Genomic DNA, 55,232 nt, shown 5'->3' on the forward strand with positions numbered 1-55,232 from the left:
GCTCGGCCTCGGTCTCACCGACCGGCGCAGCGGCTACCCGCTGGAGATGGTGGTGCGCGCGGCCGACGCGGGGTGGCGGATCACCGAGCACGACGTCCCCTACCTGCCCCGGACGGGTGTCTCGAAGGTGACGGGCACCTGGCGTGGCACCTGGCAGGCCGTCCGGGACATGAGCCGCGTCCTCGACGGCGTTCCGGTGCGCGAGGGGAGCGCACGGTGACCACCCTGCTCGTCATCGCCAAGGAACCGTTGCCGGGCCGGGTGAAGACCCGGCTCACCCCGCCGTTCACCCCGAGGGAGGCGGCCGCGCTGGCGGAGGCGGCGCTGACCGACACCCTGCGGGCCGTGGCGGCCACGCCCGCCGCCCGCCGCGTCCTGGTGCTGGACGGCTCCCCCGGGCCCTGGCTGCCGTCCGGCTTCGAGGTCGTGCGGCAGTGCGCGGGCGGACTCGACGAACGGCTCGCGGCGGCCTTCGCCTGCTGCGACGGCCCGGCCCTCCTCATCGGGATGGACACACCGCAGGTCGCGCCGGACCTGCTGACCGTCGACTTCGACGGCTGCGACGCGTACTTCGGCCCGGCGCGGGACGGCGGTTTCTGGGCCCTGGGGCTCGCCGAGCCCGATCCCGGTCTGCTGCGGGGCGTGCCCATGTCGACGCCGTCGACCGGCGCCGTGCAGCGGGCGCGGCTGGTCGGCGCGGGGCTGCGGGTGCGCGACCTGCCGTGTCTGCGGGACGTGGACACCGCCCCGGACGCCACGGCCGTCGCCGCGCTGGCCCCGGGCAGCCGCTTCGCCGCCCGCCTCGCCGAGTGCACGGCGGCGGTGAGCCGATGAGCACCGCGTACGACCTCACGGGGGCCGGCGCCGCCGACGGCGGCAGGGCGGGGGTCGCGCGGGTCGCGGGCGACTGGGCGGCCGCCGACCCGTACAGCGCCGCCGTGCGCAGCGGCCGGGGCCCGCTGTTCCTGCGCCGCGCCGACGGCTGGCTGCTGCCGCTGGAGGTGGAGCGGTGGTGTGCCCGCGCCGACCCGGCCGACCTGGCGATCCTGGACCGGTGCGAGGGAGCCGTGCTGGACGTGGGCTGCGGGCCCGGCCGCCTGGTCGCCGAACTCGCCGCGCGGGGGCGGCCCGTGCTGGGCATCGACGTCAGTGAGGCCGCCGTCGCCCACACCCTGGGACGGGGCGGGCAGGCGCTGCGGCGGTCGGTCTTCGACCCGTTGCCGGGCGAGGGACGCTGGGCGACCGTACTGCTCATCGACGGCAATGTCGGCATCGGCGGCGACCCGGTCGCCCTGCTGCGCCGGGCGGCGGCGCTGCTCGTCCCGGGCGGCCTGCTGATCGCCGAGACCGTGCCGGTGGACGTGGACGAGCGGGCCGAGGTCGAAGTGGTCGGCCCGGCCGAGGCCGGCGGCACCGGCCGGGCGTTCCCCTGGGCGCGGCTCGGCACGACGGCCCTGCTGCGGTACGCGGGCCACGAGGGCTGGCGGACGGCCGGTCAGTGGACGGCAGGCGGCCGGTGCTTCGTCGCCCTGCGCAGTCGCAGCGCGAGCAGCAGCGCCGAACCGCCGAAGAGCACCGCGGTGATCAGCAGCCAGTGGGCGAGGAACCCGTCCGCCGAGCGGCCGGTCGCCGACCGGTAACGGAGCTCCACCCTCCCGCTGATCAGCGGGAACCACACGAGCAGCAGCAGCGCGGAGAGAGCCGCCGGCACCCGGACGTACATCGTCCACCTCCGGTGGCCGCCCGCGTCGAGTCCCTGGACGACGGCCCGGTCGGCCACCGCGTACAGGGGCAGCAGGACGAGGTCGTGCAGCAGTGCCGCCCCCACCCACCACAGCGCCACGCCCGGCCGGTCGTCGGCGAGGAGCCGTACGCCCGCGTAGGCCGCGAGGGCGAACGAGCAGGCCAGCAGGAGGATCTGGAAGGGGCTGCCGATCACCGGCCGTCGCAGGGGCGTCATCGTGTCTCTCCGAACGTCATGCGGGCCACCCACTTGGTGTTGAGCACGCCGGGCGCGGCGGGCACGATGACGCGCGCCGGGTAGCCGTGGTCGGGGGTCAGGGGCTCGCCGTTGACGAACAGGGCGAGCAGGGAGCGGGGGTCGGCGACCTGGTTCGCGCGCAGGGCGGCGTGACGGAAGGCCCCGCGCCGCTGGAGGGACTCGACGAGAACGTCCGGCGGGTCGTCCTCGTAGCCGACGAGCGCGGCCAGGTCCCGCAGCCGCACGCCCCGCCACCACTGGTCCGAGGTCGACCAGCCCTCGACGCAGGCGATGGGCAACGCCGAGCTGTGCAGCGGGAGTTCACTGAGCTCGGCGCGGCTGAGGCGTACCGTGCCGCTGGGTCCCGCGACGACGAGGCGCCAGGCTCCCTCGTCCGTCTCCGCCGCGGTGATCCCGGCGTACGCCGCCGTCTTGTTGATCTGGAAGCCGTTGGGACCGCTCCCCGGATCGGCTCCGCCGTGCGGGGCGAGCAGGGCCGTGCGGCGCAGCCCGTCGAAGCTCTGGCCGACCGTCGTGGCGAACAGCAGCAGCGACCCGCCCCCGACGAACCACAGCGCGCCGCGCCGGGAGACGGTCGGAGGATCCGGGTGCGGCGCGACCAGCTCCCGCGCGGACGCGGGTTCCGGCGCCGGCCTCAGCTCGCCCTCCTCCCGCGCACGGCGCAGATTGCGCACGGCCGCCGGGACCTTCAGCACGGCGTGGGCGACGAACGCGGCGAAGAAGACCCACGCGCCGTAGAAGTGCAGCGGATAGAAGGAGCCGGGGAAGACGTAGTCCAGCTGGACGTTGAGGACGCCGGTCGTGAACTCGAACAACGCGCCGCCGACCAGCAGCAGCAGGGAGATCCGTTCGAGCGCGTGCGCGACCGAGCGGGCCGGCGGCAGCGTGAACAGCCTCGGCACGACCGACCACAGCTTGGCCAGCAGGACGGGGATCAGGGTGACGCCGAGCGTGACGTGGACGCCCTGGTCGAGCCGGTACAGCCAGTGCGGGTGGGTCGGCCAGGAGAAGAGGTAGAAGCCGAGGATGCCCTTGTCCGGCGTCTTGTCGTTCACCGGCGAGAGGTCCGGGTTGTAGGCGGCGTACGAGACGAGGCCCGTCACGAACAACACGGTGATGCCGAGGAGCAGCACCAGGCCGAGCACCGAGGTGAACCAGGGACCGCGCAGCGGGCTGCGCCAGAAGCCGGGGGAGGTGGGGAGCCGTGAGTCGTCGCGCATGATCCGACCGTAGGCCGCGGCGCACCCCGAAACGGGCCCGCGACCCATGACGAAACGCTGACGTCCGGCCCGGACGGCGGCTCGCCGCCCGCCGCCCGGCCTAGCGTGCCGGTGTGAACAGCACCCTGCGCTCCGCCGAGCCGCGCGCCCGGCGCTCCGGCGGCATCACCCCCGGCCTCCGCCCCGACCTGTACGCGGTGGGGGCCGCCGTCCTGCTCGTGACGGCGGCCGTGCTGATCGGTCACCACATCGAGCACACCCAGCACACGCTACGGGTCAACTGGCCTCCCGTGCTGGCAAGTTGGGGTCCGCATGTGGGGCCGGGGACGCCGGCGGCCGTCGCGGTGGCGGCCGCGACCGCGGGGTACGGTCCCTCCCTGGCCGCCCGCCTGCCCTGGCGGGCCCTGCTCGCGGCGGCCTGGGGCACCGCCACCGCGTGGATCTTCTCGCTCGCCCTGATCGACGGCTGGGGACGGGGTGTCGCCGGCCGGCTCACGTCCCGCCACGAGTATCTCCAGGCCATCGGCCGGTTCCAGGACGTCCCGGCGGCACTGCGCGGCTTCACCCGTCACATCCTCCTGGAGTCCCCCGACAACTGGCCCGCGCATGTCGCCGGTCATCCCCCGGCGGCCACGCTGACCTTCGTCCTGCTCGACCGGATCGGGCTGCGCGGCGCGGGCTGGGCCGGAACCTGGTGCGTCGTCGTCGGCGCGACGGCCTGTGCGGCCGTCCTGGTGGCGGTGCGGGCACTGGCGGACGAGGGGCTCGCGCGGCGGGCGGCGCCCTTCCTGGTGCTGGCTCCGGCCGCGGTGTGGATGGGGACATCGGCCGACGCGTACTTCGCGGCGGTCGCCGCCTGGTCCGTGGCACTGCTGGCGCTGGCGGTCACCGGACGCCGGACCTCGGGCGCCGCGCTGGGCTCGGGCCTGCTCCTCGGCCTGAGCTGCTACCTCTCCTACGGCCTCACGCTCTTCGCGCTCGTCGGCGCGGCGGTGCTGCTGCTCGGCCGCGGGCACGTCCGGGAGCGTCCCGAGCTGCTCCTCCTTCTGTTCGCCGGGGCGGCCGTCGTGCCGACGGCGTTCACCCTCGCCGGATTCGACTGGTGGGAGGCGTACCGACTGCTGGTCACGCGCTACCGGCAGGGGGCCGGCGGTGTCCGCCCCTACGGGTACTGGGTGTGGGCCAACCTGGCCTGCACGGTCCTGATCACGGGCCTGGCGACGGCGGCCGGCCTGCGACGGACCGCCGCGACGCTCCGCCGGGCCCGCGGGAAGGGCCTCCCGCGGCCGGACGGCCCGCACCGCTCCGGCCCGTACTCCGGCCCACACTCCGGCCCACACTCCGGCCCGGACGCCCGCCTCGCCCTGCTCGTGGCCGCCGCCCTGCTCGCCCTGCTCGTGGCCGACCTGTCCGGCATGAGCAAGGCCGAGACGGAACGCATCTGGCTCCCGTTCGCCCTATGGCTCCTGCCGGCCTGCGCGTTCCTCACCCGCCCGCGCGTCTGGCTCGCCGCCCAGGCGATCCTGGCCCTGCTGCTCAACCACCTGCTGCTGACGGGCTGGTGACCGTGCCGTGCCGCGGCCGCCGTGCGCAGGACGGCGCGCGACGCCGCGCTACCCGGTGGGGCTGCCGGTCACCGGTCCGCCGGGGTCGTCGGACAGGGAGATACGGGCCGTGACGCGTTTGCCGACCGCCTCCTGCTCGATGAAGAGGTCCTCGGCGACGACCTTGACGATCTCCAGGCCGTGCTGGCCGATCCTGCCGGGATCGGCGGCCCGGGCCGTGGGCACGGTCGGGTCGCTGTCCCGTACGACGACGTCCACGACGCGGGCCGTGATGCGCAGTTCCATCCGGACCGGGCCGGGAGCGTATTTGCGGGCGTTGGTGACCAACTCGCTGACCACCAGCTGGGTGAGGTCCCGGGCGCGCGCGGACACGGGCAGGCGGTGGTCGGCGCGGGCCCGGTCGAGGAAGGCCACGGCGTGGTGGCGGGCGTCGGCGATGCAGGCGTCCTGTCCGTCGAGGGCGTAGTCGGCGCGCATCAGGTACTCGTCAGGTGCCGTACAGCCGTCACCGTCGGCATGGGATCTCACGTGTCTCGCCCTCACTCCCCCGGTTCAAGCGCGCCCCTACCCGCCCCGGCGCCATGCATGCCACCGGAGCGCCGTCCGGCACGGAGGCCCGGTCGAGGCAACGGCGACCCGCGTCCGGAGGGAAGACCGCCACACCGCGTCGCATCCCATCGCATCACGCCGGATCGATACGGAAAACCGTGCAACCTTCGGGGCAATCGGGCTGTCTCAGTTCATGTCCGACACACAACCTTCGGGGGACATCATGGTGCGAAACAGAACCGTCTGGGCCACCGCCGCCCTTCTGACCGCCACCCTCGGTGTGGCCGCGATCCCGGCCACGGCCACCGCCGCCCCGGTCACGGCCACCCGCGCCGCGGCCGCCTGCCCCACCGGCTGGGGCAGCCTCGACAAGACCTACTCCACCGGCACGATGACGTCGCTGACCAACGTGCGGACCGGCCGCCACGACTGTTACGACCGGTTCGTCGTCGACGTCCCCGGCGCGGGCGCCGCCGAGCTCGGCTTCTCGGTCGCGTACGTCGACCGGCTCTACCAGGACGGCTCGGGCCGCCCCATCACCGTCGGCGGCGCCGCCGTCCTGGAGGTGCGGGTCAACGCCCCCTCGTACGACGTCGAGACCGGCACGCCCACCTATCCGGGACGGGTGGCGCAGCCGCTGCCGGGCGTGAACCTCACCGGGTACAGCACCTTCCGGGACACCCGGTACGCCGGGAGCTTCGAAGGGGTGACGCAGTTCGGGCTCGGCGTCCGGGCGCGTCTGCCCTTCCGGGTGCTGCGCCTGGACGGCCACCTCGTGGTGGATGTCGCGCACACCTGGTGACGTACACCGCCGGGACGATCCCCGACGCTCGGCCTCCCGGGGCCGGCGTCGGGAGCGGCGCGGTCACACCCTCGACGAGCGCGGGTTCACGCAGCCCCCGGGACATCCCGGCCGGGAGCTCGTAGGCTGACGGTCGCCGCTCGCCACCCCCACCGCGCCCCGCAGAGGACCGGATGCAGACCCTCAAATTTGTCAAGTACCTGACATCAGCCGCCGTCGTCCTCACGCTGCTGGCCCCGGCACCGACCGCTGCCGCCGCCCCGTCGGCGGCCATCCCGGGCGCGCTCACCCCCGCGTCGTCCGCCGGAGTGGCGGCCCCGGCGGCGGAGGACTGGCAGCCGCCCCTCTCCACCCGGGGCCGCTACATCGTCGACGCGCAGGGGCGCCGCTTCCGTCTGAGGTCCGCCAACTGGGACGGCGCCCAGGGCTCCTGGTCGGGAAGCGGCAGCACCGCCGACCCGGCCGACCACCACGCGGGCCAGGACTCCTCCGGCATCCCCCTCGGCCTGGACCGCGTCCCGCTGTCCGCGCTGCTCGCCGACTTCCACCGGCTCGGCGTCAACAGCATCCGGCTGCCGTTCTCCAACGAGATGATCCGCACGAGCACCCCTGTGCCGGACACCGCCGTCGCGGCCAACCCACGACTGCGCGGCGGCACACCCCTCCAGATCTTCGACGCCGTCGTGGCCGCCCTCACCGCGGACGGATTCGCGGTCATCCTCAACAACCACACCGTCACCACCCGCTGGTGCTGCGGCGTGGACGGCAACGAGCGCTGGAACAGCGGCCGAACCACTCGGCAGTGGGCCGACGACTGGGTCTTCATGGCCCGCCGCTACGCCGCCGACCCCCGAGTCGTGGGCGCGGACCTCCACAACGAGGTACGCCGTGACGTACTGGACGACCCCAACTGGGGTCTCGGCGACGACCACGACTGGTACGCGGCGGCCCAGCTCGCCGCGGACCGCATCCTCACCGAGGCCGACCCCGACCTCCTCATCGTCGTCGAGGGCATCAACTGGACCGGACTGCCCGTGGACGGGCTGCCGCACGAGCGCCCCACCCTCACCCCCGTCCGTACGCTCTCCCACACCCTCCTGGACGCGCACAAACTGGTCTACTCCGCCCACTTCTACGGCTATACCGGCCCCCGGCATAGCGGTGCCACCGGGATCGGCGAGACCCACGACCCGCGTTACCAGGACCTGAGCCGCGACCAGCTGTCCCAGGTCCTCACCGACCAGGCCTTCTTCGTCACCGCGGAGGGACAGCACCACACAGCGCCCGTGTGGATCAGCGAGTTCGGCATCGGCGCCCAGGAGACCGGCGCCGCCGCCCGCGCCTGGTTCGGCAACCTCACGGACTACTTCGCCGACCACGACGCCGACTTCGCGTACTGGCCCCTGGTCGGCTGGGAGGGCCACGACGACTGGGCGCTGCTGCGCTACGACACCGCCGGGCGACGGTACGGCATCCTCGACGACGCCGACTGGCGCGGCGCCGGCTGGAATCACCTCATGACGGCCGCGACCCGCACCGGGACCGTCCCGCCGGTGCCCGTACGGCGCATGCTCACCACCGACCACGGCGACGCGGTGCGCTCCCGCCGGGTCCGGGCCGGCGGGGACTGGGACCCGGGCGCCTCCAAGGCCGCCTGCCCCGACGGCCTCCGGCTGATCGGCCTCAGCCACACGGGCGGACGGGGTCTGTGCACCGACACGGCCGCCGACGACCTGCGGGCCCCGGGCGACACGCAGACGGTCGTCACGGACGAACGCCATGTCCCCGCCGGCGGCGACTGGGCCGGCGGCTACACCAAACTCCAGTGCCCGGCCGGGCAGTTCCTCATCGGCTACAGCCGTCGCGGGGAACGCGTGTCGGCCGCCCTGTGCGTACCCGCCCGCACCGCGCTGGGCCGGGCCGGGCGGACCGTGTGGTTCGACCGGTCCGACAACCGCCCCGCCGACACCGGCGGCGACTTCGCCCAGGGCCACTACAAGGGCCAGTGCGCGGCCGAGGAGTACGCCGCGGGCATCGCGTTCACCACCCGGTTCGGCAGCAAGCCGGGCCCCGCCGCCCTGCTCTGCGTCCCCCTGGCCCCGTGAAAGCCGCCACCCCCAACAGGAGCCACACACGCCTGCGTTGGGGGTGGCAGACGTTTCCTCCCCACGGGCGCGGAACCTCCCGCGTCCCGGAATCCCCGCGAAATTGTCCGTGATCGGTAACAGACGGATCCCACCGCGCCTTTTCCCCGTCCTGACATCTGCACGGGATCCACCGAGGCACGGGATCCACCGACACGACACGAACAGGGCAGACATGGCGCGGCATGGCGGGCGGGGATGGTACGGCCGGGTTATCGCGGCAGCGGTGGGTGTGACGGCGATGGCCGCCGTCACCTCGGTGTGGACCGCTCAGGCCGGCCCGGTGGACGGGGCGAAGCCGGAGGCGGGTGCCTCGGCGCGCCCCTCCGCCGCGCCCGCCCGGGTGTCGGTGGACATCGCCCACGCCTCGGACCACGGGGCCCGCGGCGTGAACATCACCATCGACGACGGTCCGGACCCCGACTGGACGCCGCAGGTCCTCGAGGTGCTGCGGGAGAACGACGTCAAGGCGACCTTCTGCATGGTGGGCACGCAGGCGAAGGCCCACCCGGACCTGGTCAAGGCCGTGGTGGCGGACGGGCACCGGCTCTGCGACCACACCGTGTCGCACGACACCACCATGGACAAGAAGCCCGACTCCTACCAGTCGCAGCAGATCCTGGACGCCGAACGGATGATCACCGAAGCCTCCGGGGGCGTCCGCCCGGTGTACTACCGGGCGCCGGGCGGCGCCTTCACCCCCTACAGCCGCGATCTCGCCGCCTCCCGCGGGATGCGGCCGCTGGGCTGGAACGTCGACACCAAGGACTTCGAGCAGCCCGGGGCGGCCGCCATCGTCTCCACCGTCCAGAGCGAGGTGTCCAACGGTCCGACGATCCTCTTCCACGACGCGGGCGGCGACCGCTCACAGACCGTCGCGGCCCTGCGCGAGGTCCTGCCGTGGCTGCGGCAGCAGGGGTACTCCTTCGGCTTCCCGGTGATCTGAGCGCGCGGTCACCGCGCGCCGGGCCGGTCGTCCTCGCTCCAGGCCCGGGTGTCCCGGGGCTGGACGTAGGGTTCCTCGTCCTCGGGCAGCCCGCCCGCCACGGCCCGCTGCCTGGCCAGCTCTGCGTCGAACTCCAGGCCCAGCAGGATCGCGATGTTGCTGATCCACAGCCACACCAGGAAGACGATCACGGCGGCGAGCGTGCCGTAGGTCTTGTTGTACGAGCCGAAGTTGGCCACGTAGAAGGCGAAACCGGCGGAGGCGAGCAGCCAGATCACCAGCGCCAGCACGCTCCCGGGCGTGGTCCACCGCAGTCCCCGGCCCCGGACGTTCGGCGTCGCCCAGTACAGCAGGGCGATCATGATCGTGACCAGCACCACCAGCACCGGCCACTTCGCGATCGACCACACGGTCAGCGCCGTGTCCCCGATACCCAGCGCGGCGCCGGCCTGCCGGGCCACACCGCCGGTGAAGACGACGATCAGCGCGCTGGCGACGGCGAGCACCAGCAGCAGCACCGTCACCCCCACGCGCAGCGGCAGTACCTTCCACACCGGCCGCCCCTCGGGCATGTCGTACACCGCGTTGGCGCTGCGGATGAAAGCGGCGACATAGCCCGACGCCGACCACACCGCCAGCACCAGACCCACGATCGCCATGACCGAGCCGACGCCGCCCCGGCCCTCCAGTTGCCGCACCGCGTCGCTGATGATGTCGCGGACCGAACCCGGCGCCACCTTGCGGAGGTTGTCCAGGACCTCGTCGGTCGCCGACTTCCCCGCCAGACCCAGGAGCGACACCAGCACCAGCAGCGCCGGGAACAGCGAAAGCACCCCGTAGTACGTCAGTGCCGCGGCCCGGTCCGTGAGTTCGTCGTCCTTGAACTCCCGCAGCACGCCTTTGAGCACGGCCGGCCAGGAGCGCTTCGGCAACTCCCCCAGCCGGTCCGGGGCCCGCTGTTCCACCCGCTCGTCCGGCCCCGCCGTCCCCTCCCGGCCGGTCTCCGCGGGCGTGGTGTCGTCATGGTCGGATGTCGATGTGCCTGCCATGACAACCCAGTAACCGCGACCTGCCGTTCCATGCGTCTCACCGCGCAGCGGCTCCGTGGGCGTGACGGCCGCCGTAGTGGCGGGCCAGGGCGTGGAAGGCCTCCTTGGGTTCCCAGTGCCAGCCGGCCTCCGGGTGACCGGGGCGCCGGTGGACGGTCCTGGTGACGGCGTAGGACGCCATGTCCAGGTCGTGGCGCGGGTCGTCGGCCCGGTGCGGGGCGTCCGGGGTGACGAACTCGAAGGCCATCGCCGCGTACAGGCCCATCGCCTCGAACACGTCGAGGAGCGTGGTCATGTGGACGGCCTGGGTGCGTTCGCTGCGGACCAGGTGGCCCTTGATCTCCGCCGGGTCCTTGTCGTGGTCGACCACGTCCCATCCCATGCCGCCGGCGTCCGGGGCGCCCACGTAGGCGCAGGTGCCGAACTCGGTGATGGCCAGCGGCTTCCCCCAGCGGGTGTGGCGGCGCAGTTCCCTCACATGGTCGACCCGTCGCGGGAAGGACGAGTAGTAGTCGATGCCGACGATGTCGAACAGGGACCAGTCGACCCGGTCGTCCTGTGCGGCGGCGTAGGACAGCCGGCCGTCGAAGACCGAACGGCCGGTCCTGGCGGCGCGCGCCGTGAAGGCGTCCAGACGGCGCTGCATGACGACCGGGTCGTAGGTCCCGTTCATGAGGTTGCGTACGCGTTCCAGCACCGTCTCCCCCGGCACGATCCCGGGCACGAACAGCCAGAACTCGCAGCCCACGCCGAGGACCACGCTCGCGCCCTGTCGACGCAGCCGCTGCGCGACCCTGCCGGTCTCCGCGAGGTGTTCGAGGATGTCCCGCGCCGGGACGTCTCCCAGCGTGGGCTGAAGCCAGATGCGCAGGCCGTGTTCGGCCGCCTCGGTCGCGGTCGCCGCGAGGCGTTCCACGCCGTCGCCGGTGATGTCGACCGTGTCGGCGTGCAGGTCGTGGCGGATGACGCGGAGGTCCGCCCGCATCCGCTCGGCGGTCCACCCCGTGGCGGGGGTCTCGCCCTCCCCCACCGTGTAGACGACGCCCCGGTGCCGCAGTCCGCGGCCCTGCCCCGTGGCCCGTGCCCGTCGCGCGGGTCCGAGCACGGCGACCGCGCCGGCCGCCGCCGCCCCGGCCAGGAATCCGGCCCGGCTGATCCGATCGGTTCGCTCCATGCCCCCACGCTGCCCGAGGCGCGCGCGGGACACAGTCCGCCGATGGTCCGGATCGTCGCGACGAAGGTCGGTGAGGGGGCCGGGACGGCGGCCCTTCCGGCGGCCGGAGCACGTCCGAAAGGCGCCGCCCGGGTGTCGCGCTCCGGCCCCCGTTCCCTCAGCCGATCGTGGCCTGACCGTACGGCACGAGCCGTACGGGTCCGACGAGACCGAAGTTCTGCCGGGCGGCGGCGCCGAAGACCGCGGGCTGGGTGACCCGCAGCCGGTTGAAGAGCGGGACCGCCACCTCCACCTCGATCACGTTGCCGCCGCGTCGGAGCAGAGGGCCCACGTCGACGACCGGGTGGATACGGTCGACGACCGGGGCGGCGGTGCCGTTGACCGTGACGCGGGCGGTGTCGGAGACCTGGCCGAGCTCAAGGTAGGCGCCGTGCGCGGAGGTCCACCCGGACGGCAGGTCGATCGTCGTCCGGTAGCGTCCGATGCCCGCGGAGTCGGCCAGTTCCGGGATCCCCGACCAGGGCAGCAGCGTGTCCAGGGTCAGCGAGCGCCGGACGTGTTCGGTCCGGGTGGGGGCGGATCCGGGGTACCAGTCGTCGACGTCCAGCTGCCAGCGGCTCGGGGTGACGGGGGCGGGCACGGACCCGATGACCGTGGTGACCGTACGGCCCGAGGAGAGCCGTGTCGTGCGGGTGCCCGCCTCGGCCGAACGGACCGTCAGCGCATGTCCGTCGAACAGGGCTTCGGAGGCGTCAGTGTCGACCACGTGGGGCCTGGCCCCGTTCCGGTCGCCGAACAGTCCCGGACCGCCGAGTGCGACGATCATGACCTGGCCGGGCTGGAGCGCGACCCGGACGGTGACCTCGCCGCCCTCCTCGGTGTACCGGGCGATCCGGGTGGCCTCGCCCGTCCAGGGGTCGAGCAGGTAGGGGATCGTCGTCCCGCCGCGCGTCCGGCGGGTGTGGCGCAGTGTCACCTGGTGGTCGATCGCGGCCACGGGTGGCTTGACCGTCTCCGCGTGCTTGCCGTTGCAGAGGTAGTAGAAGTCGGCCTCCCGGGTGACGCGGTGGGCGTTCAGGAGGGTGGAGGCGGTGGCGTGGCGTACGTCCGGGACGACTCCGAGGCCGGCGAGGGCGTCGCCCACGGCGGCCTTGTCGGTGACCCGGGTGACGTGGGGCAGATCGAGCAGCCGGGTCAGCAGCGCGCGCAGCCCCTCGCTCTCGCCGTCGTCGGGGACCCCGGGGGTGAGCGGCTGGTCGAAGGCGCCCAGCAGGACGATCGGCAGTCCCGCCTCGGCCAGCGCCAGCAGTCGGCGCGCGTCGGCCGTGGCGAGGGTGGGTGTGGAGGAGTAGAAGAAGTCGCCCTCGACGAACAGGGCCTTGTAGGCCGGACCGTTCGGGGCGAGCCGGCCGCCCGAGACGGTGGCGTTCGGCAGGTCGAGTAGCGGACCGCTGAGGAACTGGTGGGTCCAGCCGAGCGGTACACCGGTCGCGGTGAACCAGGACGCGCCGATGCCGGTCGCGGCGTAGCCGGTCTGCCGGAAGACGGCGACGTCGGCGCGGGCGGTGCCGGACTGGAGCACGCCGTGCACCCGGCCGAGGTAGGCGGCGATGTCCGGCACGTGCTGCCAGCTCGGCTGCCGGGGGCCCCACGACTCGCCGTATCCGGGGCCGCCGTTGTAGGGGCTGAAGGCGGCGAAGCCCGGCCAGCTCACGCCGGGCGCGGTGGCGTAGGAGAAACCGTGGACGACGGTCTGGTTGACGCCCGCCGCGTAGGCTCCGCCCATGGTGCGCAGGAAACGGTCCCAGGTGGTGCTGTACGCGGTGCCGTTGTAGGCGCCCGCCTCACACGACAGCACCGTGTGGCCCGCCATGTCCCTGCCGCCCGCGAGACAGCGGTAGTCGTCGAGGTTCTTGAAGCCGAGGGACTCGCCCTCGGGGATGTCCAGGATCGCCGCGGACTCGATCGCGTCGGTCTGGAGTCCGTAGGGCTGGGCGCGCAGGGTCATGCCTAGGGAGTGGGCCCAGTCCCGCAGCGCGCGGACGTGGTGCCGGTTGAACAGCTCGGAGAAGGTCTCCCAGAAGTCGTGTCTGATCTGTCGGGTGAGCTGCGCCTCGAAGGCGAACACCTGGTTGCTGTCGCTCAGCACGAGGGCGGGCAGGTAGGGCAGCAGGGGCCGTCCGGTGTGCCGGGCGAAGGCGTCCGGCAGCGAGGGCGTCCAGGTCAGGCCGTCCGTCTCCAGCTCCACGGAGTCCTCGAAGAAGGCGCCGCCCGCCGCCTTCAGCAGGCTCCGCACGCCGGGAGTCAGCAGGTTCTGCTCCCAGAAGCGGGTGACGGCCGCGGTGCCCGCCGGGTCGAGGTGGTCGACGACGTAGGCGTCGGGCGCCGAGTGCGGTCCGGACTCGGGCTGCTGACCGCTGCCGCGCGTCCAGTACGAGATCAGCGTCCACTCCCCGGTGTCGGGAGCCGTCCAGGTCAGGGTGCCGTCCTCGGCGACGGTGGAGGTGAGGTCACGGACGCTGGCGAGGTCGAGTCCGGTCTCCTTGCGGGTGGAGTACGCGGGTTCGACGCGGGCGGCCTGGACGGCGAGGAGCCGCTGCCGGGTCACCCCGGCGGCGGGCGCGTGCACGGGCGGCGGCACCGGTCCCTGGAAGGTGGCTCCGGCGCTCAACGAGGCGCGGCCGTGCACGAGTTCCTTGGCGGCCGCCTCGTCGTCCGGGGTGACGCCGGGGACCGCGACGGGCCAGCTCGGGCCGAGCGTCAGGTCGATGGTGAGGCCCCGTCTCGCGGCCCGGCGCAGCGCGGCCTCGACGCCGTCGCGCCACGGCCCGCTGCCCCATCCGTGGCGCGCGGTGTCCAGGACCGACTTGTCCTTGACGCTGTGGTGGACGGCGGCGATCTCCGCGCCGCCGAATCCCGCGTCCGCGATCTGGTCGATCTCGCGGGCGATCTCGTCGGTGTCGACCAGACCGTCCGGCCACCACCAGCGGAACTTCGGCCGCACCGAACGCGCGGGCGCGGCGAACCAGTCGGCGGCCGGACCCACCGCCCCGGCCACGGACGGCGCCGCGACGGCCGTCCCGGAACCCAGGGCGGCGACGATCCCGGCCGCGATTCCCGCCGTCGCCCCGGCGGCGAGTACCGCCCGCCGTGACATTCCGTCGCCCTGCCCGACCGGTACCCGCATGAGCGCTCCCAGATGATCGTTCTTGGTTTTGAATCGTTTCAATCAGACTCGAACGCCGGAACGCTAAGCCTCGGTCCGGAGCAAGGTCAAGATGTCGGACGGATCGAATCCGGGAAAGATCACAGGTCACGGGAGAGGGGTTCGCCCCGGAGTACGGGCGAGGGGTTCGCCCCGGAGAAGCGGCTCGCCGACGTCCGGGGTGAGGAGGGGGCGGGGCCGGGGCGAGGACGGGGGAAGGAGGGGTTCTTCGCTCGTGCCAACGGTCACCCGTGCCAGGGCGGCCTTCCTGATCGGGTGTGTCCGGGGGTGTTCGGTCGTGCGTCCGGGGGCGTCCGGGAGGGGGTCGGGGGGTGTGCGGGTGGGTGTCCGGGGGGTGCTTCCGGTGGGCGTGTGGAGCCAGGAGGCCGGCGCGGCTGCCGTGGGCCTCGGCGCGGGCCGGGTCGAGTCAAGTCGGGCCGGGTGGAGTCGGGTCGGGTCGGGTCGCCGGACTGACGCGCCCGGCTCCGAGCGGGTGTCACCGGCGGGTCCAGATGATCGTCCCGTGTCTTCCCGGCGAGCCGTTCCTCCCACACACCGTCATCGGTGATCTGTTCCCTCCGTCCATCGGTCACCCCCGCGCGAACGACCGACGGCGGCCCTAGATTCGGCGCCGGATCCGCTCGGCACGGGAGGCCTCACGAGCCCTCGCCGGGCGAACGGGTGTGCCGTGGCGCGCCCGTGTTCACCACGGTCCGGGGCCCCGCGCCCCGAGGGGGGAGACTGCTCATGACACTCATCGACAGGACACTCGGACGGCTGTCACGCCGGGCGGGCGTCGTCGCGGCCGCCGTCGTGACGGTCGCCGCGTCGGCGCTGGTGGCCGCGCCGCCGGCCTCGGCGGCCACCTACCAGTACGACTGCCGGCGGCTGTCGGGCTCGGGCTCGTACAGCAATCCCGTTGCTCTGGGGAACGTGACCGGGCGGACCGTCGTCGCGGTCAACTGCCCGCCGCTCACGTCCGGCGCCGGCTACGCCCACCGGTACTTCAGCTTCACCCTCACCCGGCCCGCGCGGGTGCCGTCGTACGCGGGCGCCTCCTTCGCCCTGGACGCGACGCGCAGGTCCGCCGTCAACCCCTCGCTGAGCCGGGGGGCTTACACGATCATGCACACCTCGGCGGGCGTGTGGACCTACAACCGTGCCGGTGCCGCCAACGGGCGCTACCTGCCGCTGGGACCGCTGCCGGGCGGCGGGGTGCTGCCCGCCGGCACCTACCGGCTCAACCTCCAGAAGCTGGACTCGCCCCTGAGGTCCCTCAGCACCCCGTGGTTCAACGTGGTGGTCGCCGTCTCCTGAACCGACCGGGCGGCGACGCGACGGCCCACGTGGTGGGGACCACCGTCTGCCTCACCTGGCCCGCCGGACCGGCCGATTTCACCCGCCCCGGCCGGCCAGGTGAGGAGCCGTTCGGATCTGCCGGGAGGTCAGAAGCGAGGGATACGGGGCGTTGCCGGACGCCTGGCGCCGCCGGACACCCAGTACCGGACACCTCGGAGGCCGCGCTGCGGGCGCCTCGGGTGCCCGGCACTGCCGGACGCCCGAGGCGCCGAATCCACCGGACGCCGGGCACTGCCGGACGCCTCGGGTACCGAACGTACAAGTGCCGGAAGCTCGGATGCCGGACGCCTCGGACGACCGTCCGCGGCGGCGGGCCATCGCTTCGGAACTCGTGGCGCCACGGCCCGCCACGAGCAGGGCATCCGTCAGAGAGCTCCGGCCGGGCGTCCGGGCAGTGCCCCCGCCTGCCTGGCGATAGCCTGCGGGCCAAACCGGAGAGGCGGACCCCAGTGGGCTTCGACGCAGAACGATCAGCGCGCATCGCTGCAATGCAGGAAACCGCCCGGCCCGTCTGGGAGGCGACCGGCGACACGGACGCACTCCAGCAGTTCCTCAAGGACAACGGGTGTCACGGCGTGGAAGCCGTGTTCGTGACCATGGGCCTGCTGCACTGCGACCTTGCCGAAGCTCAACGAGCCTTCTTCAACGCCCCGTGCCGCGATGCCGAACGCCGGTTCCACAACCACGCCCTGGACCTGCTCGAAGAGGCCGCCGACACCGACGCCTGACAGCGCATCGGCGACAGCGGACAGCCCCTTGACTCGGCCATTAGGACTCCGCCCGCCTCGACGGCCTCCGGACGACGACGCCATCGGCCGACTTCGGCCTTCCGTCGATTCGGCCTTCGGGCAAGTCCGCCGCTCGGGCGACTACGGCCCTCAGTCGCCGGATTGCTCCGTGCCCGTCGCGCTCCGGTTGTCGTGGCGGTCCCGGGCGTTCCAGCACGCCTTGTGCCAGTGCCGCCGGTCCTGCGGGCCATCCTGTCGGGGCCATGCCACCACATGCGCGACGCCGGACGGGATCACCTGGTCGCAGCCGGGGCAGCGGTATCTCTTGCCCTCGGCGCTCGCGCCCGACACGTCCCGGACGTGCCAGGCCTCGCCCTGCGACTCCCGTGACGCCTCCTCCGGCACCTCCTCGGCCCGCTCGGCGCGGAGCCGGGCCAGGGACCGCCTGCCCCGGGTCCGGAACGGAATCCGCCACCCGCCACCCGTACCGGCCGGCACCGCCCGAACGGCAGCGGCCGACGCCACCAGCCCCACCGTGCCGACCACGATCAACGCCATCAGCTGGGCCGCCGACGCCGAGCGCAGGAGTTCCCCCACCTCGCCGCCCACCGCCGGGTCGACCGGCGACAGGCCGGACCGCGGCCATGACGCGGCCGTGCCGCACAGGACGACCGCGGTGGCCAGGGCGCCGAGAGCGACCCGCAGGGTGACGAGAGCCCGGGAGACATGGGTGGCCACCGTCCCCGGTGCGGCGCCCATCGCCCTGGCGGTCTGCGCCTGGGTCAGCCCCAGTTCCTTGTTCAGCCGTACGGCCCGGCGCTGCTGGGGCGGCAGTGCGGTGAGCGCCGCGGCGAGGTCCAGGCGCAGCTCGGCCGCTGCGCACGGGTCGACGCTGCCGGCCGCGGTCTCCCACCGCACGTCCGCGTCCAGGGAGGCGTATCCCCGGCCGGTGCGGCAGCGCCTCTCCGCGTGCCGGACCTCGTTCCTGATGGCGGTGAAGACGTACGGACGGAGCCACTCGACCGGTTCGGGGCAGGCCAGTACGCCGGCCAGGGCGTTGTGCACGATGTCCTCGGGATCCGCCCAGGACGGCGGGACCCCCGAGGTCCGCAGCCGTTTGCGGGCGTAACCGACGAGCTGGCCGTGCCGCTCGGCGACCAGAGCCGCCAGCGCCTCGGCGCGCCGGGCCCGTTGCTCCTCATCCACGCCGCCCCCGCCTCCCCGTCCGGCGCCCGCCGTGTGCCTCCCGCTCGGCCCGCAGGAGTTCGGCCTTCCCCGCGGCCCGGATGCGGAACGCGATGCTCTTCAGCACGCTGCTCAGCCCCGGCGCGAACAGCAGCACCAGGTACACGGCGATGCCGATGCCCGTCGTCTCCACCGGAAACCCCTCCAGTCTGCGGCCTGTCAGCGCCTCACGGTGAAGCAGCGGCCGTACACACACCCCAGAGCCGTCCGGCCCCTGGATTCTTGACACGGCACCGGAGATTTTTTCTCGACGAGGCGACGGACCCGGGTTCAGGGCCGGTGCCGCCCGAGGCTGATGCAGGCGAAGGCCTCGCCGTCGCGTGGCGCCCGGGTCCAGGACCGGGTGGTGAAGGTGTGGAGCCTGCCTCGGGTCAGCGCGAAGCGAGGGAGTGAGAGACCGAGTTCGGCGTGCAGGGCCTCCAAGGCCCGCAGTTCGCCGTCCGGTTCGGTGTCCCCGGGGCGGAACAGCCGCGCGGGGTCCAGGGCTTCGGGAATCGCGCCGGAGCGCTGGATCTCCGTGCCCCGCACGGTGAACGCGTAGAGCTCCACGCCCTGTTCGGCCACCGACAGGTGGAACGCGCCCCGGCGGCCGCCCGAGGAGGAGGGCCTCGGGTCGCACCACACCACCACCGCGCGGCCGGACGAGGAGGCGACCCGGGCCGGCGACAGGACCAGGTCACCCAGGTGGCGCGCGCGGCCGTCGAAGGCGAACGCCCACGCTCCGGCGGTGCGCCCGACGGCGACCACGGCCCGGTCCTCCCAGAGTTCCACGCCCTCTCGCTCGCCGGGCCTGGGTGCGCGCCAGGACGCCTCGCGCGGATCCGTGGGTGCGCTCAGCTCGGCGCCTTCCTCCCCCAGCAGGGCGTGCAGGCGGGCCGGGTCGGCCCCCTCCACCCAGACACAACGGTATCCGTCGAGCGGCCAGAGGTGCGGCTCGGACTCCGTCAGCCAGGCGAGGCCCGGCGGGTCCAGGTCGGGCACCGGCTCGGGGGCGGGGCCCGTTTCCCCGGCGCGCGGGGTCGCGAGGATCTCCCTCCCCCGCTCCGGGGTGATCAGCGGACCGAGCACCGGATCGGCGAGCAGACCGATCGGGGCGATCAGCGCGGGTCCGGGCGTCTCCCACCGCGGCAGCCCCTCCCGCAGGATCCGCCAGGCGGTGTCGGTGTCCCCCCAGCGGGCCACCTCCCGGGCCTGCGCGACGGAACGGCCCCACGGCCCGGGGGGAGCGTAGCGATGGGTGCCGTCCCGCATCGCGCCCAGTGCGGCCTCGACCGTCTCCCGGGCCACCCCGCGGGCGGTCATCATCGTGATCCAGTGGTCGTCGCCGCCCAGCCGCCACTCGCCGCGCGCCGGTGTCGTGGCCGCCGCGGGCAGGATCTCGGGCAGGTAGCGCGGGTCGGCCACCAGGTTGCCGTAGTCCCGGGAGCTGTGCGGGGCGAGCAGGTGGCGGAGCTGGTTCAGCAGGACGGCGCTGTGCGGCCGTCCGAAGGACTGCGCCTCCTCGAGCAGGGCCCGGGCCTCCTCGTACCGTCCGCGCACGGCCAGTCGGCGGGCCTCCTCCACCCGGGTGTCCTGGGCGCGTGTGGTCGCGTTGACGAAGTCGGCTCTCTCCACGCGGTCGGCGTGGAAACCGCGGTACATGGACTCCATGTACGCGCGGAACGACGGGTAGCGGTCCGGGAATTCACCGCTCCAGCCCTTGTAGACGTAGAGCGCCCACTCGCCGTCCTCGTCGCTGTCGCCCGGGTCGAGCAGCGCGTGGGACATGTCGGAGTCCGTCTCCAGCCGCAGCGCCCGTCGCCACATTCCGGCCAGCAGGACGTCCTCCGCGCGCGGGTTGTCGCCCAGGCTCTCCTCGTACAGCGGGGTCATGCCGTACGCGTCCTGGAACCAGTCGATGTCCGCGACACCGCCGAGCTCATAGACCCCGGCCGTCTGTTCCACGTGCCATCCGTCGCTCACGGCCAGGAACTCCCGGTACGAGGGCGGCAGCCGTCGCCCCAGCCGCTCCTCGGCCGCGGCTATCGCCGACTCCGTCGCCCCGGGTCTGCCCGGGTGGGCGGCGCTCCGCCCGCCGTCGCCCTCATGCTCACCCTGGTCATCGTCATCGTCCGCGCGCGGAACCCATTCCTCCTGCCAACGTCCGAGGAAATCGTGCCAGTTGAAAGAATCGTCACTCATGGCCGGATGGTGTCATCCGGCACCGACAAACGGCCTGGCGGGCGGTGTGACGGCGGGCGCGGCCCGGCCGTGTGCCGCCCGGCCGTTACGCGAGGCGAGGACCCGAGGGCCGAGCCGGACACGACCCGGCCCCCGGCGGGTTCCCGCCGGGGGCCGATCTCCTGACCGCGACCGTAAGGGTCAGATCCGACCGCCGGTGAGCCGGGTGAGAGGGCCTTGCGGCTGGCGGCCCGAGCGACGGCCCACCGCGTACGAGGCGGCGGTCAGCGCGCCGAGGCCGGCACCGACACCCGCGGCGATCAGCTTCCGGTGTGCGATGACCGTCCAGGCCGTCTTGGCGGTCGCGGCGACCTGGCCCGACGTCGTGATGATCGCCTGACGGCCCGCCTCCACGCCGCGCGAGGCGGTGTGCGCCGCGCTCTGCACGGCACCGGTCGTCGCCTCGGCCGAGCGCTGGACTCCGTTCTTGGTGGCCGACGCGGCTTCGTCCGTCTTCGTCGCGGCGCTCTTCGCGGCCCGGGCCGCCGGAGCGGTCGCCTTGTCCGTGGTGCGCCGAGCCTTGGACGCGGTCACCCGGGCGGCTGCGGACTGTTCATTCGTCTTCCTGTTCGGTTCACTCATGGACATCGCGTTGCCGCTCACCGCGACGGCAAACCCGTACGGTCGCCCGACATCTGCGGAGTCGCCCGGACGAGATCGGCGATCAACCGCTCACCGGTCACGGCCGGGTCGTCCTTGTGCGCTTCCCACCGGGTGAACGTCTGCGCTGCCGCCTCGGCGAAGTCGGCCGGGACGCCCACCGCCCGGCAGGCCCGGGCGATCTCGCGCATCTCCGGCTCCCAGCGCCAGGCCCGCGGCCCGGCGGCGGCCAGGTGTTCCGGCTCGGCGAGCGGGGTGTCGGGCAGCATCTGCCGCGCCAGGTCGAGCAGGTCGTCCAGCACCCCGTGCCCGTCGGCCAGGGCACATGCCTGGGCGGCGACGGCGTACGAGATCTTGTTGTAGGCCGCGAAGGCCAGCTTGAGCGCCGACGCCCGCCCGATCGGCCCCGCCAGGGTGACCGGGGTGAGCGCCGTGCCGTCGAACAGGGCCGAGACCCGTGCCACGGCCGTGTCGTCGCCCGAGAGGTAGAGCCGGGTCCGTCCCCTCTCGCGTGGGGGCGGGCCGGTGATCCCCCCGTCCACCACGGTCACCGCGTCGTCGTCGAACACCTCGGTGATGTCGGCCATCCGCTCGGGGCTCACCGCGTTGGCATCGACGTAGACGCCCCGGAACCCGGCCGCCGCCACCTGTGCGGCGACGTCGAGCGCGGCGGCGGGAGGACAGACGCTCAGCACGACCTCGCAGGTCGCGGTCAGTTCCCGGATACTCGCGGCGGACCGCAGCCCGTGCTCGGCGGCCCGTTCCCGGCTCGCCGTCGACCGCCCGTGCGGCAACCACCAAGCCGCGGCTCCCGCCGCCACCGCCTGTGCCGCCACGCGTGCGCCCATGGCTCCCGGGTGCAGGATTCCCACGTCTCGATGCCCCATGTACGGACCCTAACGGCAGGCCGCGCCACGGACGACGGCCGCCGGCCACGATCCTGACGACGTCCGGTACCGCCGCGCGCCCACGGTGGGCCGTGCCTCAGCCGCCGCCCGGGACCGTGTCGCCCTTGAGGCGTTCCAGGTCGGAGGGGCGCACCTGGATGACCACGATCGCGATGAGGGCGGCCAGCACGGTGAAGATCGCGGCCGTGACGAAGGCGGCCGATACGCCGGACGTGAGGACCTCGTCCGACCAGGGCGCGGGGAGCTGCCCGGTGCGCCGGAATTCGAGGCGTTCGGCCGGGGTCGCCTGGGCCAGGAAGTCGGGGATCTGCTTCTCCGCCTCGTTGCGGCTGGCCGTGCCGTACATCGTGACCAGGATGGACAGGCCGAGCGAACCGCCCACCTGCTGGGTGGCGTTGAGGAGTCCGGAGGCCGCGCCGGTCTCCAGCGGGGACACGTTGGACAGCGCCATCAGCGTGAGGGAGACGAACTCCATGCCCATGCCCAGGCTGAAGACGAGCATCGGGCCGAGGACGCTGCCCGCGTACGTGGAGTCGACGTCGGTCAGGGTGAGCCAGGACAGGCCTCCCGCCGCGAGGATCGCGCCCACCACCATGAAGGGCTTGGGGCCGTACGTGGGCAGGAACCGTGAGGCGAGGCCGGCGCCGACCGCGATGACCGCGCTGACGGGCAGGAAGGCGAACCCGGCCGCGAGCGGGCTGAAGTCGAGCACGTTCTGCACGAAGAGGGTGAGGAAGAAGAACATGCCGAAGATCGCGGCGGCGAGGCACAGCATGATGCCGTAGGTGCCCGCCCTGTTGCGGTCGGCGAACATGTGCAGCGGGGTGATCGGCTGCCGGGACCGCCGCTCGACGAGGATGAACACCGCGAGGACGACGACGGCCGCGACGAACGACGCCACCGTGACCGCGTCCCGCCATCCTTCCTGCGCGGCTCTGATGAAGCCGTACACCAGCAGCACCATGCCCACGGTGGAGGTCAGCGCGCCGGCGATGTCGAAGTGGCCGGGGTGGCGTTCGGATTCCCTGATGTAGCGCGGCGTGGCGAAGGCGATGAGCAGTCCGATGGGCACGTTGACGAACAGCACCCACCGCCAGTTCAGATACTCGACGAGGATGCCGCCCGCGAGGAGGCCGATCGCGCCGCCGCCCGCCGAGACCGCGGCGAAGACCCCGAACGCCCGGTTGCGCTCGGGCCCTTCCGGGAACGTCGTGCTGACCAGCGAGAGGGCGGTGGGGGAGGCGATGGCGCCGCCGACGCCCTGGAGGGCGCGCGCGGCGAGGAGTTGGGCCTCGTTCTGGGCGAGTCCGCCGAGCAGGGAGGCGAGGACGAACAGCAGCACTCCGAAGATGAACACCCGCCGCCTGCCGAGGATGTCGCCGACCCGGCCGCCGAGCAGCAGCAGGCCGCCGAAGGTGAGGGTGTAGGCGTTCACCACCCACGCCAGGCTGGTGGTGGAGAAGTCCAGGGAGCGCTGGATGTCCGGCAGCGCGATGTTCACGATGGTGATGTCCAGGACCACCATCAGCTGACAGGAGGCGATGACCAGCAGCGCCATCGCGTTGCCCCCGCCACCCTGTCGGGCGGTGGTGCGGGGTGCTGAGGTCGGCTGCGGAACGTTGCTCATGGTGTGTCGCCCGCGCGGGGGCGGGCCCTGGGGAGAGGTCGGCGGACGGAGGCGTCCGCCGTCGGGTCCACCGTTCGACGGTACGCCCGCGGCCGGAGCGTCACCACTCGATCATCCGGCGGCCCTCTTCGCGCGTGGTGCGCGCGGCCGGGCGGTTCCGCGCCGCGCCAGGACTCCCCCGTCGTCCTGGCACGGCCCCGGTCACCCCGGCGGTGCGCCGCGGTGATCACCAGGATGCGGCAGGGGCGGGTGGTGTGTCGTTGGCGCAGGGTCCACAGCTACTTGGCGGAGCGTCCACCGGCGGCGAGGCGGACGTCCTAGGCCTCGGTCAGTGCCTGTGCGCGCAGTTCGCTGGGCGAGAGGCCGTAGGCGGTGCGGAACGCCCGGCTGAACTCGGCGGCCTTGGGGTAGCCCCAGCGGGCGGCCACGGCGCGGATCGGCAGGTCGCGCAGTCGGGGATCGGCGAGATCGCGGCGGGCGTTCTCCAGCCGCTGGTCGCGGATGTAGGAGGCCACGCCGAGGCCTTCGGCCCGGAAGAGGCGGTACAGATAGCTGCGGGAGACGTGGTGTGCGGCGGCGATCGCGGCGGGGGTCAGGTCGGGGTCGTCCAGGTGCCGTCGGATGAAGGTCTTGACGTGCAGGGCCAGGGTGCGGTCGCGGGTCTCCGGCGGGAGGCGGAGGTCGGTGTCCACGGTGTGCGCGAAGAGGGCGGTGACCAGGTCCGTGACGACCGTGCCCAGCCGGGATGCGTCGGAGGGCTGGTACACGGAGGTGTCCGCGACGAGTTGGCGCAGGAACTGCGAGAGCAGCGCGCCGATCCCCTCGCGGCCGGAGAGCAGGCTCCCCAGCACCTGATCGGCCCGGCGCCCGGGCACGGCCACCAGGGCACGCGGCACCTCGACGCCGAGGACGGTGACGGGCTCGGCTCCGGTGAGCACCTCCCACGACCGCGAGGAGGAGTTGATGTGGAAGTCGTTCATCCGGTAGGCGGCCTGCTGTCTGCCCCAGTCCGCCGCTCCCTCGCCCTTCAGCAGGAGGGACAGGTGGTACGTCTCGGGATCGGACTGGCGGATGAGTTTCGGCGTGCGGCGGAAGACCAGGTGGTCGAAGGTGGCCGGCCACACCACGACGTCGCCGAGCGCGATCACGCGTTGGCTGCCGCGGTAGTCGGCGACGCGGTCGCTGCTGAGCCGCATGGGCGCGTGCGTCCGGCCCATGCGCTCCGCCCACGCCTCGAACCGGACGTCCACCGGCAGGTCCGTGGTGCGGAAGACCGACTCGTGCAACACGCACGTAGTCAACCACACCGGGTTCAGGAGGCTGTTGGCGGCGGTCAGCCCAGGTGAGCGGTGTCGACTGTCACGGCGTCCGTGGTGTTGGCGGTGATCGTGATGTAGCCGGGGTCGCCGTTGCGGTCGAGGTAGCACATGGCGTACCCGACGGAGACGGCCGCCTTGCGTTCCGGGTTGTCGGTGACGGCCTTGCGGCAGCCCTCCGCCGTGGGCACCTCGGACGAGCCCCACGACGCCAGGTTGCCGCTGGTGGACATCAGGAAGCCGCCCTGGACGTAGAGGGCGTCCGTGCCGGCGTCCGCCACCACGGGCGGCGTGGACGTGAAGTCGTAGCCGACGGGGGCCTTCTGACCGTCCGACTGTTCCATGACGAAGCCGCGCACCAGCGCGGTGGAGGGTGAGGAGGTGCCGTCGGGCAGACCGGCCGTGACCGCCGCGCCTCCCCCTCCGACGACCACCAGGGCGGTGAGTCCGGCGAGCAGCGGATGGGCGTACGCCAGGGTCAGCAGGGGCCCGATCACCGGGATGGAGAACTTCATCTGGGTGTTCTTCTGCGTGATCCGGGCGCTGCCGCTCGCCGTCGCCGTCTGCGTCGAGGAGTGGTGGCTGCCGGGCTGGGGTGGCACGAAGGTGTCGTCGCGGGAGTCGTGGTCGCCGAGTCGCGCGCCGCGTGTGCGGTCGGTGTTCATGGCTCGGGACGCTAGCGACAGCCGACCCCGTGGTCTTGTTTTGTCGCAGATTGTCGCCAAGGGCCCGCTTACAGGCGTTCGTTGTGTTGCGCGTGATCGGCGAGGGGAAGGCTTCGGACTTGCTACTCGGCGGTCATATTACTGAACCGTAACCTACCGACCGCTACCCGAGGTAACCCAGCCCTCGCTACGGTCCTGACAGTTCGTCTAAGAGCGGTACGGGCAACGGTGGACGACCGGGACCCGTACCGCTCGGTCGTCACGGTCCGCACCCCACCGGGCCGTCCGCCACCCGAGCCGCAGACGAAGGCTCGGCCTCCCACCTCACCGGAGGTCCGCCATGCCCGCCCCCACCCGCCTGCTGGCCGCAGCCGTCACCGCTGCCGCCTGCCTCGGCGCCACCGCCGTACCCGCCGACGCGACCGCGCAGTCGGACGCCGTGGTCTCGCGCGGCGTCACCATCCCCACGTTCTACAACCCGCCCGCCTCCCTCCCGGCGGCCGACGGCGCCCTGATCCGCTCCGAGCCGCTTCCGCTGGCGTTGAGCCTGCCGGGCATCGACGGACCGCTGCCCGGCACGGCGACCCGCCTGATGTACAAGTCCACGGACTCGGCCGGCCGCCCCATGGCGGTCACCGGCGCGTACATCGAACCGTCGGCCCGATGGACGGGCAGCGGACCGCGGCCGCTGGTCGTCGTGGCCCCCGGCACGATGGGCCAGGGCGACCAGTGCGCCGCCTCCCTCGGCCTCGAACACCCGCTCCTCGTCAACGGCCAGACCCTGTCCGTCGGCTACGAAACGCTGGCGGTCTACCGCCTCCTCGCCCGGGGCATCGCCGTCGCGGTCACGGACTACACGGGACTCGGCACGACCGACCGGCTGCACACCTACGTCAACCGGGTCGACGAGGCCCACGCCGTCCTGGACGCCGTCCGCGCCACCCGTTCCCTCGACGGCACGTCGCTGACGACGGCTTCCCGGGTGGCGCTGTTCGGCTACAGCCAGGGTGGCGGGGCCACGGCGGCCGCCGCCGAGCTCCAGCCCTCGTACGCCCCCGACGTCACCCTCGCCGGGACCTACACCGGGGCTCCGCCCGCCGACCTGGTCGCCGTCACCAAGGCCATCGACGGCGGTGACCTGGCCGGGGCGCTGGGCTGGTCGGTGAACGGCTTCCTGGAGTCCGATCCCGCCCTCGTGCCGATCGCCGAGGCTCACCTGAACGCGGCCGGCCGTGCCGCGCTCAAGGACCTGTCGACGATGTGCGTGGGCGACGCCCTCCTCTCCTACAACTCGGCCAGCAGCACCGCCTGGACCACGGACGGAAGCTCGCTCAGCGACATCGTCCAGGCCGAACCGGCTCTCAAGGCGTTCCTGGACGACCAGCGCATCGGCACCCTGAAGCCCGCGTCCCCGGTACGGGTGGCGACCGGTACGGCCGACGACCTGGTACCCCACGCCCAGGCGCGGGCCCTCGCCGTCGCCTGGTGCGCCAAGGGCGCCGACGTCACCTACAAGCCCGTCGTCCTGCCCGGTCTCGGCCGGTCCCTGATCAACCACTTCACGCCGCTGCTCGCCGACCAGGGCGACGCGATCTCCTGGCTGGCCGACCGGCTCAACGGCAGGCCGGTCACGTCCAACTGCGCCACCCTCCCCCTCCGGCCCTGACACGAGTCACTTCGGACACGAGTCACTCCGACTCGAATCGGTCCCGTGAGGAGTCGGTCACGACATGAGTCGGTCGCGACTTCAGTCGGTCGCGACTTGAGTCGGTCGCGACTTCAGTCGGTCACGACTTCAGTCGGTCACGACATGAGTCGGTCGCGACTTGAGTCCGCCTCGGCGGCCGGTACGCGCACGCGCCGCGTACCGGCCGCTGAGGGCTGTATACGGACAGACACGTGACAGGCGTGCGGACACCTGCCGTGCGCCGCCCGGTCGGGCGCGGCCGGGCGCCTTGGTGCCGCCGGGCGCAGTGGTTCTCCGTCAGTCGGAGAGTCCCAGGCGGGCGACGATCCGTTTGCCGACCGGCTCCCGCGCGACGTCGAGGTCCTCGGTCACCGCCCGCACGATCTCCAGGCCGTGCTGGCCCACCCGCGTCGGGTCCGGCGGGCGCGGCTCCGGCAGCACCGGGTCGCTGTCCCAGACCGCGATCTCCACCGCGGCACCGGCGATGCGCAGCTGGAGCAGGACCGGACCGGGCGCGTATCTGAGCGCGTTCGTGACCAGCTCGCTCACCACGAGCTGGGACAGATCGAGGGCCCGGGCCGACACGGCCAGGCCGTGGCGGCTCTGCGCACGACTGAGGAAGTCGCCCGTGAGCCGACGCGCCCGGGCGATACAACCGTCCTTGCCGTCCAACGCCACCGTGGTCTCGGCAGGATCCCCGTCGGTGACGGAGGGATCCTGGTCGGGCGGGACAGGTTCCATCCGGACCGCCTTCACTACCCCGTTCATATCGGCGCGGCTACCCGCGAACCCACCCCCTACGCCTCAGCCGCACCACGCACCCGGTCATCGGGACGCAGGCCGTCGGCGGTGTCGTCCGCGGACCCGGCGGCGTGCGCCCCGCTCACGAGCGGGTCGGGGTCGGTCGGCAGCGCTTTCCGCACCCGGTACCGAGAACGGGTGCAGCGCCTTCCGAGGGCCACGGGCGACACCGGGGACGGCGGAACGGGGCCGCGTCCGCGCCGGCTCCGCCGGGACGGCACGGCACCGTCACGCTCGCCGTGAAGGATCAGCCGATCGACGGCAACCGGTCCCCGTCATCGGGGTCAAGGCGGGCTGGGACCTCACGCCGCGCCGGGGCGACGTAACGGCTTTCGAGAACATGGAGGGCATCTCCCGGCCGCGCGCGGTCGGGTTGCACTCCACCAGGAGCCAGGCCGAGCCCTGCGTTCCCCGGAAGGTCGCCCTGCCGGACGGCCAGGACCGCGCACTGCCGGACGGCCGGAACCCCTCCCGGCCGACGTACCCCTCCCTCGCACAGAATCCGGACCGCCCATGCAACCCCCGCCCCTGGTTCCGCCCCGCCCAGGACAGTCACCCTCGGTGATCGAATCTTCACCCGACATGCCTCCGCCGGTGCGATGGGGCTGGCTCGACGCGTTGCGGGCCGTCGCGGCTCTCGCGGTGGTCCTCGACCACTCGTCGTACGTGTTCCTGCCGGAGTTCCGGCGGGAAGTGATGCCGCAGTTCACCGTCGGGCGGTACGGCGTCCTGCTGTTCTTCCTGGTCAGCGGATACATCGTGCCGGCGTCCCTGGAGCGCGGTGGCTGTGTGCGGTCGTTCTGGATCAGCCGGGCGTTCCGCGTGTACCCGATGTGGGCGGCCGCCGTCACCGCGATGCTGACGCTCACCCTGCTGGGCGTGACGGAGTGGCGCGCCGGTCCGGGCAGCCGGAGCCTCGCCACGGTCGCCGTCGCCCATGTGACCCTGCTCCAGGAACTCCTCGGGACGCCGAGCCTCCTGCTCGTCCTGTGGACCCTCTCCTACGAGATGGCCTTCTATCTGCTGGTCGTCGCCCTCTTCACGGTGCGTCTGCACCGGCGGTCGGCGGCGATCGCCGGGACCCTCGCCGCGCTCGCCGCCGTGAGCGCCACGGTGGGGGCCGCGCTCCCGGTCTCCGCGCTCTCCGGCGCCGCAGGGACCGGACCGCTGGTCGCGCTCGTCACGGCCGCCCTGGTGCTCGCCGTCTGCTGCGCGAGCGCCGGGACAGCCGCGCTCCGGGTGGCGGGGGGTGTACTGGGCGGGGTGGCTGCGCTGGTCCTGGTCGCTTTCAACGGCACGGTCGCCATGTGGGAGGGCCTGGTGATCCTCGCCGTGATGTTCCTCGGCACCGCGGTCCACCGCGCCGAGCACGGCGGGAGCGGCCGGCGGCGCGTGGCGGGCACGGCCGCCGTGGTGGTCCTCTGCGCCGTGGGGAGTGCGTACGGGTCCGGGGACGACCCGCACTTCACCCGGCGCGGCTGGATCCTGGCGTTCCTGCTGGCGGCGCTCACGTTCGGCGCCGGTCTGGCGCTGCGCCACCGGCACGTACCGCGCCCGTGGGGCGCGCTGGGCACGATCAGCTACTCGGTCTACCTGGTGCATCCCGTGCTGCTGGCGGTGACCGACGGCACGCTCGGCCGGTGGCGCCACGACGTTCCCGCGCTGGAGGCGGCGTTCATCGCCGTGCTGCTGCCGCTGTGCGCACTGACCTACCGGTACGTCGAGGCACCGGGCCAGGCGTGGGGCCGCAGACTGGCACGCCGCTTCCAGCCGGGATCACGTTGAGGCGGTCAGCCGATGTGGAAGCTGTCGCCGTACACCTTCCAGTCCAGGGGCGGGTCGAGGTCGAGGTTGCCGTTGCGCAGGAAGACGCGCTGGGCGGTGTCGACGCGACTGGTGTCGCTGTGCGCCTCCTCCTGCTTCATGGCCCAGACCCGGGCGTCGAGGAAGGCGTTCAGGTACGTCGTCTCGTTGCCGCCCTGGGCCGGCGGCTTCGCCTTCGTCAGCGCGCGTTTGCGGATGTTGCGGAAGCTGGTGGGGTCGGTTCCGTCGCCGTGCATGACGATGGCGTCGTAGTAGGCGAACTGACCGAGGACCCGCAGGCCGTCCGTCTTGCCCTGCCGGACGGCGGGGTCGAAGTAGACGCGGTCGCGCTCGTCGTTCTGGGCCTGCTGGAAGGCCGCGTCCTGGGCGGCCTTGCGCCAGTCCTTCGGGTAGTTCGGGTCGAGGCCGGAATGCGAGTCGCTGCCGTCGACCGCGCGCAGGGCTGGCAGGTACTTGGCGAGGACGTTGCCGGGCCGGCGGTCGCTGTAGAGCTCCACGAGATCGAGCATGTCGCCGGTTCCGGAGCAGAACCCGATGATGCCGGCGGTGTATCCCCGGCCGTCGCCGATGTCCTCGATGTACCCGTACTGGGCCTTCCAGTCGAGCGAGGAGTTCTCCGCGCTCGACACCAGCTTCATGGCGATCTCCTTCTTCGCCGGGTCGTCGAGGCCCTGCGCGGCGGTGGCCGCGTTCGCCCGGGGCGCGTCGAGGAGCGGCGCCGCCGCCAGGGCGCCGGCGAGGGCGAGGAAGAGGCGGCGGGAGGTGGGGGTGGAGAGGGGGGTGGGGGTGGAGAGGGGGGTGGGGGTGGAGAGGGGGGTGGGGGTGGAGGTGGGGGTGGGGCCGTCGGCCGGCCCGGACATGTGCACCACAGTGGCTCCAGGTGGGGAGTGGGGGGTGGGGTGACTCTGCACTGCGACTGACAGGAAAGTTTCCTATCAAGCCTCGGCGACACAAGTAACCCCATCGAAGCCATGTTCGTGCGATCGAACAAACGGAGCACTGCGACTGGCCCAGCGTCACGCGGGCCCGGGATCAGAACAGTTGGAGCACCTGGGATGCCACAAAAGCGGTCAGGCCGACATGGAAGAGGACCAGGCAGATCCACTGCGGCACGGACATGCGCCAGGAGGCGGCCCGGAGGATCTCCCATTCGCTCACCGCGAAGGCGGCCAGCACCAGGGCGAGAACCTCCCACACCACGTGCCACCAGCCCGAAGGAGTCGCGCCCGCCGTGGCGTCCACGGCCGCCGGGAGACGCGCGACACGCCCCAGCAGAAAAAGGCCGATAAGCAGCTTGTGCCAGCCGTGACGGACCGTCGGCGCGGCGGTCGGCACCCGGGAGGAGGGCGTGGATCCTGTAGACATTCGCACATTTGATCACTTGGCTCGAATGGAAGACATCGTTCCGATCGTCCCGGCCCAGGCGATCCACCGCTTCCCCCGCGCGTGCGGAATCCCTTTACGGGTCTGTCATGCCCCTGTAACTTCCGTCCGCAAGTCCTTTCAGGAAGTTGCCGGTTGCTCTTTCATGGCGACTCCCTCCATCCGCTGCCCTACCGGGAGAGGCCATGAGGCGCGCACCGAGAACCACCCGCAGACCCGGACCACCCCGTCCGCTCGCCGCCGCCATGGCGGCGGCCGGACTGATCGGCCTGCTCGCGGGCCCGGCCGAATCCGGGCCCGCCCCTCTGCGGACGACCGCCGCCACCTCGAACACGGCGACCGTCTTCTACTACACGAAGACGAAGAACTGGTCCGCGACCTATCTGCACTACGCCCCCGACGGCGGCGCCTGGACCACTGTCCCCGGCCGCGTCATGGAGGCCGCCTGCACCGACTGGGTGAAGCGGACCGTCGACCTCGGCTCGGCCGCGGGCCTGCGGGCCACCTTCAACAACGGCAGCGGCACCTGGGACAACAACGGCGGCGCCGACTACACGCTGGGCACCGGCCCCGTGACCGTGAGGGACGGGGTGATCGCCCACAGCGATCCGTGCGCCGGCACGGAGACGGGCAACGGCAACGAGGCCACCGTCTACTACTCGACCAGCACCTCCCGATGGACCACCGCCAACATCCACTACGCGCCCGCCGGCGGCTCCTGGACGACGGCCCCCGGCGCCGGTATGGAGACCGCGTGCACGGGCTGGTGGAAGAAGACCCTGGACATCGGCACGGCGACGTCGCTCAAGGCCGCGTTCAACAACGGCAACGGCGTCTGGGACAACAACAACGGCGCCGACTACACGATCCCGCTCGGCGCCACGACCGTGAAGGACCGCACGGTCACCTCCGGCGCGGCGAACCCCTGCGCGGCCGAGGTGCCCGACACCGAACCGCCGACCGCCCCGGCCGCCGTCACGGCGAGTGCCACCGGCACCTCGGTCGTGGTGAGCTGGGACGCGGCGACCGACAACAAGGGGGTGACGAAGTACCAGGTCACGCGCACCGGAGGCACCCTGGGGACGGTGGTCACCGACATCGGCTCGACGGTGTTCTCCGAGTCCGGGCTCGAGGAGAAGACCACCTACTCGTACACGGTGAAGGCGGTCGACGCGGCGGGGAACACCTCACCCGCCTCCGCCGCGGCGACCGCGACGACCGGTGAGCGCGCGCCGGCTCCGGCGAACGGCACCCCGCTGGGCACCGACCCGCGCAAGGACCCCATCTACTTCGTGCTCACCGCCCGCTTCTACGACGGCGACACCGCGAACGACCGAGGCGGCAGCCAGCATGTGAAGTCCGGGAACGCGGCGAACGACGACCCGATGTTCCGCGGGGACTTCAAGGGGCTGGTCGAAAAACTCGACTACATCAAGGCGCTCGGCTTCTCGGCCGTCTGGATCACGCCCGTGGTCCTCAACCGCTCGGACTACGACTACCACGGCTATCACGGGTACGACTTCTACAGGGTGGACCCGCGCCTGGAGTCGGCCGGCGCCTCCTACCAGGACCTGATCAACGCAGCCCACGCCAAGGGCATGAAGATCTACCAGGACGTCGTCTACAACCACAGCTCACGCTGGGGCGCCAAGGGCCTGTTCACGCCGACCGTGTACGGGGTCCGCGACTCCCAGTGGAGCTGGTACTACGACGAGAAGGCCGAGGGCTTCGAGTACGACGGCCTGACGGTGGAGTCCAAGTCCGGGAAGTCGTACTACAACGGCGATCTGTGGTCGACGGCCGAGCCGACCGGCAACACCTGTCTGAACTGGGGCAAGCCCACCGGCGGCAAGAGCGCCGAGGGCTACACCCTCTACAACTGCCAGTGGCCCAGTCCCACTTCGGGCATGTTCCCGAAGGCCTACTACCACCGGTGCTGGATCGGCAACTGGGAGGGCGAGGACTCCCGGTCCTGCTGGCTGCACGAGGACCTGGCCGACTTCGACACCGAGTCGACGCCCGTGCAGAACTACCTGATCGGCGCCTACGACAAGTACATCGACATGGGTGTCGACGGCTTCCGGATCGACACGGCCGTGCACGTCCCCCGCGTCACCTGGAACCGCCGTTTCCTGCCCGCCATCCAGGAACGGGTCAGCCAGAAGTTCGGCACGGAGGCGGCCGCCAACTTCTTCGTCTTCGGTGAGGTCGGCGCGTTCGTCAACGACAAGTGGAACCGCGGCTCGGTGAACCACTCCGCGCAGTTCTTCACCTGGAAGGAGCGCAAGGAGTACAGCGCGGACGACGAGACGGCGGCCATCGAACAGTTCACCTACGAGAACGACCTCGGCACCGGAAACCAGCCGACGTCGACCAACGCCTTCCTGAGCGGCAACAGCTACCACACGCCCGATCGCAGCCGATTCTCCGGCATGAACATCATCGACATGCGCATGCACATGAACTTCGGGGACGCGCAGAACGCCTTCAGCAACGGCAAGGACTCCGACGACAGCGTCAATGACGCCACCTACAACGTGGTCTACGTGGACAGCCACGACTACGGGCCGAACAAGTCGAGCACGCGCTACAGCGGCGGAACCGACGCCTGGGCCGAGAACATGGCGCTGATGTGGACCTTCCGCGGCATCCCGACGCTGTACTACGGCTCGGAGATCGAGTTCCAGAAGGGCAAGCAGATCGACTGCGGGCCGAGCTGCCCGCTGGCCTCCACGGGACGCGCCTACTTCGGTGACCGACTGGCCGGTTCCGTCACCGCCTCGGACTTCGGCACGGTCGCGAGTGCGAGCGGCACGGTCGCCACGACCCTGGCCCAGCCGCTGGTCAGGCATCTCCAGCGGCTGAACCAGATCCGCCGGGCGGTCCCGGCCCTGCAGACGGGCCAGTACTCGACCGACGGGATCAGCGGCGCAATGGCCTTCAAACGCCGCTTCACCAGCGGCGGCGCGGACAGTTTCGCACTGGTGACGGTCACCGGCGGGGCGAGCTTCACCGGCATCCCGAACGGCACGTACAAGGACGCCGTCACGGGTGATGTGCAGACCGTCTCGAACGGCACCCTGTCGGTGGCCGCCCCCGGCAAGGGCAACCTGCGGGTGTACGTCCTGAACGGGCCCGGGAAGATCGGCGCCGACGGGCCCTATCTGAAGTAGCGCCGCCGCGGGACCAGGACCGGTCAGGGGGCGCCCGGCGCGTCGCCCCGCCAGTCGAAACGGCGGTCGTCGCCGGCACGTCGTCCGTACAGGGCGCGGCCGCCGGGTCCGTAGCGGCCTATCTCGGTGATCAGCGCCACCTCGCGCAGCTCGTGGAGGGACCGCTCCGTGATGTCCAGGAGCAGGCCGTCCAGCGGACCGCCCACGAGTTGCCCGTACACGCGCTCCGGTCGGGGTCCCGCGTCGTCGTGATCGGCGCCGTAGACCCGGCCCCGCAAGAACTCAACCTCGTCCATGACCAGCAGCTTCTCACCCACCACTGACAACGGCCCGTTGGGCACTCTTCGGCCAAGGCCGTGGCGGAAAAGTGGCATCCGGGCGCGATCCCCCGCCCGGCCGGGTAACCACCCCGTACGCATCGTTGTGTAGGGGGTGGGGGGCCGGCCCTGATGGCACGCAGGCGGGAGCGGGAACGGGCGCGGACCCACGAGTCGGCGCGGGCCCGGCGTCGACGGACCGTGCGCGAGCTGCGTGCGTCGGGCCGCTACGGACCGCGGCTGCGCGAGGTGCTGCCCGCCCTCGCCGCCTCGGTCCTCGTCGTCGGCGCCGCGCTCGGGGGCTTCGCGGTGGTCTACCGCACGTTCGGCGGTCCGGCCTGCGCGCTGCTCCTCGCACCGCTCCTGGTGGCCGCCGCCGTCCTGCGCCGTCGGTCCCGGCGGCCGGCCCGGCGGCGGGGCGGTTACTACACCGCCCAGGAACTGGCGGAGCTGGACATGCCCGAGCTGGTGGTCGCCGTGGCCCGGATGCTCCGGCGGGACGGCTGGCGGGTGCTGCCACCCCCTCGGCACGACACCCACCACCTCGCCGCCCGCGACGGACACGGGCGGCTGCTCGACGTGGCGTTCCGGCCCGTGGCCGAGCCGCTGCCGGACGAGGAGTCGGCCTGTTCCTGCCGGGCGCGGCTGCGGGTACGGGCGCGGGCCGGTCCCCCGTTGCGGCTCGTCGTGCACCGGGGCACCTTCACCCACCGGGACGAGGTGTGGGCCTCGCGCGAACCCCACACCTATCTGATCGACGGCCCCCGTCTTCAACTGTGGGCACGTGGAACACCCTTGACCCAGCTCGCGGGCGGGACCCTGCCCTCCCCGCGGCGCGCCTGACCTCCGTCCGCCGCCTGGGTGCGCCTGGCGGCCGTCCGGTCACGCGTCGAAGGGCGGCTCCCGAACGGCACGTCACTGAACGGCGTGCGGCTGAACGGGTTCCCGGGGTTCCGGGTGATCCGGCTCGGCGGACGGGGCGGCGGCACGCAGCGCCGCCTCGACCCGGCGGTCGCTGGTCATGGTCGCGGTGATGGCGGTCATGGTGAGGAGGAGGCCGGCGGCGGTGCAGAGCGGGGTGCGCACGTCGTAGGCGGTGGCCAGCCAGCCGCCGAGGAAGGCGCCGAACGGGGCGGCGCACATGGCGAGCATGCGGGAGGTGGAGGCGACCCGGCCCATCAGGTGGGCCGGGACGATCGCCTGCCGGAGGGAGGGGCCGAGCACCATCGTGGCGCCCATGCCGGCTCCGCAGACGGCGAGCGCGAGGCCGGCGACATAGGGGTTCGGGGCGGCGGCGAGGCCCAGGACGGCGAGCCCTTCGACCGCGGCCGTACAGGTCAGCGCGGTGCCGGTGCCGAGTCGTCGGCCGAGGAAGGAGGCGATGCCCGCGCCGAGCAGACCACCGGTGGCCTCCGCCGTGAGGAGCAGGCCGAAGCCGAAGGTGCCGATACCGAGACGATCGTGCGCGAAGAGGGCGAGTACGGTCTCGACGGCGAGGAAGGCGATGTTCCCGACCGCCGGACGCAGCGCGAGCCCGAGCAGCAACTGATCCCGGAACACGTACGAGGCGCCGGCCCGCGCCTGCCGAAGCAGCGACTCGCGGGCCTGCGGCACGGGCCGGGGTGCGGCGGGCAGCGACCGTACGAGTGCTGCGGAGACGGCGAACGACACCGCGTCGGCGAGCAGCGGCACCGCCCGCCCGAGCGCGAGCAGGGCACTGCCCGCGGGTGGCCCGGCGAAGCCGGACGCGGCGGTCTGGGTGCCGCGCAGGCGGGCGTTGGCGCGCTCGAGGCGCACGGGGTCGCGGCCCAGCAGATCCGGCAGGTAGGCCGTGGCCGCCGTGTCGAAGAACAGTCCGCCGAGGCCGAGGAGGAAGGCGACGGCCGCGAGCAGCGGAATGCTCAGCACGTCGAGCGCCGCCGCTGCCGCCGGTATCGCGAGCAGCACCGCACGGGCCGCGTCCGTGACCCACATCGTGCGCCGCCGGTCCCAGCGGTCGACCAGCGCACCGCCGAGCACCCCGAAGAGCAGCCACGGCAGTGTTCCGGCGGCCGTGAGGACGGCGAGCGCCATCGGATCCCGTGTCAGCGTCAACGCGAGCAGCGGCAGCGCGGCATGCGACACCCCGTCACCGAGCGAGGACACCGTCTGCGCGGTCCACAGGCGTCCGAATCCGCTCGGCGGCTTCCGCGGGTCCGAGGTCACTCGGCGTCCCCCTCGGCCTGCTTGCGCGACGCCGGGTGGAACAGTGCGAAGACGAGCGACGTGTCCGGCAGTGACGGATCGGACAGCTCCCGGTACTCGTCCGCCAGCGCCTGGAGCCGCGCCCCCAGCTCCGCGAACTGCTCGTCGGTGAGCCGCAGATGCGCCATCCGCACGTGCCGCTCGCCGTCCGCCGGCGCTGCCTCCAGGTCCGCCACCGCGTGCCGCATCAGCACGTCCGGCCCGCCCTCGCCCGGATCCGGCAGCACGATCGACCGCGCGGCCATGGCGTAGTACCGCTCGGTGACCCCGCGGACCTTCCGCGTGCGGACCACCTTCACCAGGCCGGCCCGCTCGAGCAGCCGCACGTGGTAGCTGGAACTCCCCTTCGCGAGACCCACCCGCTCGGCGATCTGTGTGATCGTCGCGGGCTCGAAGCGGAGCACGGCCATGATCCGGTGGCGCGTCAGGTTGGAGACCGCGCGCAACTGGTCGTCAGTGGTGACGTGGAACGCCTCGGGGACGTCGTCGGCAGACATGCGACCAATGGTCAACGACTCTTGACCATTGTGCAAGGGGATTGCGCGGGTCGCGCGCGGACTTCCCGGATCGGCTGCCCCGCGAGCGCGGCCCCCGGCTTCCTCACCTCAACTCCTCACACCTGGCACGGGCGTGGTCCATGTGCGCTCTCCGGTCACCGGTCACCAGGCGTACGACGAGGTGCGCGCGCCCCGCGGCCACGGGTCCGAGCACGGCCAGGACGAGGACGTAGCCCGCGATGAAGGGAGCGAGTCTGTCGTCGAGCCCCGCGCTCGCGGCCATGGCGGCGAGGATCAGCGCGAACTCGCCACGGGCCAGGAGGGTGGCGGCGATGTTCGCGGCGGACTCGGGCCCGTAGCCGTAGAGACGCGCCACGATCAGTCCCGCCGCCACGTTCATACAGAGGGTCAGCGCGGCCGCGACGGCGACCGGGGCGAGGACGGCTCCGAAGTCACCGGGGTCGATCGCCAGGCCGAAGGCGAAGAAGAAGACGGCGGCGAAGGCGTCCCGCAGCGGATGCACCAGCGTGCGGATCCGCGCGGCCGACGGGGTCCGGGCGAGGATCAGCCCGACCATGAACGCGCCGATGGCGTCGGCGACCCCGAGGAGTTCGGACACTCCGGCGACGAGTACGGCGGCGCCCAGGAAGCTGATGACGAGCAGTTCGTCGTCCCGCACATGGATGAGCCGGCCGATCAGCCGCGTGCCGTAGCGGGCGGTGACGGCCAGCACCAGCAGGAACCCGAACGCCTTGGACACCTGGAGCAGCACCTCGGCGACGCCGTGCGCGCCCCCGATGACCGGCTGGAGCGCGGCGAGGTAGAGGGCGAGGAAGACGTCCTCCACGACGATCACGCCGAGGATCAGCCGCGTCTCCGGACGGCCGAGCCGGCCCAGGTCGATCAGGATCTTGGTGACGATGGCGGAGGAGGAGATCCCCAGGACGCCCGCGAGGACGAGCGCCTCCCGGGTGCCCCAGCCCAGGGCGAGGCCGAAGCCGAGTCCGGCGCCGACGTTCAGCAGCAGGTAGCTTCCGCCGGCGAGGGCCAGACGTCTGCCGCCGGTCCTCAGGTCGTCGAGGTGGAACTCGAGGCCCAGATAGAACAGCAACAGCACCAGGCCGAGTGCCGACAGCATCTCGAAGTCGTGCGCGTCCTCGACCAGGACGAAGCCCGGAGTGTGCGGGCCGAGCAGCATGCCGGCGAGGGTGAACAGGGGGATGGTCGGCAGGCCGATGCGGTTGCCGAGGCGGGCGAGGAAGGCCGCGGCGAGAAAGGCACCGCCCAGGGCCAGCAGGGTGTCAGCGTGTCCCATGCGTCACCTCCCTCGCGGGGAGGCGGAGTTCCCCGGCGGGGGGATGGGATTCCCCGCCGGGGAGATGGAGTTCCCCGCTGGGGAGATGGAGTTCCCTCGCGGGAAGTCGGAGTCGGAGTCGGGCTTGGGGCACGGCTCGATGGTGGATGGGCGGTTCTCCTTCTCGGGTCGTCGACGGGCGGTCAGGGAGGCACAGGCGGTCGCACACGGTCAGAGACGGTCAGAGGTGGACTGCTGCGCCCTGGGTCCCGACCGGGCCGCCTCGGCGCTGCCCGGCGTTCCGGGCCTCCTCCACGATCACCCGCCGCCGGGGGGCGGCGCCATCGGGGTCGACACCCATTTGTCCCCCAGGGGACGCACCCGGCCGGACGTGTCCGTTCCGTCGTCGACAAGGGGCCGTACGCCGGGTCGTCGGCGGGCTGCGCGCTTTTTGCCGGACCGGCAACAGCGGTGGCGTGACCGGCACACGATGGGCGACGGTGGGCCCATGACCGACACCAACGCGGGACGACCGCCCCTGCCCGACGTCTCCTTTCCTGCCGACGGCTATGTCGGGGACCCCGCGGTACGGGCGGAGTGGGACGACCGGTACACCGAACGGCAACAGTTGTGGAGCGGCCGGCCCAACGGCGCGCTCGTGACCGAGGCCGCCGGACTCACCCCCGGGCGGGCGCTCGACGTCGGCTGCGGCGAGGGCGCGGACGCCGTATGGCTCGCGCGCTCCGGCTGGGACGTGACCGCGCTCGAGGTCTCGGGCGTGGCCCTGGAGCGGGCCGCCGAACACGGCCGCGACGCCGGCCTCACCATTCGCTGGGTCCACGCCGCGCTGAGCGAGGCGGCACTCCCCCCTGCCTCCTTCGACCTGGTCTCCGCGCAGTACCCGGCCCTGCTGCGCACCCCCGACGCCGCGGCCGAGCGAGCGCTGCTCGCGGCCGTCGCGCCCGGCGGAGTGCTGCTGCTCGTACACCACGCGGGGATGGAGAACCAACAGGCGCACGACAGCGGCTTCGACCCGGCGGACTACGTCTGGCCCTCGATGGTCGCCGCTCTGTTCGACGACGACTGGGAGGTCGAGGTGGACGAGCAGCGGCCTCGCGTGGCGCCCGAGGGCGGCGCCGGCGCGCACCACACCGACGACGTGGTGCTGCGGGCACGCCGACTGCGCTGAGGCCCCACCGTCCGTGGCTCGGGGTTCGGGGTTCGGGGTTCGGGACTCGGGACTCCAGGAGCCGGTCGGCGAACTCACTTACCGCGCGCGGCAGTTACGTGACCCTTCCGGGCGGAGCGGTCAGCGCGGCGTGTCGGCCCCGGCCCGGAAAGCGCCGCCGTGGCCGGGCACGATCAGGTCCGCGGCGTTCAGCACCCGCAGCCGGGAGGCGCGCAGCACCTCACGGTCAGGGGCCACCGGGTCCTCCGCAGGGCCCTCCGCGTGCCACCACAGGTCACCGGCGAAGGCGACCACGCCCGACTCCGTGCCCGCGAGCAGCGTGATGTCCTCGGCGCTGTGGCCAGGGGTGCGGATCAGCCTCAGGGACGGGGTGAGTTCGTATCCCTCCGCGTCCCGGTTCCTCCACTGGTCACCGAGGTACTCCACCTTGTGGTCGTGCACCCGAGCCCGTCCGAACAGACCCACGTTCATGGTGTTGTCGGGGTGATGATGGCTGAGTACGACGTCGGTGATGTCGTCGGGGCCGAGACCCGACTCCGCGAGCGGAGCGAGGATACGGTCGCGGCTCGCCACCATGCCCGGGTCGAAGATCACATGCCGGCCGGCATCGGATACGTAGGAGACGGTGGCGGCGACTCCGGGGCCGGTGGAGCCGACGTATCCGGTGGTCAGGATCTTGTACACGGCGCTGCGGCCGAGCGGTGCGTCTGTCATGGCCTCGATCCTTCCGGGCGGACCGGTCGTCCACGAGTGGCACAGTTGCCGTTGATCGCAGGATTAATGCCACCCGTGCCACACTCGACGGATGCCTCCCTTCGCGACTGTCGCCGCGTACGCCCCGCCCGGAGTCGGCATGCTGGCCGTCGGCATCGTCACCGAGGTCTTCGCTCCGCACGGGGAGAGGGCGCCCGGCTTCGACGTCGCTCTGTGCACCGACCGGCCCGGGCCGGTCCCCACCGACGTCGGGGTGCCGCTCGGCGTCACCCACGGCCTGGACCGACTCGCCTCGGCCGATCTGGTGATCGCCCTGCCGTGGGCCGACTTCCGTACGCCGCCCGCGTCCGCCGTGCTCGACGCGCTGTCGGCGGCACACGAGCGCGGCGCGCTGGTGGCGGGCCACTGCGTCGACGCCTTCGCACTCGCCGCCGCCGGACTGCTCGACGGCCGACGGGCCACCACCCACTGGCGGTTCGCCGAACTGCTCGCCGGCCGTCACCCGGACGTCACCGTCGAACCCGACGCGCTCTACATCGACGAAGGCCGCGTCGTCACCGGCGCGGGCGCCGCCGCGGGCTTCGACCTCTGCCTGCACCTGCTGCGCCGGGAACACGGAGCCGCGATGGCCAACGCCGTCGCCCGGGACGTGGTGCTGCCCTCCCACCGCGACGGCGGGCAGGCGCAGTACCTGGCCGCCCCCGTACCCGAGGACTGCCGCGACGAGCGTCTCGCCGAGGTACTCGCCTGGGCCCGCGAGAACCTCCACCAACCGCTTCCCGTCGCCGAACTGGCCCGGCGCGCCGTGATGAGCAAACGCTCCTTCGCCCGCCGCTTCACCGCCGCGACCGGCACCACCCCGCACGCCTGGCTGCGGAACCTGCGACTGAGCAGCGCCGAGGAGCTCCTGGAGACCACGGATCTGCCGGTCGAGGAAATCGCGCGCCGTGTCGGTTACGGAAGCGCGGCCGTCCTGCGCGAACAGTTCGTACGCCGCAGGGGAGTCCCGCCCCGCTCCTACCGCCGCTCCTTCACGAACGCACCGTGACGCACGGGGCCGACCAGCCGGGCCACGCGGCCGCGGCGGCCCGGACCTGGCGCGCAGCGCCCACACCCCGACGGTTGCGTCCCGACTCGGCCGATCACACCGCCGGTTATGACTGAAAACACCGCTAACTCCGGCACAACCATCCGAAGGCCGCGCCCGTCACATAAGGCAGGAGCAACCAACTCCTAAGCACACAAGGGGGAAATATGCGCTTCACTCATTCCATTCTGGGCGCCGCGGCACTGGCCGCCCTGTCGGTGGGGGCCACCACCGCCCTGGCGGCACCGGCCTCCGCCACACCCAACACCACCCCGCAGAAGGTCTGCGGAAGCGGCTACAAGACCGTGAACTCCGCTCCCGTCGGCTCGCTGGGCACCGTCTACCTCGCCTACAACTCCGGCAACGGCAACAACTGCGTCGTCACCATCCGCAACAACCCCGGCACCGCCGTCGACATGTCCGCCTGGATCTACGTCCCCGACACCAACGAGGGCGACGACGACTACGGGCGCTACACGTCGTACGCGGGACCCTCGTACGTCATCGGCAAGGGCTACTGCGTCGACTGGGGCGGCGGCATCGCCAACACGTACGTACAGGTGACCGGCTCCAACTGCGGCTCCCTCAAGGAGACCCGGACCACCTACACCCACTGACGCGCCGAAGGCCACGACAGCCCCACCCCGCCCCGGCGGAGCCCGTCCGGCTCCGCCGGGGCATCACGTCCGGGGCCGCTCGGACGCCGCCGCGCGGACACCCCCGTCCGTACGTCTCCGGCATAGCGTTCACTTTCCACTCATTGCAACGAACCCGCGAGGCCTGTTGCGTTGACAATCAAGCCATTGCAACGATTTCACCTGTCTGAACAGGCCTGTTATCCACGTTGCGCATTTAACTCGTTGCCCCGTCGGTGAATGCAACGTAGCGTTTGCGCAACAGGAAACGACGAGCCCAGGGCCTCCCAAGTCCGAGGCTCCGCGTTTCGCGAAGGAGCGATCCCAGGGGGCGGATCATGGAGACCGAGCAGAGCCGGCGGCGGGCGACACCCGCCCTCACCGCCTTCGCGCGCTTCGCACTCTGCGGCGGCGGAGTGGGGCTCGCTTCCAGCTTCGCCGTGGCGGCGCTCGCCTCCTGGCTCCCCTGGGTCCTGGCCAACGCCCTGATCACCGCGGCCTCCACGTTCCTGGCCACCGAGCTGCACGCCCGCTTCACCTTCGGGACGGGCGGGCGCGCGACCTGGCGGCAGCACGCGCAGTCGGCCGGGTCCGCGGCGGCCGCGTACGCGGTGACCTGCGTGGCGATGGGTGTCCTCCAGTACCTGGTGGCGTCACCCGGCGCGGCGCTCCAACAGGTCGTCTACCTGTCGGCCTCGGCACTCGCCGGTGCCGCGCGGTTCGCCGTGCTCCGCCTCGTCGTCTTCGCACGCCACCGCTCGCAGACCGCGGCCCCCGTGCGCACCGCCCGTCGCCTGCCCGCGCCGCCCGTGGTCCGCGCCGAGGCTTCCGTCAGCCCGTCGGTGCTCTGCCGCGCCGCCTGACCGTGCCGACGGGCCCGGCCCGCTCCCGGACCCGCGGACATGCCGCCGCCCGGGACTGAGGACCCCGGGCGGCGGTGTCGGGCGGTCAGCGGTCAGTGGCCGCCGACCGAGGCGGTCAGGGCGTCAGCTGCCAGCGCTGGATGTACCCCACGTCGATCGACGCGCGGTCCTGGACCCGCAGCTTCCATGTGCCGTCGAGGGGCTGGGCCGACGCGTCGACCGTGAAGGTCTGGTCGACGTTGTCGGCGGAGCCGCCGGCGCGGTTGAGGAGCGAGTAGACGGTGCCGTCGGGGCCGACCAGGTCGACGGTCAGGTCACCGCGGTAGGTGTGGACGATGTTGACGTAGACCGAGGTGGTCGCGGAGGCGTTGCCATCACGGCCCGTGATGGTGATCGGGGACTCCACGGCCGCGGCGTTGTCGGGGATGTCGACGCGGGTGGCGGAGGCGTAGATGTACGCGATCCGCCAGGTGAAGGTGTCCGTGACGGACGCGCCGGTGCTGTCGGTGACCGTGACGGCGACGTCGCTGCTGCCGAGGGTCGTCGGCGTCCCGGAGATCAGGCCGTTCGCACCGAGAGTCAGCCCGTCGGGCAGGCCGGTGGCCTCATAGGTCAGGCCCGCACCGGAGTTGGTGGTGTACGCGTCCACCTGGAGGCTGACCGACTGGCCCACGCCGCTGGTCTGGTCGGCGATCGGGGCGACGTTGACGCCGAGGGCTATCCGGCTGCCGACGTTGATGGCGGCCCAGGCGTCGGCGACGGCGAGGTAGGTGGGGCTGTAGGCGCCGAACAGGTCGGCCGACGCCTGGAGGGTGGCGGTGCGGGCGCCCGCGTAGTTGGTCGACGAGGTCATGTACGTCGTCAGCGCGCGGTACCAGATGGCGGCGGCGTTCTCGATGCCGATGCCGGTGACGGCCTGACCGTCGTAGGTCGGGCTGTCGTAGGCGACGCCGTTGACGGTCTTGGCGCCGCTGCCCTCGGAGAGCAGGTAGAAGAAGTGGTTGGCCGGGCCCGAGGAGTAGTGGACGTCGACGCTGCCCAGGGTGGAGCTCCAGCTGTCGCGGGAGGCGCCGTCCTTGGAGGGCTTGTCCATGTACCGCAGCGGGGTGCCGTTGCCGTTGATGTCGATCTTCTCGCCGACGAGGTAGTCGCCGGGGTCGGCGGCGAGGCCGGAGTGGAACTCGACGGCGGCGGCGAAGATGTCGGAGGTCGCCTCGTTGAGGCCCCCGGACTCGCCGGAGTAGGTCAGGTTGGCGGTGGCGGCGGTGACACCGTGGCTCATCTCGTGGGCGGCCACATCCAGGGCGGTCAGCGGGTGGGTGTTGCCCGAGCCGTCGCCGTAGGTCATGCAGAAGCAGCTGTCCTGCCAGAAGGCGTTGACGTAGCTGTTGCCGTAGTGGGCCCGGCTGTAGGCGGCGACGCCGTCGTTGCGGATGCCGTTACGGCCGTACACGTCCTTGTAGTAGTCCCAGGTCGCGGCGGCGCCGAAGGCCACGTCGACACCGGCGGTCTGGCGATCGGAGGGCAGGCCGTTGCCCCAGACATCGTTGTCGTCCGTGAAGAGGGTGCCGGTGCCGGAGGTGCCCTGGTTCAGGTCGTAGGTCTTGTGCCCGGCGCGGTCGCCGTCGGTGAGCTGGTACGTCGATCCCGACAGCGTGCTGCCGACCGAGACCGTGCCGGCGTACTGGCCGGTGCCGGTGCCGGTGTGCACCTTCTCGGCGGCGAGGATCTGCTTGCCCGTGGTCGCGTCGGTGACCACCTGGAGCTCACTGGGCGTGCCGTCCCGCTGAACGCCCTCGACGACCGTCTCCCAGGCGAGGACGGGTCGGGCGGCGCCTGCCCAGACGACGAGGCGGGGCGCCCTCTCGGCCTCGGCGCCGGTGGCGTCCGCGCTCCTCGCGGCCGCGAGAGCCTTGCCGGTGGCGTCGGTCGCGGAGAGCTTCGGGCTGAGCGAGGGCAGCGTGAGCGTGGCGCCGCTCGCCCGGGAGACGGTGGTCCGGCCGTCCTCGAGGTGGACGACCAGGTCACCGCCGAGGACGGGCAGACCGGCGTAGGTGCGCTCGTAGCGGGTGTGCGTGGTTCCGTCGGCGTCCTGGACGACGTCCCTGACGACGAGCTTCTCCCGGGCGCCGAGGGCGAGTCGCCGGGCCGTGCTGCCGGCCGCGGTCTGCGCGCTCTTGATCAGCGAGGCGCGGCGGGCCGGGGACAGCGGCGTCGCCGCCGCGCCCGCGCGAGGCGTGGCGGAGATCTTGGCGTGACCGGGACCCGGGTCGGCGGGGGCCGCGCCGGCGGTACCGGCCGGGGCTCCCAGGGCGAGCAGGGTCCCGATGGTCGTCAGAGCGAGGGCGGTGGCGCGTCTGCGCCGGAGGATGGGGTGGTGTCGCCGGGGCAACGGGTTCTCCTTCGTGCGACGGTCGGCCCGTGGTGGGGGCCGAGGTGGGGCGGAACGGCGGGATGAGGCCGGTCCGGAGCGCTGCACGGCTGGCGGGTGGAAGGAGGTGGGGGGTTGGGGGATGCCCCGCATGATGCGGGTGTGAAGGAACGGTGAACTTCGGCAGCAGCGTGGCACTGCGTGCACAGGTTTGTCATGGGAATGCCAAAACAACGGCTGGAAATGACCATGCCCGACCGGGGATCCACCCTGCTCGGCGCACGTTTTCAGCCGTGGGAGCGGCCCGCCCTCCCGAAAGGGTGAACACGGGGATTCCCACGGCGTGTCGCGGCACTCCGGGCAGCACCCTGCGAGTTCAGGGGGCGACGGCAGTCGGCCGGCGGGAGACAGGGGGCGTGGTGGAAGGGCAGCGGCGAGGGCCGGTTTCGTTACGGGAGCGGATGCGCTACCGGTTCGACAACACACTGGCGCGCAGCACCGGCAGATTGGTCGGATGGCTGGCGGTGACCTGCCTCGGCATCGTCGTACCGGCGAGTGCGCTGCTGGTGTGGACGGACCCCTCCGCGCCGCGTTCACTGTCGGGCCGGCTGATCGCGGTGTGGCGGGTCAGTGCGGAGACCCTGCGGCTGGGCGCGGTGACCGGAGCCCCGCTGCGGATGCTGCTGGGCGTGCTGCTCGGCCTGATGGCCCTGCTGTACGTGTCGACCCTGATCGGCGTGATCACCACCGGTCTCACCGACCGCCTCACCGAACTGCGCCGAGGCCGCTCCACCGTGGTGGAGGCGGGCCACTCGGTGGTGCTCGGCTGGTCGGAGCAGGTGTTCACGGTGGTCGGCGAGCTGGTCGCGGCGCGCGCCGGTCAACGCTGGGGCGCGGTCGTCGTCCTCGCCGACCGGGACAAGACCGAGATGGAGGAGGCACTGGCGGCCGCGCTCGGACCGACCGGCACCACGCGGCTGATCTGCCGCAGCGGCTCCACGGCCGACCCCGAGGCGCTCGGGCTGGTCAGTCCGGCTTCTGCGAGGACGGTGCTGGTCCTGCCCGCCGCGGAGACCGCCGGGGACACCGAGACCGTACGGACGCTGCTGGCCCTGCGTGCCGTCCTCGGCGAACACGCGGGCCCGCCCGTCGTCGCCTGCGTACGGGACGAGCGGTACCGCGTGGCGGCCCGCCTCGCCGCCGGTCCGCGGGGCATCGTGCTGGAGTCCGACCGGACGGCGGCCGGCCTCATCGCGCATTCCGCGCTGCACCCGGGCCTGACCGCCGTGCTGCGGGAACTCCTCGACTTCGCGGGCGACGAGTTCTACCTCGCCGCCGCTCCCGAACTCGCGGGCCGCCGCTTCGGGGACGTCCTGCTCGACTGCGCGACGGCGGCGGTGGCCGGGCTGGTGCGAGCCGACGGCACCGTCCTGCTCAACCCACCGCCGGAGACCGTCGTCGCGCCCGGGGACCGCCCCGTGGTCGTGGCACCGGACGAGGACACCCCGCGCTGGGAGGACTGCCGCGACCTGGTGGAGCCGCCCGCGCCGACCGAGCCCGACGCGGGCGCGGCCGAACCCTCGCGTTTCCTGCTGCTGGGCTGGAACCGTCGGGCGCCCCACCTGGTCGACCAGCTGCGCCGCCGCGCCCGGCCGGGCGCGGTCCTGCACGTCGTCACGGATGCGGCGGACGCGGCTCCGACGCCGCCGGTACCGGAGCCGCGCAGGGAACCCGCGGGCTTCGACGGGCTCGCCGTCACCTTCTCGACCGCCGATCCGACCGATCCCTCGTCCCTGCGCGCTCTCGACCCGGGCTCCTACGAGCGGATCATCGTGCTCGGGCCGGACTCCGGGGAAGCGGCCGGACCGCCGGACCACCGCACCCTGATCGTCCTGCTGATCCTGCGGTCCCTCGCGCAGGAGGCCGGGTACGCCGTGCCGGTGGTCGCGGAACTCGCCGACGAACGCAACCGCGCCCTGGCCCCCCTAGGGCCGGACTCCGAAGCGGTCGTCGGCGGACAGCTGACGGGGCTGCTCATGGCACAGGTCTCGCAGAACGGACACCTGGCCGCGGTGTTCGAGGAACTGTTCGCCGCCGGCGGCAGCGCACTACGGCTGCGTCCGGCGCATCTCTATGTGCCGCCCGGCCGTCCCGCGTCGTTCGCCACGGTCGTGGCGGCGGCGCGCGACCGGAGCGAGTGCGCGATCGGCTACCGCTGTCACGGCTCCGCCGCGGTGCCCGCGGGCGGCCGTCAGGTCCGGCTCAATCCCGCCAAGGCCGACTTACGGGTCTGGAGCCGTACGGACGAGATCGTCGTGGTCGTGACGGACGGCGCGGCGGCGGGGAGCGCCGGAGGAGCGGGAGGAAGCCAGGCGGCACGGGCGGACGTCTCCTAGCCGGTGCCGGTGCGGCGCGGCGCGGACAGGACCGGCCTGGCCCGACCGCCGTTCGCGTTCGACGTCAGGTCTCCGGCGTCCGGCATCCCGGGATGAGGCGTCCGGCCTCAGGCGTCCGGCCTCAGGCGTCCGGGCTCAGGCGTCCGCTCCTCGCGGTGAGGGGGCGCGGGCTCTGGGCCGTTCGAGTGGTCGCCTTCCGCTCGCCGTCGTAGCGTCGGTAGAGAACTTCTCCGGGCGCGGAAACAGACGGCTCCCGGTCGGGCGGGCGGGAGCCGACATGCGACACACGACGAGAACAGCGGTCATGCTCAGCGCGGCGCTGGGCCTCACGGCGACCGTCGGCTCGGCGACCATCGGCTCGGCCTCCGCCGCACCGGCCGCCGCCCCGTCCGCGGCCCGTGCGGCTGCCGTACGGCAGGCCGCACCGCCCGTTCTGGTCGACTGCCTCTGGCATGCCAAGGTGCGGCCCGGTGACTTCATCCTGGCGTGCGGCGACGGCAACAGCCGCCTGGTCTCGCTGCACTGGGACAGCTGGGGCACGAAGTCGGCGCGGGCCACCGGTGTCAACGTCGTCAACGACTGCGATCCGTACTGCGCGGCGGGCGCCTTCCATCCGTACGCCGTCGTCGTGAAGCTGGACCGGCCGCAGGCGTGGAAGAAGAACCCGCAGGTGCAGCACTGGACCCGGATGACCCTCACCTACCTCGGCGACAGGCCTGAGCAGTTCGGTCGCGTGGTCACGTACCCGCTGTGGAACTGACCTCGTGGCCCGGGCCGGTGCCCGCCTGACATGATCGAGGCATGACACGCCTGCGGTCACGCCGGTCGGGGCTGCGGCCACGGCGGCGGCTCGGTGCCCCGGTTGCGCCGGCCCTGCTCGCCCTCACTCTCGCCGCCGGATGCGCCGACCCGTCCGACGACCCCCGGGCGGCCGGCCCGCCAGCCTCCCCGCCCTCGGCCGCCGCCTCGGCGCAGGCCAAGGGCTTCTGCCCGCCGCCCGAGGACACCCAGGCCTCGCCGTCCGCGTGCATCACCTACGGCTGGGACCAGCGGGTCGCCGAGAACCACGCCTACCGGGAGACCCAGCCCCTCACCGCCGCGCAACGGCGGCAGGCGCAACCGAAGGCGGCGGCGCTGGCCGCGGCACTCCAGGAACTCGCGGCGGCCGAGGGGACCACCCTGGACGGTCTGCGGGCGGCCGCTGCCCAGGCGCTCGGCCTCAAGGCGCCGCAGATCGAGGTGCGGGGCAACTTCCTGGCACCCCTGCACGACCTGCTCGTAGGGGGCGGCGAAGGCAAGGTGTGCGTCAACGGGACCGTCGACGTCGAAGGTCACGCGACGGCGGAGGTCGTCGGGCGCACTGTCGAGGGAACCTGCCTGCCCGGCCCGGGCGGGCATTGACGCCAGGCACCGGAGTCACGGCGCCGACGTCGGACGCGGCCGTCCGGCAGTGACGCGAGGCGGCCCGGCCCCCGTCACTCCATCAGACCGGCCGCGACCGTGGCGCCCAGTTCCCAGCAGGCCGTCACGTCCGCCTTGCCGGGTTCCCCGGTGACGGTGACCGGTTCGGCCGCGCGCCGCCAGCCCAGGCCGGTGGTGACGGTCTCGATGCCGCGCACCGCGCCGGTGACGTCGTTGCCGCCGTGCACGTAGTAGCCGAAGGGCCGGCCACGCGTGGCGTCGAGGCAGGGGTAGTACACCTGGTCGAAGAAATGCTTCAGCGCGCCGGACATGTAGCCGAGGTTGGCCGGCGTGCCCAGCAGATAGGCGTCGGCCGCCAGGACGTCGGAGGCGGTCGCGGCGAGGGCGGCCCGGCGTTCGACCCGGACCCCTTCGATCTCGGGAGCCGTGGCGCCCGAGAGGACCGCTTCGAAAAGGGCCTGGCAGTTGGGCGAGGGGGTGTGATGGACGATCAGCAAAGTGGCCACGGCACGGAACCCTGCCCGCTCCCCCGGCCCGCCCGCAAGCGACACGAAGGGCCGGGCGCACGCGGGGCATGGGGACCGGCGGCATGACACCCTGTCATGCCGGGTACTCAGGGCCGCATGCTCAGGAACATGACACACCGGGGCACGAGGCGCAGGCACGAGACGCACACGAGGTACACGAGGAGGCGACGGTGCTCACACGGAGTTCGGTGATGGTGTGCGCGGCCGCGGCGCTGGCGCTCACCGGCTGCTCTTCCGGGGACGACGGGAAGGCGGCGGAGCCGACGGACGAGACCACCGTCTCGGTGACCGTCTCCGACACCCCGTCCTCACCCGTCCCCTCCTCACTGGCCCCCTCCTCCTCCGGCACCTCCGGGTCGGCCTCTCCCCCGGCCTCGGGGTCGGTCCCGGCCCCGGCGAGCCCGACGCCGGTGCCCGTCACCGGCCCGGACCAGAAGCTGGTGACCATGACCGTCACCGGTGGCTTCGCCGGGGTGAACCGGCAGGTGGTCCTCCGTGGCGACGGCACGGTCCGGACCACCGACAGCGGCGAGTCCGCGGTGCGCCGCACCACCGCGGCCCAGTTCACGACGCTGCGCACCCTGCTCGGAGATCCGGCGCTCGCCGACGTCCCCGCCTTCGCGATCGACATGGGGTCGGCCGACAAGTTCCAGTACACGCTCCAGTTCGACGGCCGCACGGTCATGACGGACCGTTCCACCGACGCGCCCGCCCTCGACCGCCTCATCGGCGCCCTGGAGAAGTGGCTGCCCACGCACTGACCGCGACCGTCTCCCTACCCCACCCCGCCCCGCCCCGCCCAAGCGTGTCCCCTCACGTGTTCCGCGCCCGTACCGTCGATCCGCTCAACTCCCGTACGCGCACGCTCAAAAGGGCTCAGGTATCCGCCTGTTCCGAAGCTCCTCGGGCCAGTCCCGAAGCGTGTCACCCACTCGGGGGACACGCTCCGTACGTTCGGGGGACCAGCGGGGCCGGAGGAGCCCGGGCCCGCGCGAGCGGCAGGAGAAGCGCCGTGGCGAATCTGGAGATCTCGATGAAGGAGACGATGACCGCGATCGAGGGGGCGGTGGGGGTCGCCGTCGTGGACTACACGAGCGGCATGGCACTCGGCACGCTCGGCGGAGGCAAGGACCTCGATCTGAACGTGGCCGCGGCCGGCAACACCGATGTGATCCGCGCCAAGGTCCGCACCATGGAGCACCTGGGCCTCAAGGGTGAGATCGAGGACATCCTGATCACGCTCGCGAGCCAGTACCACCTCATCCGGCTGCTCAAGGGCCGTGGCGGCAGCGGGCTGTTCCTCTACCTCGTACTGGACCGCGGACGGTCCAACCTGGCGATGGCCCGTCACCAGTTGAAGCGGATCGAAGCCGAACTCGAGGTGTAACCGACCGGGTGGCCAGCGGCTTCGCATGCCCTCGAATTGAAGATTTCTTCATCTCGAGACATCCAGATCACCGCATCACACGGGTGTGCGGAGCCCCCAGCCACCAGGATCGTGACGCAGCACGTGGCGCGCGGCGGCCCACGGCCGGCCGGGCGGGTCGCCGCGCCATCGCGCACCACGCACCGTACGCGGCAGGGAGCGAGCGAGAGACCATGCAGGTTCCCCTTTACCAGGCCAAGGCCGAGTTCTTCCGCATGCTCGGGCACCCGGTCCGCATCAGGGTCCTCGAACTGCTCCAGGGCGGACCGGTCGCCGTTCGTGACCTGCTCGCCGAGATCGAGATCGAGCCGTCCAGCCTGTCCCAGCAACTGGCGGTGCTGCGCCGCGCCGGGATCGTGGTGTCGATCCGTGAGGGCTCGACGGTCAGTTACGCGCTCGCCGGCGGCGATGTGGCCGAGCTGCTGCGGGCCGCCCGCCGCATCCTCACCGAACTCCTCGCGGGGCAGAACGAGTTGCTGGCGGAGCTGCGCCAGGCGGATCTGCCGCTGCCGGTCCCGCAGGGCGGCAGCGGCCGAACGTGACGGGGACCGGACCCTGAACCGGAGCCGCCGGGCCCGCTTCAGGGGAACCGGGACACCGAACCGATGCTCGGGACTCGAACGAAACACACCGAAACGCCACGGTTCGCCACCCCTTCCGCCACCTAGAAATATCTACCAGCATGCATATGCCCGCTCGGCATGCGGCCGGGGGCGGACGTCACACGGAGCCGACATGAGCGATGCGATGTGGACGCGGGGCGTGGAGTGGCTCGCGGCCGCCGCGACGGACCCGCGGCTGTGCAAGCGGGAGTGGGACCAGGGCGAAGGGATCACGCTGCTGGAGGCGGGCCGCTACTGGGAGGTCCTCAGCGTGCCCGACCGGCTGGGCCTGCTCACCCTGGATCTGCTGTGGCAGGCGTCCCGCCCCGTGCCGGGACCCACCCTGGTGGACACCGCGGCGCACCGGGTCGGCTTCTTCCTCCCGCCGGATCCCGGTACCCGGTGGGTCGGGGCGGGGCTGAGACGCGCGGGCCGGGGCTCCTGGGTGGCGGTTCCGCCGCCCTACCGGGCCGCACGGTCCCTGGAGTGGCTGGTCCCGCCGGACGGGACCGGGTCCCTGCACTCACCCGTCACACTGGAGCTGGCCCTGCGTCAGGCCAACGGCACGCTGGCCGTCCTGACCCCGATGTGCGGCCGGTAGCGCGTCACGGGCGGAAGGTGCCGTCCTCGTCCCGGCGCAGCCGGCGGACCGCGGACGAGGGCACCCACGGCACGTCCGGGCGGGTGGGCACCGTCCGCCCGTGGGCCCGCCACTCCGCGACGAGCCGGGCGTAGATCGGTACGCGGCACCCGGGCCGGTCCGCCCACAGGGCGGCGTGCAGGAGACCGGAGGGGCATTCGGCGCGGGGCGGTGCGGGCGGAGGTCGGTCCATGCCCGGGCCAACGGGGCGGACACACCGGTGGTACGCGCGGGCGCCGCGCGCTCACCGGCACGGGTGAGCACGGCCCCCCTTCGGAGTCCCCCCGTGCGAACGTAGGACCGGACGGCCCAACAGGACCGTCCAACTCCGTTGTGGCGTACGGCAATTCAGACAGTCGACGCAGAAGTGAACAGATACCGGGCACATTGGGAGCCAAGTCTCACTCAACCGTGCGGGATCGATCGATGACGGTGTGTACTGTGCTGCGAGTGCCCGGTCCGAGTCCGTCGGACCCACCCCTGCCCTGAGCACCGATACGTCCGACCCCCATGGAACCGAATCGATGATCGAATTACCGGACCTGGTGGCCGGTGGCCTGGCCGCCGGCACACTGTCCGCGCTCGCCCTCGGCGGCGAATTGCTGCGGTCACGGCGGCAACGGACCCGGCAGCGAGCGGAGATCGCCGCGCTGCGCACCCGACTGGACGGCTCCTTGAGGGCGTTCACGGCGGAGGTCGAGCATCTGGCCGACCACCGGGTGCCCGCCGCCGCCCGCCAGGTGGCCCATCCGCACGTGCCCGAACCGGGCCCGCTCCAGCCGCTGACCACCGGCACCCCGCTGGGCATCGCCCTGGAGAACGTGGTGCTGGCGCTCCAGTCCGAGGTGGCGGCCCAGCGCACCCGGGTCGACGCGGCCGCGCAGGCCGGGATGCGGGGCGCCACCCGGGAGATCCAGGCGGCCCTGTACCGGCTCCAGGACGCGCTGCGCGGACTCCAGCAACGTTACGACGACCCGGAATTGACGCAGACCCTGTTCCGGCTGGACCACGAGAACGAGCAGTCGCTGCGCCGCGCGCAGGTCACCGCCGTGGTGTGCGGGGCCTGGGTCGGGCTGGCGCGTGAGGAGTCGCACCTGGTGGACGCCGTGACCGGCGGTCAGGCCCGGCTCGCGGGCTACCACCGGGTCCAGGTCCACAACCACCTCGAGAGCGGCACCGCCCTGGTCTCGCACGCCGTCGAGCCGGTGGCCATCATCGTCGCCGAGCTGCTCGACAACGCGCTCCGGCACTCCGCCCCGGACACCGATGTCGTGGTGAGCCTGGAGCACGTCCACCACGGTGTGTGCGTCACCATCGACGACGCCGGGCTCGGCATGACGCGGGACGAACGCGACCGCGCCCAGCGGCTGGTGGCCGGCGACGATCTCATCCTGCTCACCGATCTGGGCGATCCGCCGCGCATGGGGCTGGCCGCCGTCGGCCGTCTCACCCGGCAGTTCGATCTGAGCGTCGATGTGTCCTCGGCCTCGCCGTACGGCGGTGTGCGCGCGGTGCTGCGGGTCGACAGCCATCTCCTCAGCCGTCTCGACCCGGCCGACCGGCCGCCGGCCGCGAGCGCGCCGCGCACCACCCGCAGGGCCGCGGCCGACCGGCCGGTGCCCTCCCACGCCTACGGCACGGAGAACGGCGTCCCCGAGGCGGCACCGGGGCATCACGAGCCCCTGGACACCGACGGCCTGCCCCAGCGCCGTCGCCGCACCCGGGCCGCCGCACCGGAGGAGGGTCCGGCGCGGGACCCCGCCCGCGTCCGCGCGCAACGGCCCGCGCGCAGACCGGAGGAGGCGGCGGCCGCGCTCGGCGCGCTCCAGTCCGGCACGGCGGCGGCCCGCGCTGACGCCGAGGACACCGAGGGCGCCGGGGGCGCCGGCCGGCCCGGGAACGCCGGAGTCGGCGGCCACGGGAGCACCCCGGCCGACCGCACCGACGGGACCGGCCGCTCCGCCCGGTCCGACCGCGTCGACCAGACCGCCACCGGCCACGCCGGCCACAGTGACCAGACCGACCAGACCGACCAGACCGACATCGAGGGGGAAGCGGCGAGATGACCAGCCGTAATACGGGCGACACGGCATGGGTGCTGGAGCCGATCCTGCAAGTGCCGCACGTGCTGGCCGCCGTCATGCTGACCCGGGACGGACTGGTGACGGGCTACACCGACGCCCTGTCGCAGCCGTCGGCCGAGCGGGTGGCCGCCATCACCAGCACCGTGCAGGGGGCCTGCCGGACCGCGGCGGCCGCGTTCGCCGACCGGGAACGGGCCGAGGTACGCCAGATCGTCATCGAGTCCGACCACGGCTATGTGCTGATCGTGCCGACCGACCACGGCACCTGCGTGGCCGCGTACGGCGACGGCGAGATGCGGCTCGACCTGCTGGCGCACCGGGTCCACTCCCAGGTGGCGCGACTGGGTGAGAAGGCCATGGCGGCCGCGTCCCGAGGAGCCGACGACAACGCGCCGGCATGACCCGCCGCCCGGCCGGCCGGCCGCTCGTCCCCGCCTACCTGTCGACCGGCGGTGTGGCCCGGCCCAGCCGGCCCCACCTGGAGCGGCTCTCGGTGCTCGCCCGCAGCGAGGAGCCGCTGCCGGGCGGTCTGCCGGCCGCCGAACTGGCCCTGCTGGACACCCTGGAGGGCGGCTCGCTGGCGGTGGTGGAGGCGGCGGCGCTGCTCAGGCTGCCGGTCTCCGCGGTACGCGTGCTGGCGGCCGACCTCGTCGACCGGGACCTCGTTCTCGCCCGCGCGCCGATCCCGCCCGCCGCACGGTTCGACCCCGACCTGCTGAAGAGAGTGGCCGA

At 72.7% G+C, this 55,232-nt stretch carries 52 protein-coding genes and 1 pseudogene (3 of these 53 only partly in view); 28 read left to right on the forward strand and 25 right to left on the reverse strand.

Annotated elements, in window-relative coordinates:
• The 3 genes in view from AOQ37_RS19255 to AOQ37_RS19265 are tightly spaced (each overlapping or abutting the next) and all read left to right on the forward strand, a layout consistent with a single transcriptional unit that may run on beyond the window.
• Nucleotides 1-220 carry the 3' end of a glycosyltransferase family 2 protein gene (locus tag AOQ37_RS19255; protein WP_062645798.1) on the forward strand. The gene continues 470 nt to the left of window position 1, outside the view, so only the last 220 of its 690 coding nucleotides appear in the window; its start codon lies off the left edge, out of view; it ends in the stop codon at nt 218-220.
• Nucleotides 217-834, forward strand: coding sequence for a TIGR04282 family arsenosugar biosynthesis glycosyltransferase (locus AOQ37_RS19260; protein WP_062645799.1), 618 nt, complete (start codon nt 217-219; stop codon nt 832-834). Before AOQ37_RS19255 ends, AOQ37_RS19260 begins: the two co-directional genes overlap by 4 nt.
• Nucleotides 831-1,640: a class I SAM-dependent methyltransferase gene (locus AOQ37_RS19265; protein WP_062645800.1), complete on the forward strand. Its 810-nt coding sequence runs from the start codon at nt 831-833 to the stop codon at nt 1,638-1,640. The genes AOQ37_RS19260 and AOQ37_RS19265 overlap by 4 nt, the downstream gene beginning before the upstream one ends.
• A gap of 316 nt (nt 1,641-1,956) precedes the next feature.
• Here AOQ37_RS19265 and AOQ37_RS19270 read toward each other — a convergent pair whose 3' ends face one another.
• Nucleotides 1,957-3,222 carry a molybdopterin-dependent oxidoreductase gene (locus AOQ37_RS19270; protein ID WP_062645801.1) on the reverse strand — a complete coding sequence of 422 codons (1,266 nt, stop codon included), beginning with the start codon at nt 3,220-3,222 and terminating at the stop codon, nt 1,957-1,959.
• 113 nt (nt 3,223-3,335) lie between these two features.
• On the opposite strand from AOQ37_RS19270, the gene AOQ37_RS19275 reads away from it, so the two are divergent.
• Complete coding sequence (locus AOQ37_RS19275; RefSeq protein ID WP_374701515.1) at nt 3,336-4,787, forward strand: hypothetical protein; 1,452 nt, start codon at nt 3,336-3,338, stop codon at nt 4,785-4,787.
• A gap of 48 nt (nt 4,788-4,835) precedes the next feature.
• On the opposite strand, the gene AOQ37_RS19280 is transcribed toward AOQ37_RS19275, so the two are convergent.
• The gene (locus AOQ37_RS19280) at nt 4,836-5,315 is read right to left on the reverse strand and encodes an ATP-binding protein (RefSeq protein ID WP_062645802.1); all 480 of its coding nucleotides are present in this window, start codon (nt 5,313-5,315) and stop codon (nt 4,836-4,838) included.
• Between the two features lie 244 nt (nt 5,316-5,559).
• Here AOQ37_RS19280 and AOQ37_RS19285 point away from each other — a divergent pair, with 244 nt between their 5' ends.
• From AOQ37_RS19285 to AOQ37_RS19295, 3 genes are all read left to right on the forward strand, one after another.
• Nucleotides 5,560-6,138, forward strand: a complete 579-nt coding sequence (locus tag AOQ37_RS19285) for an AMIN-like domain-containing (lipo)protein (protein ID WP_062645803.1) — start codon at nt 5,560-5,562, stop codon at nt 6,136-6,138.
• A 173-nt stretch (nt 6,139-6,311) separates the two neighbouring features.
• Nucleotides 6,312-8,243 (forward strand): glycoside hydrolase family 5 protein, encoded by a 1,932-nt coding sequence (locus tag AOQ37_RS19290; protein ID WP_062645804.1) that lies wholly within the window; start codon nt 6,312-6,314, stop codon nt 8,241-8,243.
• A gap of 214 nt (nt 8,244-8,457) precedes the next feature.
• Nucleotides 8,458-9,228 carry a polysaccharide deacetylase family protein gene (locus AOQ37_RS19295; RefSeq protein WP_062645805.1) on the forward strand — a complete coding sequence of 257 codons (771 nt, stop codon included), beginning with the start codon at nt 8,458-8,460 and terminating at the stop codon, nt 9,226-9,228.
• 8 nt (nt 9,229-9,236) lie between these two features.
• Here the strand turns inward: AOQ37_RS19295 and AOQ37_RS19300 are convergent, their stop codons facing one another.
• The 3 genes from AOQ37_RS19300 to AOQ37_RS19310 form a co-directional block, all read right to left on the reverse strand.
• Nucleotides 9,237-10,277, reverse strand: a complete 1,041-nt coding sequence (locus AOQ37_RS19300; RefSeq protein WP_062645806.1) for a YihY/virulence factor BrkB family protein — start codon at nt 10,275-10,277, stop codon at nt 9,237-9,239.
• A 37-nt stretch (nt 10,278-10,314) separates the two neighbouring features.
• The gene (locus AOQ37_RS19305; protein ID WP_062645807.1) at nt 10,315-11,451 is read right to left on the reverse strand and encodes a glycoside hydrolase family 113 protein; all 1,137 of its coding nucleotides are present in this window, start codon (nt 11,449-11,451) and stop codon (nt 10,315-10,317) included.
• A 157-nt stretch (nt 11,452-11,608) separates the two neighbouring features.
• Nucleotides 11,609-14,638, reverse strand: a complete 3,030-nt coding sequence (locus tag AOQ37_RS19310; protein ID WP_062645808.1) for a glycosyl hydrolase — start codon at nt 14,636-14,638, stop codon at nt 11,609-11,611.
• Between the two features lie 765 nt (nt 14,639-15,403).
• Here AOQ37_RS19310 and AOQ37_RS19315 point away from each other — a divergent pair.
• Together AOQ37_RS19315 and AOQ37_RS19320 are read left to right on the forward strand one after the other, a co-directional pair.
• Entirely contained in the window at nt 15,404-15,973 is a 570-nt protein-coding gene (locus tag AOQ37_RS19315) for a hypothetical protein (protein WP_062645809.1), read from the forward strand.
• A gap of 530 nt (nt 15,974-16,503) precedes the next feature.
• A complete protein-coding gene (locus tag AOQ37_RS19320) occupies nt 16,504-16,743 on the forward strand; it encodes a hypothetical protein (protein ID WP_062645810.1) in 240 nt (79 codons plus the stop codon).
• 150 nt (nt 16,744-16,893) lie between these two features.
• On the opposite strand, the gene AOQ37_RS42140 is transcribed toward AOQ37_RS19320, so the two are convergent.
• The 9 genes and pseudogenes from AOQ37_RS42140 to AOQ37_RS19360 form a co-directional block, all read right to left on the reverse strand.
• Nucleotides 16,894-17,301, reverse strand: a complete 408-nt coding sequence (locus AOQ37_RS42140; RefSeq protein WP_374701526.1) for an Rv1322 family protein — start codon at nt 17,299-17,301, stop codon at nt 16,894-16,896.
• Between the two features lie 144 nt (nt 17,302-17,445).
• Nucleotides 17,446-17,949: pseudogene (locus AOQ37_RS41395) on the reverse strand (sigma-70 family RNA polymerase sigma factor); the annotation flags it as partial.
• Nucleotides 17,942-18,121: a hypothetical protein gene (locus AOQ37_RS19330; RefSeq protein WP_062645811.1), complete on the reverse strand. Its 180-nt coding sequence runs from the start codon at nt 18,119-18,121 to the stop codon at nt 17,942-17,944. The pseudogene AOQ37_RS41395 and the gene AOQ37_RS19330, both read right to left, overlap by 8 nt.
• A 137-nt stretch (nt 18,122-18,258) precedes the next feature.
• Nucleotides 18,259-20,169, reverse strand: a complete 1,911-nt coding sequence (locus tag AOQ37_RS19335; RefSeq protein WP_062645812.1) for an SMI1/KNR4 family protein — start codon at nt 20,167-20,169, stop codon at nt 18,259-18,261.
• A gap of 180 nt (nt 20,170-20,349) precedes the next feature.
• Nucleotides 20,350-20,796 carry a hypothetical protein gene (locus tag AOQ37_RS19340; RefSeq protein WP_062645813.1) on the reverse strand — a complete coding sequence of 149 codons (447 nt, stop codon included), beginning with the start codon at nt 20,794-20,796 and terminating at the stop codon, nt 20,350-20,352.
• 11 nt (nt 20,797-20,807) lie between these two features.
• Nucleotides 20,808-21,695, reverse strand: a complete 888-nt coding sequence (locus AOQ37_RS19345; protein ID WP_078890265.1) for an NAD(P)-dependent oxidoreductase — start codon at nt 21,693-21,695, stop codon at nt 20,808-20,810.
• Between the two features lie 97 nt (nt 21,696-21,792).
• Nucleotides 21,793-23,274: an MFS transporter gene (locus tag AOQ37_RS19350; RefSeq protein WP_062645815.1), complete on the reverse strand. Its 1,482-nt coding sequence runs from the start codon at nt 23,272-23,274 to the stop codon at nt 21,793-21,795.
• 386 nt (nt 23,275-23,660) lie between these two features.
• Nucleotides 23,661-24,632, reverse strand: a complete 972-nt coding sequence (locus AOQ37_RS19355) for a helix-turn-helix domain-containing protein (protein WP_062645816.1) — start codon at nt 24,630-24,632, stop codon at nt 23,661-23,663.
• Between the two features lie 44 nt (nt 24,633-24,676).
• The gene (locus AOQ37_RS19360; RefSeq protein WP_062645817.1) at nt 24,677-25,324 is read right to left on the reverse strand and encodes a hypothetical protein; all 648 of its coding nucleotides are present in this window, start codon (nt 25,322-25,324) and stop codon (nt 24,677-24,679) included.
• 340 nt (nt 25,325-25,664) lie between these two features.
• On the opposite strand from AOQ37_RS19360, the gene AOQ37_RS19365 reads away from it, so the two are divergent.
• The gene (locus AOQ37_RS19365; protein WP_062645818.1) at nt 25,665-26,990 is read left to right on the forward strand and encodes an alpha/beta fold hydrolase; all 1,326 of its coding nucleotides are present in this window, start codon (nt 25,665-25,667) and stop codon (nt 26,988-26,990) included.
• A gap of 318 nt (nt 26,991-27,308) precedes the next feature.
• Here the strand turns inward: AOQ37_RS19365 and AOQ37_RS19370 are convergent, their stop codons facing one another.
• The gene (locus tag AOQ37_RS19370) at nt 27,309-27,752 is read right to left on the reverse strand and encodes an ATP-binding protein (protein WP_062646067.1); all 444 of its coding nucleotides are present in this window, start codon (nt 27,750-27,752) and stop codon (nt 27,309-27,311) included.
• Between the two features lie 642 nt (nt 27,753-28,394).
• Here AOQ37_RS19370 and AOQ37_RS19375 point away from each other — a divergent pair.
• Nucleotides 28,395-29,597 carry an acyltransferase family protein gene (locus AOQ37_RS19375; RefSeq protein WP_062645819.1) on the forward strand — a complete coding sequence of 401 codons (1,203 nt, stop codon included), beginning with the start codon at nt 28,395-28,397 and terminating at the stop codon, nt 29,595-29,597.
• Between the two features lie 5 nt (nt 29,598-29,602).
• On the opposite strand, the gene AOQ37_RS19380 is transcribed toward AOQ37_RS19375, so the two are convergent.
• On the reverse strand, nt 29,603-30,505 hold the full coding sequence (locus tag AOQ37_RS19380; RefSeq protein ID WP_374701516.1) for a chitosanase: 903 nt from the start codon (nt 30,503-30,505) through the stop codon (nt 29,603-29,605).
• 163 nt (nt 30,506-30,668) lie between these two features.
• On the reverse strand, nt 30,669-31,001 hold the full coding sequence (locus tag AOQ37_RS19385) for a hypothetical protein (RefSeq protein WP_159401359.1): 333 nt from the start codon (nt 30,999-31,001) through the stop codon (nt 30,669-30,671).
• A 203-nt stretch (nt 31,002-31,204) separates the two neighbouring features.
• Between AOQ37_RS19385 and AOQ37_RS19390 the strand changes: the two genes are divergently transcribed.
• On the forward strand, nt 31,205-34,192 hold the full coding sequence (locus AOQ37_RS19390; protein WP_062645821.1) for a carbohydrate binding domain-containing protein: 2,988 nt from the start codon (nt 31,205-31,207) through the stop codon (nt 34,190-34,192).
• A 23-nt stretch (nt 34,193-34,215) separates the two neighbouring features.
• Here AOQ37_RS19390 and AOQ37_RS19395 read toward each other — a convergent pair whose 3' ends face one another.
• The gene (locus AOQ37_RS19395; protein ID WP_062646069.1) at nt 34,216-34,488 is read right to left on the reverse strand and encodes a hypothetical protein; all 273 of its coding nucleotides are present in this window, start codon (nt 34,486-34,488) and stop codon (nt 34,216-34,218) included.
• A 153-nt stretch (nt 34,489-34,641) separates the two neighbouring features.
• Here AOQ37_RS19395 and AOQ37_RS19400 point away from each other — a divergent pair, with 153 nt between their 5' ends.
• Entirely contained in the window at nt 34,642-35,352 is a 711-nt protein-coding gene (locus AOQ37_RS19400) for a hypothetical protein (protein ID WP_063781166.1), read from the forward strand.
• 72 nt (nt 35,353-35,424) lie between these two features.
• On the opposite strand, the gene AOQ37_RS19405 is transcribed toward AOQ37_RS19400, so the two are convergent.
• The 3 genes from AOQ37_RS19405 to AOQ37_RS19415 all read right to left on the reverse strand — a co-directional run bounded on the left by AOQ37_RS19405 (nt 35,425) and on the right by AOQ37_RS19415 (nt 38,565).
• Nucleotides 35,425-36,714 carry an MFS transporter gene (locus AOQ37_RS19405; RefSeq protein ID WP_062645823.1) on the reverse strand — a complete coding sequence of 430 codons (1,290 nt, stop codon included), beginning with the start codon at nt 36,712-36,714 and terminating at the stop codon, nt 35,425-35,427.
• A complete protein-coding gene (locus AOQ37_RS19410; RefSeq protein ID WP_062645824.1) occupies nt 36,711-37,250 on the reverse strand; it encodes an ArsR/SmtB family transcription factor in 540 nt (179 codons plus the stop codon). Before AOQ37_RS19410 ends, AOQ37_RS19405 begins: the two co-directional genes overlap by 4 nt.
• A 103-nt stretch (nt 37,251-37,353) precedes the next feature.
• Nucleotides 37,354-38,565 (reverse strand): cation:proton antiporter, encoded by a 1,212-nt coding sequence (locus tag AOQ37_RS19415; RefSeq protein ID WP_062645825.1) that lies wholly within the window; start codon nt 38,563-38,565, stop codon nt 37,354-37,356.
• A 487-nt stretch (nt 38,566-39,052) separates the two neighbouring features.
• On the opposite strand from AOQ37_RS19415, the gene AOQ37_RS19420 reads away from it, so the two are divergent.
• Nucleotides 39,053-39,733 (forward strand): class I SAM-dependent methyltransferase, encoded by a 681-nt coding sequence (locus tag AOQ37_RS19420; RefSeq protein ID WP_062645826.1) that lies wholly within the window; start codon nt 39,053-39,055, stop codon nt 39,731-39,733.
• Nucleotides 39,734-39,853: 120 nt separating this feature from the next.
• Here AOQ37_RS19420 and AOQ37_RS19425 read toward each other — a convergent pair whose 3' ends face one another.
• Nucleotides 39,854-40,447 carry an MBL fold metallo-hydrolase gene (locus AOQ37_RS19425; protein ID WP_062645827.1) on the reverse strand — a complete coding sequence of 198 codons (594 nt, stop codon included), beginning with the start codon at nt 40,445-40,447 and terminating at the stop codon, nt 39,854-39,856.
• Nucleotides 40,448-40,538: 91 nt separating this feature from the next.
• Here AOQ37_RS19425 and AOQ37_RS19430 point away from each other — a divergent pair, with 91 nt between their 5' ends.
• The 3 genes from AOQ37_RS19430 (at nt 40,539) to AOQ37_RS19440 (ending at nt 43,032) form a co-directional block, all read left to right on the forward strand.
• The gene (locus AOQ37_RS19430) at nt 40,539-41,495 is read left to right on the forward strand and encodes a GlxA family transcriptional regulator (protein ID WP_062645828.1); all 957 of its coding nucleotides are present in this window, start codon (nt 40,539-40,541) and stop codon (nt 41,493-41,495) included.
• A gap of 206 nt (nt 41,496-41,701) precedes the next feature.
• Nucleotides 41,702-42,151 (forward strand): hypothetical protein, encoded by a 450-nt coding sequence (locus AOQ37_RS19435; protein WP_062645829.1) that lies wholly within the window; start codon nt 41,702-41,704, stop codon nt 42,149-42,151.
• A gap of 356 nt (nt 42,152-42,507) precedes the next feature.
• A complete protein-coding gene (locus tag AOQ37_RS19440) occupies nt 42,508-43,032 on the forward strand; it encodes a hypothetical protein (RefSeq protein WP_062645830.1) in 525 nt (174 codons plus the stop codon).
• 115 nt (nt 43,033-43,147) lie between these two features.
• Here the strand turns inward: AOQ37_RS19440 and AOQ37_RS19445 are convergent, their stop codons facing one another.
• Nucleotides 43,148-45,424, reverse strand: coding sequence for a M4 family metallopeptidase (locus AOQ37_RS19445; protein ID WP_062645831.1), 2,277 nt, complete (start codon nt 45,422-45,424; stop codon nt 43,148-43,150).
• A gap of 440 nt (nt 45,425-45,864) precedes the next feature.
• On the opposite strand from AOQ37_RS19445, the gene AOQ37_RS19450 reads away from it, so the two are divergent.
• The 3 genes from AOQ37_RS19450 to AOQ37_RS19460 all read left to right on the forward strand — a co-directional run bounded on the left by AOQ37_RS19450 (nt 45,865) and on the right by AOQ37_RS19460 (nt 49,200).
• The gene (locus AOQ37_RS19450) at nt 45,865-47,799 is read left to right on the forward strand and encodes a CASTOR/POLLUX-related putative ion channel (RefSeq protein ID WP_062645832.1); all 1,935 of its coding nucleotides are present in this window, start codon (nt 45,865-45,867) and stop codon (nt 47,797-47,799) included.
• Between the two features lie 277 nt (nt 47,800-48,076).
• The gene (locus AOQ37_RS19455; RefSeq protein WP_062645833.1) at nt 48,077-48,559 is read left to right on the forward strand and encodes a hypothetical protein; all 483 of its coding nucleotides are present in this window, start codon (nt 48,077-48,079) and stop codon (nt 48,557-48,559) included.
• Between the two features lie 41 nt (nt 48,560-48,600).
• A complete protein-coding gene (locus tag AOQ37_RS19460) occupies nt 48,601-49,200 on the forward strand; it encodes a hypothetical protein (protein ID WP_062645834.1) in 600 nt (199 codons plus the stop codon).
• Between the two features lie 74 nt (nt 49,201-49,274).
• Here the strand turns inward: AOQ37_RS19460 and AOQ37_RS19465 are convergent, their stop codons facing one another.
• Nucleotides 49,275-49,727, reverse strand: coding sequence for a flavodoxin family protein (locus AOQ37_RS19465; protein WP_062645835.1), 453 nt, complete (start codon nt 49,725-49,727; stop codon nt 49,275-49,277).
• A gap of 191 nt (nt 49,728-49,918) precedes the next feature.
• Here AOQ37_RS19465 and AOQ37_RS19470 point away from each other — a divergent pair, with 191 nt between their 5' ends.
• From AOQ37_RS19470 to AOQ37_RS19485, 4 genes are all read left to right on the forward strand, one after another.
• Nucleotides 49,919-50,509 carry a hypothetical protein gene (locus AOQ37_RS19470; protein WP_234436955.1) on the forward strand — a complete coding sequence of 197 codons (591 nt, stop codon included), beginning with the start codon at nt 49,919-49,921 and terminating at the stop codon, nt 50,507-50,509.
• Between the two features lie 251 nt (nt 50,510-50,760).
• Complete coding sequence (locus AOQ37_RS19475; RefSeq protein WP_028806388.1) at nt 50,761-51,135, forward strand: hypothetical protein; 375 nt, start codon at nt 50,761-50,763, stop codon at nt 51,133-51,135.
• A 212-nt stretch (nt 51,136-51,347) separates the two neighbouring features.
• The gene (locus AOQ37_RS19480) at nt 51,348-51,716 is read left to right on the forward strand and encodes an ArsR/SmtB family transcription factor (RefSeq protein WP_062645837.1); all 369 of its coding nucleotides are present in this window, start codon (nt 51,348-51,350) and stop codon (nt 51,714-51,716) included.
• Nucleotides 51,717-51,909: 193 nt separating this feature from the next.
• Nucleotides 51,910-52,377, forward strand: coding sequence for a hypothetical protein (locus tag AOQ37_RS19485; protein ID WP_062645838.1), 468 nt, complete (start codon nt 51,910-51,912; stop codon nt 52,375-52,377).
• 4 nt (nt 52,378-52,381) lie between these two features.
• On the opposite strand, the gene AOQ37_RS19490 is transcribed toward AOQ37_RS19485, so the two are convergent.
• A complete protein-coding gene (locus tag AOQ37_RS19490; RefSeq protein WP_062645839.1) occupies nt 52,382-52,609 on the reverse strand; it encodes a hypothetical protein in 228 nt (75 codons plus the stop codon).
• Between the two features lie 331 nt (nt 52,610-52,940).
• On the opposite strand from AOQ37_RS19490, the gene AOQ37_RS19495 reads away from it, so the two are divergent.
• Nucleotides 52,941-54,482 (forward strand): ATP-binding protein, encoded by a 1,542-nt coding sequence (locus tag AOQ37_RS19495; RefSeq protein WP_234436956.1) that lies wholly within the window; start codon nt 52,941-52,943, stop codon nt 54,480-54,482.
• Entirely contained in the window at nt 54,479-54,901 is a 423-nt protein-coding gene (locus AOQ37_RS19500; RefSeq protein WP_062645840.1) for a roadblock/LC7 domain-containing protein, read from the forward strand. Before AOQ37_RS19495 ends, AOQ37_RS19500 begins: the two co-directional genes overlap by 4 nt.
• A protein-coding gene (locus tag AOQ37_RS19505; RefSeq protein ID WP_062645841.1) for a DUF742 domain-containing protein crosses the window boundary here: on the forward strand, nt 54,898-55,232 show its 5' portion. Its footprint extends 31 nt past the window's final position; 335 of the gene's 366 nt are visible here — the first part of the coding sequence; the start codon lies at nt 54,898-54,900; its stop codon lies beyond the right edge, outside the window. Before AOQ37_RS19500 ends, AOQ37_RS19505 begins: the two co-directional genes overlap by 4 nt.
• Nucleotide 55,232, forward strand: partial view of a GTP-binding protein gene (locus tag AOQ37_RS19510; protein ID WP_062645842.1) — a 1-nt sliver only. The gene runs 626 nt beyond the window's last position; only 1 of the gene's 627 nt is visible here; only part of the start codon is in view: it crosses the right edge, with 1 base visible at nt 55,232; its stop codon lies beyond the right edge, outside the window. Before AOQ37_RS19505 ends, AOQ37_RS19510 begins: the two co-directional genes overlap by 32 nt.

This window comes from Streptomyces maremycinicus (genome assembly GCF_001184025.1).
Classification (GTDB): Bacteria; Actinomycetota; Actinomycetes; order Streptomycetales; family Streptomycetaceae; genus Streptomyces; species Streptomyces maremycinicus.

What these genes read in the sequence shown, in the direction of transcription:
- AOQ37_RS19265 (WP_062645800.1), top strand. Translation starts at nt 831, where the DNA reads ATGAGCACCGCGTACGACCTCACGGGGGCCGGCGCCGCCGACGGCGGC.
- AOQ37_RS19270 (WP_062645801.1), bottom strand. Translation starts at nt 3,222, where the DNA reads ATGCGCGACGACTCACGGCTCCCCACCTCCCCCGGCTTCTGGCGCAGC.
- AOQ37_RS19285 (WP_062645803.1), top strand. Translation starts at nt 5,560, where the DNA reads ATGGTGCGAAACAGAACCGTCTGGGCCACCGCCGCCCTTCTGACCGCC.
- AOQ37_RS19290 (WP_062645804.1), top strand. Translation starts at nt 6,312, where the DNA reads ATGCAGACCCTCAAATTTGTCAAGTACCTGACATCAGCCGCCGTCGTC.
- AOQ37_RS19295 (WP_062645805.1), top strand. Translation starts at nt 8,458, where the DNA reads ATGGCGCGGCATGGCGGGCGGGGATGGTACGGCCGGGTTATCGCGGCA.
- AOQ37_RS19300 (WP_062645806.1), bottom strand. Translation starts at nt 10,277, where the DNA reads ATGGCAGGCACATCGACATCCGACCATGACGACACCACGCCCGCGGAG.
- AOQ37_RS19305 (WP_062645807.1), bottom strand. Translation starts at nt 11,451, where the DNA reads ATGGAGCGAACCGATCGGATCAGCCGGGCCGGATTCCTGGCCGGGGCG.
- AOQ37_RS19310 (WP_062645808.1), bottom strand. Translation starts at nt 14,638, where the DNA reads ATGCGGGTACCGGTCGGGCAGGGCGACGGAATGTCACGGCGGGCGGTA.
- AOQ37_RS19315 (WP_062645809.1), top strand. Translation starts at nt 15,404, where the DNA reads ATGACACTCATCGACAGGACACTCGGACGGCTGTCACGCCGGGCGGGC.
- AOQ37_RS19320 (WP_062645810.1), top strand. Translation starts at nt 16,504, where the DNA reads ATGCAGGAAACCGCCCGGCCCGTCTGGGAGGCGACCGGCGACACGGAC.
- AOQ37_RS42140 (WP_374701526.1), bottom strand. Translation starts at nt 17,301, where the DNA reads ATGGCGTTGATCGTGGTCGGCACGGTGGGGCTGGTGGCGTCGGCCGCT.
- AOQ37_RS19335 (WP_062645812.1), bottom strand. Translation starts at nt 20,169, where the DNA reads ATGAGTGACGATTCTTTCAACTGGCACGATTTCCTCGGACGTTGGCAG.
- AOQ37_RS19340 (WP_062645813.1), bottom strand. Translation starts at nt 20,796, where the DNA reads ATGTCCATGAGTGAACCGAACAGGAAGACGAATGAACAGTCCGCAGCC.
- AOQ37_RS19345 (WP_078890265.1), bottom strand. Translation starts at nt 21,695, where the DNA reads ATGGGGCATCGAGACGTGGGAATCCTGCACCCGGGAGCCATGGGCGCA.
- AOQ37_RS19350 (WP_062645815.1), bottom strand. Translation starts at nt 23,274, where the DNA reads ATGGCGCTGCTGGTCATCGCCTCCTGTCAGCTGATGGTGGTCCTGGAC.
- AOQ37_RS19360 (WP_062645817.1), bottom strand. Translation starts at nt 25,324, where the DNA reads ATGAACACCGACCGCACACGCGGCGCGCGACTCGGCGACCACGACTCC.
- AOQ37_RS19365 (WP_062645818.1), top strand. Translation starts at nt 25,665, where the DNA reads ATGCCCGCCCCCACCCGCCTGCTGGCCGCAGCCGTCACCGCTGCCGCC.
- AOQ37_RS19370 (WP_062646067.1), bottom strand. Translation starts at nt 27,752, where the DNA reads ATGGAACCTGTCCCGCCCGACCAGGATCCCTCCGTCACCGACGGGGAT.
- AOQ37_RS19375 (WP_062645819.1), top strand. Translation starts at nt 28,395, where the DNA reads ATGCCTCCGCCGGTGCGATGGGGCTGGCTCGACGCGTTGCGGGCCGTC.
- AOQ37_RS19385 (WP_159401359.1), bottom strand. Translation starts at nt 31,001, where the DNA reads ATGTCTACAGGATCCACGCCCTCCTCCCGGGTGCCGACCGCCGCGCCG.
- AOQ37_RS19390 (WP_062645821.1), top strand. Translation starts at nt 31,205, where the DNA reads ATGAGGCGCGCACCGAGAACCACCCGCAGACCCGGACCACCCCGTCCG.
- AOQ37_RS19395 (WP_062646069.1), bottom strand. Translation starts at nt 34,488, where the DNA reads ATGGACGAGGTTGAGTTCTTGCGGGGCCGGGTCTACGGCGCCGATCAC.
- AOQ37_RS19400 (WP_063781166.1), top strand. Translation starts at nt 34,642, where the DNA reads ATGGCACGCAGGCGGGAGCGGGAACGGGCGCGGACCCACGAGTCGGCG.
- AOQ37_RS19410 (WP_062645824.1), bottom strand. Translation starts at nt 37,250, where the DNA reads ATGTCTGCCGACGACGTCCCCGAGGCGTTCCACGTCACCACTGACGAC.
- AOQ37_RS19415 (WP_062645825.1), bottom strand. Translation starts at nt 38,565, where the DNA reads ATGGGACACGCTGACACCCTGCTGGCCCTGGGCGGTGCCTTTCTCGCC.
- AOQ37_RS19420 (WP_062645826.1), top strand. Translation starts at nt 39,053, where the DNA reads ATGACCGACACCAACGCGGGACGACCGCCCCTGCCCGACGTCTCCTTT.
- AOQ37_RS19425 (WP_062645827.1), bottom strand. Translation starts at nt 40,447, where the DNA reads ATGACAGACGCACCGCTCGGCCGCAGCGCCGTGTACAAGATCCTGACC.
- AOQ37_RS19430 (WP_062645828.1), top strand. Translation starts at nt 40,539, where the DNA reads ATGCCTCCCTTCGCGACTGTCGCCGCGTACGCCCCGCCCGGAGTCGGC.
- AOQ37_RS19435 (WP_062645829.1), top strand. Translation starts at nt 41,702, where the DNA reads ATGCGCTTCACTCATTCCATTCTGGGCGCCGCGGCACTGGCCGCCCTG.
- AOQ37_RS19440 (WP_062645830.1), top strand. Translation starts at nt 42,508, where the DNA reads ATGGAGACCGAGCAGAGCCGGCGGCGGGCGACACCCGCCCTCACCGCC.
- AOQ37_RS19450 (WP_062645832.1), top strand. Translation starts at nt 45,865, where the DNA reads ATGCGCTACCGGTTCGACAACACACTGGCGCGCAGCACCGGCAGATTG.
- AOQ37_RS19455 (WP_062645833.1), top strand. Translation starts at nt 48,077, where the DNA reads ATGCGACACACGACGAGAACAGCGGTCATGCTCAGCGCGGCGCTGGGC.
- AOQ37_RS19460 (WP_062645834.1), top strand. Translation starts at nt 48,601, where the DNA reads ATGACACGCCTGCGGTCACGCCGGTCGGGGCTGCGGCCACGGCGGCGG.
- AOQ37_RS19480 (WP_062645837.1), top strand. Translation starts at nt 51,348, where the DNA reads ATGCAGGTTCCCCTTTACCAGGCCAAGGCCGAGTTCTTCCGCATGCTC.
- AOQ37_RS19485 (WP_062645838.1), top strand. Translation starts at nt 51,910, where the DNA reads ATGAGCGATGCGATGTGGACGCGGGGCGTGGAGTGGCTCGCGGCCGCC.
- AOQ37_RS19490 (WP_062645839.1), bottom strand. Translation starts at nt 52,609, where the DNA reads ATGGACCGACCTCCGCCCGCACCGCCCCGCGCCGAATGCCCCTCCGGT.
- AOQ37_RS19495 (WP_234436956.1), top strand. Translation starts at nt 52,941, where the DNA reads ATGATCGAATTACCGGACCTGGTGGCCGGTGGCCTGGCCGCCGGCACA.
- AOQ37_RS19500 (WP_062645840.1), top strand. Translation starts at nt 54,479, where the DNA reads ATGACCAGCCGTAATACGGGCGACACGGCATGGGTGCTGGAGCCGATC.